At 40.6% G+C, this 57671-nt stretch carries 50 protein-coding genes and 4 tRNA genes; 41 read left to right on the forward strand and 13 right to left on the reverse strand.

The window, feature by feature from the left end; all coding sequences use genetic code 11:
* Window positions 1-312 precede the first annotated feature (312 nt).
* The 8 genes from ACIQXU_RS16740 to dnaA form a co-directional block, all read right to left on the reverse strand.
* Window positions 313-1308: an HD-GYP domain-containing protein gene (locus ACIQXU_RS16740; protein ID WP_402991093.1), complete on the reverse strand. Its 996-nt coding sequence runs from the start codon at window positions 1306-1308 to the stop codon at window positions 313-315.
* 278 nt (window positions 1309-1586) lie between these two features.
* Window positions 1587-4166: a DNA gyrase subunit A gene (gene gyrA / locus ACIQXU_RS16745; RefSeq protein WP_402991096.1), complete on the reverse strand. Its 2580-nt coding sequence runs from the start codon at window positions 4164-4166 to the stop codon at window positions 1587-1589.
* Between the two features lie 95 nt (window positions 4167-4261).
* A complete protein-coding gene (gyrB, locus tag ACIQXU_RS16750) occupies window positions 4262-6187 on the reverse strand; it encodes a DNA topoisomerase (ATP-hydrolyzing) subunit B (RefSeq protein ID WP_402871286.1) in 1926 nt (641 codons plus the stop codon).
* Between the two features lie 73 nt (window positions 6188-6260).
* On the reverse strand, window positions 6261-6512 hold the full coding sequence (remB, locus tag ACIQXU_RS16755; protein ID WP_402869910.1) for an extracellular matrix regulator RemB: 252 nt from the start codon (window positions 6510-6512) through the stop codon (window positions 6261-6263).
* Window positions 6513-6524: 12 nt separating this feature from the next.
* The gene (recF, locus tag ACIQXU_RS16760; protein ID WP_402991098.1) at window positions 6525-7643 is read right to left on the reverse strand and encodes a DNA replication/repair protein RecF; all 1119 of its coding nucleotides are present in this window, start codon (window positions 7641-7643) and stop codon (window positions 6525-6527) included.
* 21 nt (window positions 7644-7664) lie between these two features.
* Window positions 7665-7877, reverse strand: a complete 213-nt coding sequence (yaaA, locus tag ACIQXU_RS16765; RefSeq protein ID WP_402991101.1) for a S4 domain-containing protein YaaA — start codon at window positions 7875-7877, stop codon at window positions 7665-7667.
* A 212-nt stretch (window positions 7878-8089) separates the two neighbouring features.
* On the reverse strand, window positions 8090-9226 hold the full coding sequence (gene dnaN / locus ACIQXU_RS16770; RefSeq protein ID WP_402869915.1) for a DNA polymerase III subunit beta: 1137 nt from the start codon (window positions 9224-9226) through the stop codon (window positions 8090-8092).
* 191 nt (window positions 9227-9417) lie between these two features.
* On the reverse strand, window positions 9418-10767 hold the full coding sequence (dnaA, locus tag ACIQXU_RS16775; RefSeq protein WP_402869917.1) for a chromosomal replication initiator protein DnaA: 1350 nt from the start codon (window positions 10765-10767) through the stop codon (window positions 9418-9420).
* Window positions 10768-11731: 964 nt separating this feature from the next.
* Here dnaA and rpmH point away from each other — a divergent pair.
* From rpmH to ACIQXU_RS16825, 10 genes are all read left to right on the forward strand, one after another.
* Window positions 11732-11866, forward strand: a complete 135-nt coding sequence (gene rpmH, locus ACIQXU_RS16780; protein WP_402869919.1) for a 50S ribosomal protein L34 — start codon at window positions 11732-11734, stop codon at window positions 11864-11866.
* Between the two features lie 81 nt (window positions 11867-11947).
* Window positions 11948-12301 (forward strand): ribonuclease P protein component, encoded by a 354-nt coding sequence (rnpA, locus tag ACIQXU_RS16785; RefSeq protein ID WP_402955098.1) that lies wholly within the window; start codon window positions 11948-11950, stop codon window positions 12299-12301.
* 161 nt (window positions 12302-12462) lie between these two features.
* Complete coding sequence (spoIIIJ, locus tag ACIQXU_RS16790; RefSeq protein ID WP_402869925.1) at window positions 12463-13251, forward strand: YidC family membrane integrase SpoIIIJ; 789 nt, start codon at window positions 12463-12465, stop codon at window positions 13249-13251.
* On the forward strand, window positions 13248-13868 hold the full coding sequence (gene jag / locus ACIQXU_RS16795) for an RNA-binding cell elongation regulator Jag/EloR (RefSeq protein WP_402991105.1): 621 nt from the start codon (window positions 13248-13250) through the stop codon (window positions 13866-13868). Before spoIIIJ ends, jag begins: the two co-directional genes overlap by 4 nt.
* A gap of 376 nt (window positions 13869-14244) precedes the next feature.
* Window positions 14245-15630, forward strand: coding sequence for a tRNA uridine-5-carboxymethylaminomethyl(34) synthesis GTPase MnmE (mnmE, locus tag ACIQXU_RS16800; protein WP_402869932.1), 1386 nt, complete (start codon window positions 14245-14247; stop codon window positions 15628-15630).
* A gap of 21 nt (window positions 15631-15651) precedes the next feature.
* A complete protein-coding gene (gene mnmG, locus ACIQXU_RS16805; protein ID WP_402991108.1) occupies window positions 15652-17538 on the forward strand; it encodes a tRNA uridine-5-carboxymethylaminomethyl(34) synthesis enzyme MnmG in 1887 nt (628 codons plus the stop codon).
* 31 nt (window positions 17539-17569) lie between these two features.
* Window positions 17570-18286 (forward strand): 16S rRNA (guanine(527)-N(7))-methyltransferase RsmG, encoded by a 717-nt coding sequence (gene rsmG / locus ACIQXU_RS16810; RefSeq protein WP_402869937.1) that lies wholly within the window; start codon window positions 17570-17572, stop codon window positions 18284-18286.
* A gap of 351 nt (window positions 18287-18637) precedes the next feature.
* Entirely contained in the window at window positions 18638-19504 is an 867-nt protein-coding gene (noc, locus tag ACIQXU_RS16815; protein WP_402869940.1) for a nucleoid occlusion protein, read from the forward strand.
* 232 nt (window positions 19505-19736) lie between these two features.
* Window positions 19737-20498 (forward strand): ParA family protein, encoded by a 762-nt coding sequence (locus tag ACIQXU_RS16820; protein ID WP_402871289.1) that lies wholly within the window; start codon window positions 19737-19739, stop codon window positions 20496-20498.
* Complete coding sequence (locus ACIQXU_RS16825) at window positions 20491-21351, forward strand: ParB/RepB/Spo0J family partition protein (RefSeq protein ID WP_402869943.1); 861 nt, start codon at window positions 20491-20493, stop codon at window positions 21349-21351. The genes ACIQXU_RS16820 and ACIQXU_RS16825 overlap by 8 nt, the downstream gene beginning before the upstream one ends.
* Window positions 21352-21444: 93 nt before the next feature.
* On the opposite strand, the gene yyaC is transcribed toward ACIQXU_RS16825, so the two are convergent.
* The gene (gene yyaC, locus ACIQXU_RS16830) at window positions 21445-22077 is read right to left on the reverse strand and encodes a spore protease YyaC (protein WP_402869946.1); all 633 of its coding nucleotides are present in this window, start codon (window positions 22075-22077) and stop codon (window positions 21445-21447) included.
* A 393-nt stretch (window positions 22078-22470) separates the two neighbouring features.
* Here yyaC and ACIQXU_RS16835 point away from each other — a divergent pair, with 393 nt between their 5' ends.
* The 25 genes from ACIQXU_RS16835 (at window position 22471) to rlmN (ending at window position 44917) form a co-directional block, all read left to right on the forward strand.
* On the forward strand, window positions 22471-23310 hold the full coding sequence (locus ACIQXU_RS16835) for a mechanosensitive ion channel family protein (protein ID WP_402869949.1): 840 nt from the start codon (window positions 22471-22473) through the stop codon (window positions 23308-23310).
* A gap of 21 nt (window positions 23311-23331) precedes the next feature.
* Window positions 23332-23529: a DUF951 domain-containing protein gene (locus tag ACIQXU_RS16840; RefSeq protein ID WP_402869952.1), complete on the forward strand. Its 198-nt coding sequence runs from the start codon at window positions 23332-23334 to the stop codon at window positions 23527-23529.
* 166 nt (window positions 23530-23695) lie between these two features.
* Window positions 23696-24796, forward strand: a complete 1101-nt coding sequence (ychF, locus tag ACIQXU_RS16845) for a redox-regulated ATPase YchF (RefSeq protein ID WP_402869955.1) — start codon at window positions 23696-23698, stop codon at window positions 24794-24796.
* A gap of 172 nt (window positions 24797-24968) precedes the next feature.
* Window positions 24969-25253: a 30S ribosomal protein S6 gene (rpsF, locus tag ACIQXU_RS16850; protein WP_402869958.1), complete on the forward strand. Its 285-nt coding sequence runs from the start codon at window positions 24969-24971 to the stop codon at window positions 25251-25253.
* Between the two features lie 68 nt (window positions 25254-25321).
* A complete protein-coding gene (gene ssb, locus ACIQXU_RS16855; RefSeq protein WP_402869961.1) occupies window positions 25322-25852 on the forward strand; it encodes a single-stranded DNA-binding protein in 531 nt (176 codons plus the stop codon).
* Window positions 25853-25897: 45 nt separating this feature from the next.
* Window positions 25898-26137: a 30S ribosomal protein S18 gene (rpsR, locus tag ACIQXU_RS16860; RefSeq protein WP_053348323.1), complete on the forward strand. Its 240-nt coding sequence runs from the start codon at window positions 25898-25900 to the stop codon at window positions 26135-26137.
* A 335-nt stretch (window positions 26138-26472) separates the two neighbouring features.
* A complete protein-coding gene (locus ACIQXU_RS16865) occupies window positions 26473-27414 on the forward strand; it encodes a YybS family protein (RefSeq protein ID WP_402991113.1) in 942 nt (313 codons plus the stop codon).
* Between the two features lie 33 nt (window positions 27415-27447).
* The gene (locus ACIQXU_RS16870; RefSeq protein ID WP_402991116.1) at window positions 27448-29418 is read left to right on the forward strand and encodes a DHH family phosphoesterase; all 1971 of its coding nucleotides are present in this window, start codon (window positions 27448-27450) and stop codon (window positions 29416-29418) included.
* Window positions 29415-29864, forward strand: coding sequence for a 50S ribosomal protein L9 (rplI, locus tag ACIQXU_RS16875; protein ID WP_402869967.1), 450 nt, complete (start codon window positions 29415-29417; stop codon window positions 29862-29864). Before ACIQXU_RS16870 ends, rplI begins: the two co-directional genes overlap by 4 nt.
* Before the next feature lie 156 nt (window positions 29865-30020).
* Complete coding sequence (gene dnaB / locus ACIQXU_RS16880) at window positions 30021-31385, forward strand: replicative DNA helicase (protein WP_402869969.1); 1365 nt, start codon at window positions 30021-30023, stop codon at window positions 31383-31385.
* 333 nt (window positions 31386-31718) lie between these two features.
* Window positions 31719-33011 (forward strand): adenylosuccinate synthase, encoded by a 1293-nt coding sequence (locus ACIQXU_RS16885; RefSeq protein WP_402991119.1) that lies wholly within the window; start codon window positions 31719-31721, stop codon window positions 33009-33011.
* Window positions 33012-33232: 221 nt separating this feature from the next.
* Window positions 33233-33308: transfer RNA gene (locus ACIQXU_RS16890), tRNA-Lys, on the forward strand.
* Between the two features lie 8 nt (window positions 33309-33316).
* A tRNA-Glu gene (locus ACIQXU_RS16895) sits at window positions 33317-33388 on the forward strand.
* Window positions 33389-33414: 26 nt separating this feature from the next.
* A tRNA-Asp gene (locus ACIQXU_RS16900) sits at window positions 33415-33490 on the forward strand.
* 45 nt (window positions 33491-33535) lie between these two features.
* Window positions 33536-33608 (forward strand) — tRNA-Phe (locus ACIQXU_RS16905).
* A 421-nt stretch (window positions 33609-34029) separates the two neighbouring features.
* The gene (locus tag ACIQXU_RS16910) at window positions 34030-35451 is read left to right on the forward strand and encodes a peptidoglycan DD-metalloendopeptidase family protein (protein WP_402991122.1); all 1422 of its coding nucleotides are present in this window, start codon (window positions 34030-34032) and stop codon (window positions 35449-35451) included.
* A gap of 274 nt (window positions 35452-35725) precedes the next feature.
* On the forward strand, window positions 35726-36433 hold the full coding sequence (gene yycF, locus ACIQXU_RS16915) for a response regulator YycF (protein ID WP_402869975.1): 708 nt from the start codon (window positions 35726-35728) through the stop codon (window positions 36431-36433).
* Between the two features lie 5 nt (window positions 36434-36438).
* Window positions 36439-38271: a cell wall metabolism sensor histidine kinase WalK gene (walK, locus tag ACIQXU_RS16920; protein WP_402869978.1), complete on the forward strand. Its 1833-nt coding sequence runs from the start codon at window positions 36439-36441 to the stop codon at window positions 38269-38271.
* On the forward strand, window positions 38268-39593 hold the full coding sequence (locus ACIQXU_RS16925) for a YycH family regulatory protein (protein WP_402955079.1): 1326 nt from the start codon (window positions 38268-38270) through the stop codon (window positions 39591-39593). The genes walK and ACIQXU_RS16925 overlap by 4 nt, the downstream gene beginning before the upstream one ends.
* The gene (locus ACIQXU_RS16930; RefSeq protein WP_402869982.1) at window positions 39580-40374 is read left to right on the forward strand and encodes a two-component system regulatory protein YycI; all 795 of its coding nucleotides are present in this window, start codon (window positions 39580-39582) and stop codon (window positions 40372-40374) included. Before ACIQXU_RS16925 ends, ACIQXU_RS16930 begins: the two co-directional genes overlap by 14 nt.
* Before the next feature lie 6 nt (window positions 40375-40380).
* On the forward strand, window positions 40381-41175 hold the full coding sequence (locus ACIQXU_RS16935; RefSeq protein WP_402991125.1) for an MBL fold metallo-hydrolase: 795 nt from the start codon (window positions 40381-40383) through the stop codon (window positions 41173-41175).
* A 255-nt stretch (window positions 41176-41430) separates the two neighbouring features.
* Window positions 41431-42639, forward strand: coding sequence for a S1C family serine protease (locus ACIQXU_RS16940; protein WP_402991128.1), 1209 nt, complete (start codon window positions 41431-41433; stop codon window positions 42637-42639).
* A 169-nt stretch (window positions 42640-42808) separates the two neighbouring features.
* Window positions 42809-42970 (forward strand): CxxH/CxxC protein, encoded by a 162-nt coding sequence (locus ACIQXU_RS16945; protein WP_402869992.1) that lies wholly within the window; start codon window positions 42809-42811, stop codon window positions 42968-42970.
* A gap of 322 nt (window positions 42971-43292) precedes the next feature.
* On the forward strand, window positions 43293-43772 hold the full coding sequence (rlmH, locus tag ACIQXU_RS16950) for a 23S rRNA (pseudouridine(1915)-N(3))-methyltransferase RlmH (RefSeq protein ID WP_402955073.1): 480 nt from the start codon (window positions 43293-43295) through the stop codon (window positions 43770-43772).
* 77 nt (window positions 43773-43849) lie between these two features.
* Window positions 43850-44917 carry a dual-specificity RNA methyltransferase RlmN gene (gene rlmN, locus ACIQXU_RS16955; RefSeq protein WP_402955070.1) on the forward strand — a complete coding sequence of 356 codons (1068 nt, stop codon included), beginning with the start codon at window positions 43850-43852 and terminating at the stop codon, window positions 44915-44917.
* Between the two features lie 138 nt (window positions 44918-45055).
* On the opposite strand, the gene ACIQXU_RS16960 is transcribed toward rlmN, so the two are convergent.
* Window positions 45056-45388: a heme oxygenase gene (locus ACIQXU_RS16960; protein WP_402869999.1), complete on the reverse strand. Its 333-nt coding sequence runs from the start codon at window positions 45386-45388 to the stop codon at window positions 45056-45058.
* A gap of 334 nt (window positions 45389-45722) precedes the next feature.
* Here ACIQXU_RS16960 and ACIQXU_RS16965 point away from each other — a divergent pair, with 334 nt between their 5' ends.
* The 6 genes from ACIQXU_RS16965 (at window position 45723) to ACIQXU_RS16990 (ending at window position 54015) form a co-directional block, all read left to right on the forward strand.
* Window positions 45723-47171: a DEAD/DEAH box helicase gene (locus ACIQXU_RS16965; RefSeq protein WP_402991131.1), complete on the forward strand. Its 1449-nt coding sequence runs from the start codon at window positions 45723-45725 to the stop codon at window positions 47169-47171.
* Window positions 47172-47774: 603 nt separating this feature from the next.
* Window positions 47775-48845: a DUF5105 domain-containing protein gene (locus ACIQXU_RS16970; protein WP_402955062.1), complete on the forward strand. Its 1071-nt coding sequence runs from the start codon at window positions 47775-47777 to the stop codon at window positions 48843-48845.
* Window positions 48846-48859: 14 nt separating this feature from the next.
* Window positions 48860-49996: a TcaA second domain-containing protein gene (locus tag ACIQXU_RS16975; RefSeq protein WP_402991134.1), complete on the forward strand. Its 1137-nt coding sequence runs from the start codon at window positions 48860-48862 to the stop codon at window positions 49994-49996.
* 434 nt (window positions 49997-50430) lie between these two features.
* Entirely contained in the window at window positions 50431-51072 is a 642-nt protein-coding gene (locus ACIQXU_RS16980; protein WP_402991138.1) for a phosphate starvation-inducible protein PhoH, read from the forward strand.
* The gene (locus ACIQXU_RS16985) at window positions 51069-51677 is read left to right on the forward strand and encodes a hypothetical protein (RefSeq protein ID WP_402991141.1); all 609 of its coding nucleotides are present in this window, start codon (window positions 51069-51071) and stop codon (window positions 51675-51677) included. The genes ACIQXU_RS16980 and ACIQXU_RS16985 overlap by 4 nt, the downstream gene beginning before the upstream one ends.
* A 274-nt stretch (window positions 51678-51951) precedes the next feature.
* Window positions 51952-54015 carry a catalase gene (locus tag ACIQXU_RS16990; RefSeq protein WP_402991144.1) on the forward strand — a complete coding sequence of 688 codons (2064 nt, stop codon included), beginning with the start codon at window positions 51952-51954 and terminating at the stop codon, window positions 54013-54015.
* Window positions 54016-54080: 65 nt separating this feature from the next.
* On the opposite strand, the gene pepT is transcribed toward ACIQXU_RS16990, so the two are convergent.
* From pepT to ACIQXU_RS17005, 3 genes are all read right to left on the reverse strand, one after another.
* Window positions 54081-55316, reverse strand: a complete 1236-nt coding sequence (gene pepT / locus ACIQXU_RS16995) for a peptidase T (protein WP_402991146.1) — start codon at window positions 55314-55316, stop codon at window positions 54081-54083.
* A gap of 168 nt (window positions 55317-55484) precedes the next feature.
* Entirely contained in the window at window positions 55485-56942 is a 1458-nt protein-coding gene (locus tag ACIQXU_RS17000) for an alpha-amylase (protein ID WP_402991148.1), read from the reverse strand.
* Between the two features lie 299 nt (window positions 56943-57241).
* Window positions 57242-57427: a hypothetical protein gene (locus ACIQXU_RS17005; RefSeq protein ID WP_402991151.1), complete on the reverse strand. Its 186-nt coding sequence runs from the start codon at window positions 57425-57427 to the stop codon at window positions 57242-57244.
* Window positions 57428-57671: the final 244 nt, after the last annotated feature.

Here is a 57671-nt window from a genome sequence, read left to right on the forward strand (position 1 = left end):
GAAATGTTTGACTTGCTCATTTTGCTTTTTTATAGTGTGTGCTCACTCAAAATTTACGTTGGCGCTTTGTTTTGTTCAGTTTTCAAAGAGCAATTATTCAATCGCCCTGAAGCGACTTTAACAATATATCAAATATATTGTTTGTTGTCAACAACTTTTTATTAACTCGCTGTCGACTTAATTAGTATATCTATTATCGCTACTAATTGCAAGTGTTATTTTAAAATAAAATAAAATGACCAATAGGTTCACCTTGAATCGTCACCCTTTTATAAGGAGGCTTACTAATTAATCTAGTAAGCTACCCATAAATTATAGGATTTCCTCTATATATATTTCCCTATTGGATCCCAAATCAATTATATCACCATTATCATATAAACGAACCAGTGGCCTAGTTTGTGAATTAGCATTTATGAACATGATCTCAGCTATGGAACCATCATTTAATTTGACTTTGGTCCCAACCGCAAAACTGGAGAAGTAAGCTAAAAGCGCTTGAACGACCGTAATGTCAAATTGGCCAAAACTATCATGGAGAATCATTTCCACTACTTTGAACGACGGCTGTTTCTTTCTATAGACTCTTTCGGATGTCATTGCATGAAAAACATCCGCCACTGCTATTATTTTCGAGAATAGATGCATGGTTTTCGCTCTCATCTTGTGAGGATACCCGCTCCCATCCACCCTCCCGTGATGCTCTAGTACTGCTAGCTTCACGCTATCCGTAATGATTGAACTATCTTTAATCATTTGATAACTGAAAATGGGGTGATTCTGGACCTCTTCATTCTCTTCCAAAGACAAGCTTGTGGCTTTATTGAAAATGCTGGGGGGGAGTTTGGCCATCCCACAGTCAGCCAAGCACCCACCAAGAGCTACTTGGTAGATATCAGCTAACTCACATTTCATTTTAAACGCGATGAGTGCTCCTATTAAGCCAGTTGATATAGCATGGTGATAGATATAATCTTCTTTATTGCTGTAATGATGAAGCTTCAGGATAGCACTCGGTTCTTCCAATGCTTTAACCACTAGAGGGATAAGAGGCGACCGAATGATGGACACTTCGACTTTACTACCTGCCTGCCAATTTTTAAAAAGCTGCTTATAGGTTTGGACAGTTTTTAAATAGTGGGTGATGAAGTCGGAGGAATCTTCTGTATCGTCTAGTTCCTTATCAATGATTTCCTTCGGGATAAATCTTTCTCCGTCAATCAACATCTTTTCAACACTAACTTCTTGTATTAAGAAGACTTTCAAGACTTCTATCAATTCAGAAGTCAATATCGTTTTCTTATTCATGATAGGGTGGCCCATGTATCCCTTAATATCTTTTGAAAGTATGCAACCTTCTACTAAAAAGTCGGTTTTCACCAGCAAAACTGTTCACCTCTGTAACAGTTATTTAACACAGACTATTTTACTAGAAAATTATGGAGATATCCATCTTTTTTATGATAAATTACCTATTAATCATTCAATGATTCAAAAAATAAGTTAGGTATTTATAACCACATTGGTGTATGTACAACAAAAAAAGGCCCAGCTAAATTAGCCTGGGTCCCCTTTGCTACACCTTTTTATTCTTCCGTATCTGTATCTGTATCTACATCTATTTCAGTTTCATCGTTCACTGCAGTTTCACCAGCGTCTTGAACTGACTCCTCAACAGGAGCATCTTCATCGATGCCTTCTACTGGTTCAAGAAGTTCTTCTTCTTCCTCTTCACGTCCAACGATAGCCACAGTCGAAACATATTCATTTTCCGAAGACTCAAGACGGATGAGCTTAACACCCTGTGTATTACGACCTGTCTTAGAAATTCCTTCAACTTCCATTCGGATCAATACACCGGCAGCTGTAATCAGCATCAAGTCTTCTTCTTCCCCTGTAACGGTTTTCACGGCAACAAGCTCACCGTTTTTCTCTGTGACATTACAAGTTTTGATACCTTTACCACCACGGCTTTGGATACGGTATTCCTCAGCGTTTGTCCGCTTTCCATAACCATTTTTCGTAACAATCAGTACTTCTTCATCTTCTTCCAAAATCTCCATGCCGATTACTTCATCGGAGGCTCTTAAGGAAATTCCTTTTACCCCAGCAGCTGTACGTCCCATTGTACGGACATCGGTTTCTGGGAAACGAATCATCATTCCCGCTTTAGTACCGATGATAATTTGCTTTTCGCCATTCGTGAGTCGAACCGAAATCAGTTCATCATCTTCACGGAGACCTACAGCTATCAATCCATTATTTCGGATATTAGCGAAGGATGACAACGGTGTACGCTTAGATATACCGTGTCTTGTTGTGAAGAACAAGTACCAATCATTAGTGAATTCCCTCACTGGAATGATTGCATTGACCCATTCTCCTTTATCAACTTCTAACAGATTGATAAGAGGGAGCCCTTTTGCTGTCCGTCCATATTCAGGTATTTCATATCCTTTAGAACGATAGACTTTCCCTTTATTGGTGAAGAATAATAATGTATCGTGAGTCGATGTCGTTAACAGATGATCGACAAAGTCGTCAGCATTTGTACCCATACCTTGTATGCCTCGCCCTCCACGTTTTTGACTACGATACGTAGTGGCAGGTAACCGTTTGATATATCCATTATGCGTTAGGGTCACGATAATATTTTCTTCAGGGATTAAATCCTCATCTTCCAGACTTTCAAAACCTACTAATGTAATTTCAGTTCTCCTCTTATCATTGAAACGCTCTTTTATTTCTAGAAGCTCTTCACGAATGATTTCAAGAACCTTCTCTTCATTGGCCAAGACCGCTTTGAATTCTGCGATCAATGCCATCAAGGCTTGATACTCTTCTTCAATTTTTTCTCGTTCCAAACCAGTTAAGCGTTGTAAACGCATATCCAAAATAGCTTGGGCTTGCTTTTCTGAAAGCGAGAATTGAGTCATTAACCCTTCTCTAGCTATTTCAGTAGTCTGTGAACCACGTATTAATGCAATGACTGCATCCAAATTATCAAGTGCTACTCGTAATCCCTCTAGTATATGGGCCCGAGCTTCCGCTTTACGCAGTTCAAATTCCGTTCTACGACGAATGACAATCTTTTGATGTTCCAAGTAATGATACAGGCATTCCTTCAAGTTCAAGACCTTAGGCTGCCCGTTTACCAAAGCAAGCAGGTTAATTCCAAAAGTCGTTTGCATGGCAGTATGTTTGTATAAATTATTTAGGAGGACATTCGCATTTACGTCTTTCCTAAGCTCCATGACAATTCTCATACCGTTACGATCCGACTCATCCCGTAGATCGGTTATGCCTTCAATCCTCTTATCCCGAGCAAGCTCGGCAATTTTTTCTATCAATCTTGCCTTGTTCACTTGATAAGGGATTTCCTTAACGATAATGACTTGTTTACCATTGGCTTTCTCTTCGATTTCAACTCTAGCACGTTGAATGATTGAACCTTTTCCTGTTTCATAGGCTTTCCTGATACCACTCCGGCCTAATATAAGCCCTGCAGTCGGGAAATCGGGTCCAGGAATGTGTTCCATCAACTCTGGAATCGTAATTTCTGGATTTTTACTTAATGCCAATACGCCATCAATTACCTCACCTAATTGGTGAGGAGGGATATTGGTTGCCATTCCGACAGCTATCCCTGAAGAACCATTCACTAATAAGTTTGGGAAACGAGCCGGCATAACAGCAGGCTCTCTTTCCGAACCATCATAGTTATCTTGGAAGCTAACTGTATCTTTGTTTAAATCACGAAGCAATTCCATCGATATTTTCGACATCCTTGCTTCCGTATACCTCATTGCAGCCGCTTGGTCACCATCGACAGATCCGAAGTTCCCATGACCGTCGACAAGCATATAACGATAGTTAAAGGGCTGCGCCATCCGGACCATCGTTTCATACACAGCAGAATCACCATGAGGATGATACTTACCGATTACTTCACCTACAATACGGGCTGATTTTTTAAATGGTTTATCCGACGTCATCCCAAGATCATTCATTGCATAAAGAATTCTCCGGTGCACCGGTTTCAAGCCATCCCTTACATCAGGCAAAGCCCGAGCTACAATAACACTCATGGCATAATCTAAAAAGGACGTCCGCATTTCCTTGCTTATATTTATCTCTTGCACACCTGATCTTTCTATTTCTGACATGGAGCCAACCTCCTTTATAAAGCTTATACTTTCATTTTTGGATCGGGTCGTGAACTATGTAAAGAACAGGATATAAGATCATCCTGTTAAACAAATTAAATATCTAGATTTTTTACATAAATCGCGTTTTCTTCAATGAAATTTCGACGTGGTTCAACCTTATCCCCCATGAGCATCTCGAACGTTTCATCCGCTTCAACAGCATCTTTTAAACTAACCTGAAGCAACGTTCTCGTGTCAGGGCTCATGGTCGTATCCCATAGTTGTTCTGGATTCATTTCCCCCAGCCCTTTATAGCGCTGTAGGTTAGGCTTCGGTGTGCTTGGAAGGCTTGCCATTATTGTTTCAAGCTCCCGGTCATTATAGGCATAATCCACCTTTTTCCCCTGTTGAATCTTGAAAAGAGGTGGCTGGGCGATATAGATATAACCATATTCGATGATTTTTCTCATATAGCGGTAGAAGAATGTCAGCATCAACGTTCTAATATGGGCACCATCTACATCCGCATCGGTCATGATGACAATTTTATGATATCTTGCCTTTTCAATATTGAATTCATCGCCAATACCCGTTCCAAGTGCAGTAATAATCGTACCAATCTCCTCATTATGAAGAATTCGATCCAATCGCGCTTTTTCAACGTTTAAAATTTTACCACGTAGTGGCAAAATAGCTTGGAAGTGGCGGTCACGGCCTTGTTTGGCAGATCCTCCGGCAGAGTTTCCTTCCACGATGTACAATTCGCTGATACTAGGATCCTTGGACGAACAATCCGCCAGTTTACCCGGTAGATTGGAGACTTCCAATGCACTTTTTCTTCTTGTTAACTCACGTGCTTTCTTGGCAGCCATTCTTGCCCTTGCAGCCATAAGCCCTTTATCTATGATTTTTCTGGCGACTGCAGGGTTTTCGTATAAGAAGGAATCCAACCTTTCGGAAAGAATGGAATCCGTTACAGTCCTGACTTCAGAGTTCCCCAGTTTTGTTTTCGTTTGCCCTTCGAATTGGGGCTCAGGGTGCTTAATCGATATGATTGCGGTTAATCCTTCACGCACATCTTCACCAGAGAAATTATTATCCGCTTCCTTCAAAAGTCCGTTTTTCCTAGCGTAATCATTGATTACGCGGGTCAACGCAGTCTTGAAACCTGATTCATGCGTACCGCCTTCATAGGTATGAATATTATTGGCAAAAGAAAAAAGGTTACTAATATAGCTATCATTGTATTGAAGAGCTAACTCGATAGAAATGCCATCTTTTTCGCCTTCCATGAAAATGGGTTCTTCATGGAGTACTTCTTTAGAACGGTTCAAATGCTCTACATATGACTTAATTCCACCTTCATAGTGGAATTCCTTGATTTTTTCCTCTTCTTCACGCTTATCTTCAATGATCAGCTTCAATCCTTTATTTAGGAAAGCGAGCTCTCGGATACGAGTTGCCAGCGTATCAAAATCATATTCTATGGATTCCGTGAATATTTCCTTATCCGGAACAAAGTGGACCGTTGTACCCGTATGGTCAGTTTCTCCGATAACCTTTAGGTCCTCTTTAGGTACACCACGATTAAATTGTTGATAGTGTATTTTTCCGTCACGATGAACAAATACTTCTAACACTGTCGATAGGGCATTTACGACTGAGGCACCTACACCATGCAGACCTCCGGAAACCTTATAGCCTCCGCCGCCGAACTTCCCGCCAGCATGAAGTACAGTCATGATTACTTCTACTGCAGGACGACCCATTTTTTCATGTATACCCACTGGTATACCACGACCATTATCGACAACAGTAATACTGTTGTCCTTTTCAATTGTCACTTTTATTTCATCACAAAAACCTGCTAGCGCTTCATCAATACTATTATCGACAATTTCCCAAACAAGATGGTGAAGTCCTTTTGCAGATGTGGTACCGATATACATGCCGGGACGCTTACGTACTGCTTCTAAGCCTTCTAAAACCTGTATCTGATTCTCATCGTATGCCTGAGCTTGTACTTCTTTTTGTTCCATTGTCATACGTATCCACCTACACTTTTCTTTTGGCATTTATCACTTTAAAGGATAACAATAATCTATAGAGCATTTATTCATCGATTAAGGAAGGTGACTGCAGCGAGCGTTTTTTCAGGGTGACCGAGGCAAGCGGTGAATAATAGACCTGCTTTTCTGTCACTACAATCGATTTAATCGAGTTTTTTGTTAAATGAGAGATCACATCTACCCTTTTCTCCAAGAATTCATCGATTATGGGAGAGGAGTGAAGCATCTTTTTATCTAAAATAGCTATGATATCATCCGTTTTCACAAGAATATCCTCACCAATATGGAGATACATGCTTTCACCTCGTTATTTAAGCTTTTTTATATTGCCTTGACTCACATAAAAGGTGGACGCTTCTCTGAGGGTTTGATGATCGATTCCATCGATAGAAGGTGTCGTCACAAACGTCTGCACTTTTCCTTGTATCGTATTTAGTAAATGAGTTTGACGATAATCGTCAAGTTCCGATAACACATCATCCAATAGTAAAATCGGATACTCACCGATTTCCTCATGAATCAATTCAATTTCAGCAAGTTTCAAAGATAACGCAGTCGTACGCTGCTGTCCCTGGGAACCATAGGTCTGGACATCACGGTCATTTACATAAAAAGTCAAATCATCCCGGTGAGGTCCTATCAAGGTTACGCCCCGCTCAATTTCTCTTGCCTTTATTTTATCAAATTTTTCTGTGTATACTTCTATTATTTTCGTCAAATTCATGGATTCTGATACATCAAGCGACGGCTTATATTGGATTTTCAATACTTCTAGATTCCTGGAGATCCCTGAATGAATCGGCTCTGCCCATTGCTGAAGCTTAGAAAGAAAGTGAAACCTTCTTTCGACAATTTTCGCTGCATACTGAATAATCTGGTCAGTTAATACATCAAGCATCGCCTCGTCCTTTTGTTTACGGGTCTGCAGAAGCTTTAAGTAATGATTTCTTTGTTGAAGTATTTTATGATATTGGCTCATATCATGAAGGTATACAGGAGAAACCTGGCCAATTTCCATATCTATAAAACGGCGTCTGACTTGAGGACTTCCCTTTACGAGATTCAAGTCCTCAGGAGCAAACATGACCACATTCATATTGCCGACATACTGACTTAATTTTCTCTGTTCAATATGGTTGCACTTCGCCTTTTTACCCTTTTTCGAAATGGTCAGCTCAAGTGGGATTGATGTATTTCTCTTTCTTACTCTGCCTTCTATTTTAGCATACTCTTCATCCCAGCGAATAAGTTCTTTGTCATTTGAGGTACGGTGGGATTTTGCCATTGCTAATACGAAAATGGATTCCATTACATTTGTTTTTCCTTGGGCATTTTCCCCAAGGATTACATTGACCTTATTTTCAAAGGTAAGGTCTAATTCGGTATAGTTGCGGTAGTTTTTCAAACTTATTTTTTCAATGTACATAATCCGCTCTTCCCTTATGTTTTAGCTTGTTATTGTGAAGGTGCCGAATTCAGGGATTTCGATTTTATCACCTGACCGTAACTTTCTGCCTCGTCTCACATCTAATTCGCCGTTGATGAAAACCTCATATTCGCTTAAAAACCATTTTGACATGCCGCCGCTTTGAATTAAATCAGCCAACTTCAAGAATTGTCCTAGCGTAATATATTCCGTGCTTATTTTTATTGAGTTCATTAGGTGCCTCACTCATTTCTAAGTAGTCTTTAATATTTTATTTTACTAAATAAATTGGATTAAGACAAAGTATAGCTTTTACTTATCCTTTATTTAACAGATTGTACCTTCTTTGCATAGGTTGCAGTCTTGGTTAATCCTTGTCTCCCCATACATTTGGGCTAAAAAATTAAAGACCCGGTAGCAGGTCTTTAATTTTGTGAAATATTATTTTAGTAAGTTCTTACTGGCAGGATTAATTGGAGCATTGATTCATCATGTAACGGTCGGATGACAAATGGACGCATAGCACCAGTAAAGTTTATTTTGATATCGGATCCTTCTAATGCCTTTAATGCATCCATGACAAATTTTGCACTGAAGGATATTTTCAAGTCTTCCCCTTCGATGGCTTCAGCTTGTACTTCCTCGCTCACTTTACCTATTTCTGGTGTATTGGAAGACACTTCGATGATGCGACCCTCTATGGTTGTAAGTTTAACCACATTATTTCTTCCCTCTCGAGCTAATAAAGATGCCCGATCAATCGCTTGCAGGAAGTCTTTTGTATGGACTGTCACATCCGTTTTGCTATCGGTTGGAATCAATCGGGAAGTGTCCGGGTAGTTTCCTTCAAGTAGACGTGAGAAGAACAATAGGTTTTCTGCTTTGAATAAGACTTGGTTATCCGTGATGACGATTTCTATAAGTTCATTCGTATCATCCAGAATCTTACTTAACTCGCTTAGGCTTTTCCCTGGAATGACGACACTATAAGCTCCGTTAATCTTGTTCTCAATTTTAGCTGTCCTCATGGCCAATCTATGGCTATCTGTTGCAATACAGGTTAATTCGTCATCCTGAACCTTCAAGTTTACACCTGTTAAGATAGGTCGTGTTTCTGAGGTGGACACTGCAAACCCGGTTTGACGAATCAGTGTTTTTAAAAGATCCGTTGGAAGTTTGAAGATATTTTCTTCTTCAATGATCGGTAAATGAGGATATTCTTCTGGATCTAATCCATTTAAGTTAAATTCAGCTTTACCAGACCGGATGATCGTTTGAAAATTATTTTGGACCTCGATTTCTACTGTATCCATCGGTAGTTTTTTGACGATTTCACTGAAAAAGCGTGCATTAAGGACAATTCCACCGCTGCTTTTAACTTCGACGATTTCATCACCATCTACTTCAGCTGGAATAAATGACTGTATGGAAATATCCGAGTCACTTCCTGTTAAGGTAACTCCTTCTGTTGTCACACTTATTTTTATCCCCGTTAAAATAGGAATCGTCGTTCTCGATGTGATAGCTTTCATTACTTCTTGGACACTATGAACTAATCGATCTCTTTGAATTACGAATCTCATGTTCCATCCTCCAATTTTAATTGCCTAAATGGCATATTTATTAATAATTTTATTTAAAAAAGATAGTAGTAATAGTAGTAGGGCTTGTGGATATGTGGATAACCCGGTTGAAGCTAAGATAAAACAGTCTATCCACATGTGGACAGACTGTGTGTAAGTAGTCATCAGTTATACACATTATCCAGAATCTATTATACCTTCAATTGATCCTGGATTTCCTTGACCTGACGTTGCAGCTGGGTATCCGTTTGCATAAGTTTCGAGATTTTTTCATGGGCATGGATGACGGTCGTATGGTCTCGCCCTCCGAATTCATCGCCTATTTTAGGGAGCGAAAAGTCGGTCATTTCCCGGGAGAGGTACATAGCAATCTGTCTTGGAAAAGCTACCGATTTAGTCCTCTTTTTCGCTTTGAAGTCCTCAAGTTTTACGCTGTAATGCTCACCGACCGTTTTTTGAATTTCCAAGATCGTGATTATTTTAGGTTTTGAGCTTGGAATGATGTCTTTCAAAGCCTCAGCAGCTAAATCAGCATTAATATCTTTATTGATCAGCGAAGAATAGGCGACAACACGAATAAGTGCACCTTCAAGCTCCCTGATGTTCGAATCGATTTGGTTGGCTATATAAAGCATTACTTCATTCGGAATATCGAGCCCTTCCGCCTTGGCCTTTTTACGTAAAATGGCAATCCTCGTTTCTAAGTCAGGTGGCGTAATATCCGTAATCAAGCCCCATTCAAAGCGGGAACGGAGACGATCTTCAAGTGTTGGAATCTCTTTGGGTGGACGATCACTCGAGATGACGATCTGTTTACTTTCTTCATGCAAGGCATTGAATGTATGGAAAAACTCTTCTTGAGTTTGTTCTTTTCCTGCTAGGAATTGAATATCATCAATTAATAAAACATCTACCGTACGATATCTATCACGAAATTCCCCGGCCTTATTATCCCGGATCGAATTGATGAATTCATTCGTGAATTTTTCAGAGGATAGATAAACGACTTTTGCCTTTGGATTATGCTCAAGTACGTAATGACCAATGGCATGCATTAAATGAGTCTTACCAAGCCCTACTCCTCCATATATAAACAACGGGTTATAGGCTTTGGCGGGTGCTTCTGCGACAGCGAGAGACGCAGCATGGGCAAAACGATTGCCGGAGCCAATGACAAACGTATCGAAGGTATTTTTCGAGTTAAGCATATGCTGTGGAAATGGATTGTTTTCCTTATCCTGTTTTTTTATCTTTTTAGGCTGAACGGGAGCGGAAAAGTCATCATCTTCCTGATTGGGCGGAATAATGAACTTCGCTTCCAATTCTTCGCCGGTCAGTTCGAATAAAACATCAGAAATAAGGTGAGAATAACGTTCCTCAAGCCAATCCCTAGCAAATTCATTGGGAGCGGTGACTGTTAAGATGTCACCTTGAAGTAAATAAGCTTTAGTTGATTTAAGCCAAGTTTCAAAGCTTGGTTTACTGATCTTTTTCTCAATTTTTCCGAGTGCCTGATTCCAGAGGCTATCGATGTTATCCAAACTTATCCCTCCTTTGCAAAATATTTTTCTATAAGTATTAAAAGGTCTAGGCACAAATAAACTCATCGATCGCTGTCTTAAAAAAATTTGGACAGCAAAAGTTCGGTGAGCTGTATAAGGGATGTTGGATGTCACTAAAAGGTGAGGTCCCTGGAACGATATCGCGCATTGTACAACCTTTGTATAAATAACATCTTGTAATAAGATGCAGGTCCGTATGTTTATTCATCAACAGGCATGTCTTGAAATATATAAATAAGAAGATAATAGGTTTTTCGACAATATCCACTGTTTGTGGACAGATTAATATTCACAGGTCGAATAAACTATCCACAAGTTATGCACAGTCTGTGGATAACCGTTATCTGTTGATAAAGTTATTCAGAGTGAAAACACAAATATAATATCAGAAATTTGGACGTCTTGCAATGGCTTAGTGAACTTTATCCACAACTCAAAGGGCCTGTGGGAAAAACTTTTCCACAGGCTTCTTTTTTGTGTAAAACTATACGAAATGGGCTGTGGATAGAAAAAAACATGTCGAATTTTATCCACAGATGGAGTGATGGCGTCGAATTCCTCTAAATTATTTTATTGATGGATGGATTTAAAACAGGTTGTATACTGATTCCCCATCACTGCATTTATGCCATTCAGGTGTCCCTAGTTCCTCTATAAAACGAAAGCGGAAGTTCACAAATGTTTTTGTCGATTTGTTATATGCATGGTAAAGTAGTATGAAGAGGGATCAATTAGGTTAAAATTCATGAAATGTACCCTCTGACCAAAAATTTCTATATCAGTTATAGGCAAAATCATTTACAATAGGCTAGGTAGTAAAAAACCCACTGGACATTAAGCAAAAAGTAAATATTTTTCTAGATGTAGTTGACAAGTAGAAAGCAACATCTATATAATTGTAAGGACTGTCTTTAACTGTTATTCCTCAGGGAGGTGTCATATAATGAAAAGAACTTATCAACCGAATAATCGCAAACATAGTAAAGTTCACGGTTTCCGTGCACGTATGAGCACGAAAAACGGACGTAACGTAATCGCTGCACGTCGCCGTAAAGGAAGAAAAGTACTATCTGCATAGACCACTGAAAAGTCTCAGTGGTTTTTTTTCGCTAAATAAAGGATTTACTGAGACTCAATTCATTCTAATGAAGGTGTAAAGATGAAAAAAAAGTTAAGGATAAAGAAAGAGGACGAATTCCAACTCGTTTTTAAAAAGGGAGAATCCTCTGCCAATCGACAATTCGTTATCTATGTCCTTCAAAAGCCCGAGCAGGAATATTTCCGCATAGGCCTCTCTGTCAGTAAGAAGATTGGGAATGCCGTTGTTCGGAATCAAATCAAAAGATACATACGGCAAGCATTTTTAGAATTGAAAGAGGATATAGAAGAGGGAAAAGACTATATTGTGATTGCTAGAAAACCAGCGGCAGAAATGGACTTTTCTCAAGTGAAAAGCAGTTTGATCCATGTCCTGAAGCGTTCTAAATCGCTAAATTTCAAAAAAATAAAATAAACCCTTAAAAACTCCTTTTTCGACATAGTTATTAATTATGCTTTGAAAAAATAGAATTTCATCGTTAAAAGTTGATAAGTGGGTGACTTTTCCTTGTAGTTCACTTGTGAACGGGTTACATTTATTCAAAAAGATTGATTGAAGTTAGGAGGAAAAAACGGTTGAAGAAACGAATATTACTCATCATTGGATTAGCTTCGATAATGATGTTGCTATCAGGATGTACGGAGATTAAAGAACCGATAACGGCAGATAGTGAAGGGTTCTGGAATTCATATATTGTCTATCCGTTATCATCCCTCATTATTTATATTTCTGAATTATTTGGCGGAAGCTACGGTTTGGGAATCATTGCGGTTACCTTAATCATACGCTTGATATTACTTCCACTTATGATTAAACAGGTGAAAAGTTCAAAAGCAATGCAAGCCATTCAACCAGAAATGAAAGAACTTCAAGCAAAATACAGCTCAAAAGACGCTGCCACACAACAAAAACTACAAAAAGAAACAATGGCGTTATTTTCAAAATATAATGTGAATCCATTGGCAGGATGTTTACCGATAGTGGTTCAAATGCCAATTTTGATTGGTTTTTATCATGCAATCAGCCGTACGCATGAGATTTCCCTGCATAGTTTTCTCTGGTTCGATTTAGGTTCTCCGGATCCTTATTATATCTTGCCGATCATAGCGGGTATTACAACTTTCATTCAGCAAAAGTTGTCAATGGCGGGAATGAACTCAAATCCGCAAATGGCGGCACAAATGACAATGATGCTTTACATCATGCCAGTCATGATTGTTATTTTTGCAATTAATTTTCCAGCTGCTCTTTCACTTTACTGGGTAGTGGGTAACCTTTTCGGCATCGTTCAAACATATTTCATCAAAGGTCCAGATCTTAGAAAAGCAGCTGCGGAAAACGCGGAGGGAGCAAAGAAAAAGTGAAAAAGATAACTGCTACAGGACAATCTGTCGAAGAAGCAGTCAATTCAGCTTTAGCTCAACTTAACAGCACAAGAGATCGCGTGGAAATTGAAATTGAGGATGAAGGAAAAAAAGGATTTTTGGGTTTGTTTGGGGCCAGGCAAGCAATCGTCCACGTGACATTGCCTGCTGATCCCGTTGAAGAATCCCTAAAGTTCCTGCAGGATATCACTCAAAAAATGGGAGTTAAGTCGGAAATCAGGGTTCAACGCCAGGGGAAGAACGTAACGTTCCATTTGTCAGGTGAAAAAATTGCCTTATTAATTGGTAAACGGGGTCAAACGTTAAATTCCCTTCAGTATTTAACACAATTGGTAGCCAATCGCTATTCGAAGCAGTTTTTGAATGTGATTGTAGATGCAGAGGATTATCGCAACCGTCGAACGGATACTTTAATCCAATTAGCTGAAAGAATGGCCAATAAATCCCTGAAAACTGGTAAAATTGTTGCATTGGAGCCGATGCCGTCATATGAACGGAAGGTAATACATAAGGCTCTGCTTCATTATCCGAAAATCAAGACGACTTCCAATGGTAGAGAACCATATCGCCATTTGGTCATCACTCCGGTTAAATAAACCTTCTGCTAATTAAGCGGAGGTTTTTTTTTTGCTTTATATAGAGGCGAACCGAAAGGAATGTCGACATTATCAAATGCTCCTTTAACTAAATCCTGATCACATATTATCCTTTCATTCCTCCCCTTCAATTTCTAAGGCTGACTCTTAAAAAAGGGACATGGAAAGAAAGTCAGGCTTTATTTGTTATTCACATGTGGATAAGTTAAAATGAAGGGTACAGAAATATAAGGTTTAAGGCATGTGGATAACTCTTGAAAGGAAGGAGTATCTACTTTTTTTCATGATTATACTGTGTTATTGTTGTAATTTAGGGATTCAAGATTTTTGTTTATCAAATAAATTAGAGAAACATTAATATACAAGAGGTGAAAGCATGGAATTCGATACAATCACCGCCATTTCAACTCCTTTAGGGGAAGGGGCAATTGCCATCGTAAGAATCAGCGGTGATGAGGCCATAGAAATAGCCGATAGAATATTTAAAGGACCAAGCGGTAAAAGTTTACGGAAAGTGGATTCACATACCATTCATTACGGGCACTTGGTTGTACCTAAAACTGGAGAAGTCATAGAAGAGGTTATGGTTTCTGTCATGAAAGGTCCTAAAACGTTTACGAGAGAAGATGTCGTTGAAATAAATTGTCATGGTGGAATCGTTTCGGTTAATCGGGTTTTACAGCTTATCCTCTCACAGGGAGCACGCTTAGCAGAGCCTGGTGAATTCACGAAACGAGCTTTTTTGAATGGGAGAATCGATCTCTCTCAGGCAGAAGCTGTCATGGATTTAATCCGAGCTAAAACGGATAAAGCGATGAATGTTGCGTTGGGTCAAATGGAAGGGCGGCTTTCGAAATTAATTCAAAAGCTGCGACACGAAATATTACAGACTCTCGCACAGGTCGAGGTGAATATAGATTACCCAGAATATGATGATGTTGAAGAAATGACACATCGATTGTTTTTGGAAAAGGGCAGTTATGTCAAGGCAGAGATTGAAAAACTTCTCAGGACGGCCCAGCAAGGAAAAATTTTGCGGGATGGCTTGGCGACGGTTATCATCGGGCGTCCGAATGTCGGAAAATCGTCTTTGCTAAACAGCTTAGTGCATGAAAATAAGGCAATCGTTACCGATGTCCCAGGGACAACTCGAGACGTTATTGAGGAGTATGTCAATGTGCGTGGGGTGCCGCTAAAACTTGTCGACACAGCTGGTATTCGTGAAACGGAAGATATCGTTGAGCGGATTGGTGTGGAACGCTCCCGGGCGGTATTAAAAGATGCGGACCTGATTTTACTCGTTTTAAATTACTCCGATGACTTTACGCCGGAAGATGAAAAGCTGTTCCAAGCAGTCGAAGGAATGGATGTCATCGTCATTATCAATAAAACGGACCTGCCACAGAAAATCAATATGGAGCAGGTTAAGGAAAAGGCAGCCGCACACAAAATAGTCACTACATCTTTACTGGAAGATGAAGGTGTCGATGAATTGGAAGAAGCGATTGCTTCTTTATTCTTCGAGGGCTCTTTGGAAGCGGGGGACATTACCTATGTTTCCAACGCCCGTCATATTGCGCTGCTCGGACAGGCCTTGCAATCGATCGAGGATTCCATGGAAGCAATCGAGATGGGAACGCCGATTGACTTAGTTCAGATCGATTTCACAAAGGCATGGGAATTACTTGGGGAAGTTATTGGTGAAAGTGTCCAGGATAATTTAATCAATCAATTGTTTTCACAATTTTGTCTAGGAAAGTAAGAGTAGAGGGAGGAAAATGATATGCAATATGAAGCAGGAAACTATGATGCCATCGTAGTTGGGGCAGGCCATGCAGGTAGTGAAGCGGGTCTTGCATCTGCTAGAGTCGGTGCCAAAACATTGATGATCACCATCAACTTAGATATGGTTGCCTTTATGCCATGCAACCCTTCTGTTGGAGGACCGGCAAAAGGGATTGTGGTCCGGGAAATTGATGCCTTAGGCGGCGAAATGGGTAAAAATATCGATAAAACGCACATTCAGATGAGAATGTTAAATACAGCGAAAGGTCCGGCCGTTCGTGCTTTACGTGCACAAGCAGATAAGTTTCTTTATCAGCAAGAAATGAAAAAGACGATAGAAGATGAGCCGAATTTAACGTTAATTCAAGGAATGGTTGAGGAATTGATTGTTGAAGATGGCGTTTGTAAAGGTGTCATCACAAAAACGGGTGCCATTTACCGTGCGAAAACTGTCGTTATTACGACTGGGACCTATTTACGGGGCGAAATCATTTTAGGGGAACTAAAATATTCAAGTGGTCCTAATAATCAGCAACCATCCATCAGGCTTTCCGAGCATTTGGAAGAGTTGGGCTTTGATTTGGTCCGGTTCAAAACGGGAACGCCTCCGCGCGTCAATAGTTCTTCTATTGATTACAGTAAAACGGAAATACAGCCGGGTGATGAAGTTCCACGTGCTTTTTCCTTTGAAACGACAAAATACATCACCGACCAATTGCCATGTTGGTTAACGTATACAAATGAAGGAACTCACCAGCTCATTGATGCGAATCTACACCGTTCCCCAATGTATTCTGGGATGATTAAAGGGACTGGCCCTCGTTACTGTCCATCGATAGAAGACAAAGTTGTACGCTTTAATGACAAGCCACGCCATCAGATATTCTTGGAACCGGAAGGGCGCAATACCAAAGAAGTATATGTACAAGGATTGTCTACGAGCCTTCCCGAGGATGTCCAAATTAGGATCCTTCAGACCATACCAGGTCTTGAAAAGGCTGAGATGATGCGTGCAGGATATGCGATTGAATATGATGCGATCGTGCCGACACAACTTTGGCCAACATTGGAAACGAAAAAAGTGAAAAACCTGTATACAGCAGGTCAAATCAATGGGACATCAGGTTATGAAGAAGCGGCGGGCCAAGGATTAATGGCTGGTATTAACGCTGGCTTGAAAGCATTGGGAAAAGAAGAACTGATTCTAAGCCGGTCAGATGCATATATTGGCGTTTTAATCGATGATCTTGTGACAAAAGGTACGAATGAGCCTTATCGCCTGCTGACTTCTCGTGCAGAATACCGCTTACTGTTACGTCATGATAATGCAGACTTACGCCTGACCGAAATCGGTTTTAAAATTGGAATGATCAAAGAAGAGCGATATAATCGTTTCCTTATAAAGAGAGAGGCCGTGGAGGCAGAACGAGAACGGTTGAAATCCACCTTCATTAAACCTACTCAAGAGGTGCAGGAGATTATCATCGCAAGTGGTGGGAGCGAACTAAAAGATGGGATTCGCGCTTCGGATTTATTGAAGCGGACAGAAATGGATTATTCCCACATTCAAAAGCTTGCTCCAAGTGATGTCGACCTAAGTGATGAAGTGAAGGAACAAGTCGAAATCCAGGTCAAGTATGAAGGATATATTGAAAAATCCTTACAGCAGGTTGACCGCCTCAAGAAAATGGAGAATAAAAAAATCCCAGAAAACATCGATTACGATGCAATCAATGGATTGGCTACGGAAGCTCGCCAAAAATTAAAACAGGTACACCCTCTATCCGTTGCCCAAGCTTCACGGATTTCAGGTGTGAACCCTGCTGATGTCTCTATTTTGCTAGTTTATTTAGAACAAGGAAAGATCGCTAGAATTTCTAAGTAAACGGAAATACCCGAAAAGGATTGAAGTAATCATGAATATTGAGCAATTCCAACAAGCACTGCAGGAGAAAGGCATTGAACTTTCTCCACGCCAGCTTGAGCAATTTGATATGTACTATCATTTATTGGTGGAATGGAACGAAAAGATGAACCTAACGGCCATAACCGATAAAGAAGAAGTCTATTTAAAGCATTTTTATGATTCGATCAGCGCAGCTTTTTACTTCGATTTCAACAAGCCTCATCGTATTTGCGATGTGGGTGCCGGAGCTGGTTTCCCGAGTATCCCTTTGAAGATCTGTTTCCCGGATATTCATGTATCAATCGTTGATTCTTTGAATAAGCGCATCTCTTTTTTAAACCATCTTGCTGACTCTTTACAATTGTCAGGCGTATCGTTTTATCATGACCGTGCCGAAACATTTGCTCAGAAACCGGAACATCGTGAAACCTATGATGTTGTTATGGCAAGAGCGGTGGCAAGAATGTCTGTTTTGAGCGAGCTATGTTTACCCCTTGTTAAAACGGATGGGACATTCATTGCGATGAAAGCGGCCAGTGCCCATGATGAGATGGATACAGGAAAAAAGGCAATCTTCACATTAGGTGGGAAAATTGAGGAAATCCACCCGTTCATATTGCCAGAAGAGAATAGTGAGCGAAATATCATTACGGTGAAAAAAGTGAAGAAGACTCCAAAAAAATATCCAAGAAAACCAGGTACACCGAATAAACAACCTATAGAATGACCGGTACGTGAATAGTCTGTTTATCACGATTCATACACGACTAGCACTTTACGATCCTTTCCTTTACTATAAATAATATAATTTCCATTTTATTTAATGTAAGCTGTCCCAGTGAACCAGTTTGGTGGGAAAAAGTTGGGGACTCTTAAATCGGCGGGGAAATAATCTTAGACAGGCGTCTACTATTAATAATAGCAAGACATTTAGGCTATGGAAATGCATTGGTGACGCCAGTCGACATGGTTATACAGCAATGGTCGATATGTATTTTCATGTCGGGAAATGTATGGAGGACTTGTTCTTTCCATAGAGAATATGTTATTTGGGAGTTTTAAAAGGTGGTGTAGGAAGATGAAGCATCCTTTTTCGCGTTTCTTAAGGTTTGGCGAAAAAGAAGAACAGCAACTTGAGATGGAGGCACCAAGCAATAATAATGAAGAAATAAGGAAAATTTCCATTTCTGATATTGTGCCAAATCGATTTCAACCAAGGACTGTATTTAACGACGATAAAATCTCGGAACTAGCTCAGACGATTCATACACATGGTATCATTCAACCGATTGTAGTTAGGGCATATGGTCAAGGGAAGTATGAAATCATTGCAGGTGAGCGTCGTTTTCGTGCTATGCAAAAGCTTGGTTGGGAGTTGGCACCAGCCATAATTAAAGATTTCACGGATACAGAAACGGCTTCAGTAGCGTTGATAGAGAATCTTCAGCGTGAAGAATTGACACCGATTGAAGAAGCGTTAGCATATGGGAAATTAATTGAGCTCCATAACTTAACGCAGGAAGCACTCGCTCAAAGATTGGGAATTGGCCAATCGACGGTTGCCAATAAACTTCGGTTGTTAAAATTGCCACAGGAAGTCCAAGAAGCACTGCTTCAAAAACAGATTACGGAACGTCATGCCCGTTCGCTGATTCCGTTGAAAAACCCGGAAAATCAAGTCAAGCTGCTTCAAGAAGTCATTGAAAGAGGTTTAAACGTCAAGCAGACGGAAGAGCTGGTTGTCAAGCTTCTTACTGGTACAAAGGATCATTCAAAGCCAAAGCCGAAACGCAAGGCATTTAGTAGGGACATGAGGATTGCGGTTAACACGATTCGCCAATCGCTGACCATGGTAACGGATAATGGCATAAACCTTGATGCAGAAGAAGAGGAATTCGAGGAATATTATCAGTTTACGATAAAAATCCCAAAGAAAAAGTCTTAATCTGGTATCATCCCCCGCTTGGTAGTCATCGATTACCAAGCTTTTTTCTTGTGATTCGCAGTGAAAAAAACGAAATATTCATCTCCAAAAACTGCATTTTTTGACTAATTTAAAAGAATACCGAATTTTTCGTCGAATTTAAGAATTCGAGTTCCTTCATCATTATTCATGATAAAATAGAAGAAATATAGTACGTTTAAGATAGATGAGATTGTTGAAAGCAGGTGAATTCGTGGGGAAGATTCTTGCCATTGCCAATCAAAAGGGCGGTGTTGGAAAAACGACAACTTCGGTCAGCCTCAGTGCTTGCCTTGCATATATAGGAAAGAAAGTCTTGTTGGTCGATATAGACCCTCAGGGTAATGCGACTAGCGGCACTGGTATTGATAAAGCAGATGTGGAACAGTGTATTTATGATGTATTGGTAGATGATGTCGAAGCCAGTACCGTAATCTTGGAAACAAAGGTTGAAAACTTATATGCCATACCTGCCACAATCCAATTAGCGGGTGCGGAAATTGAGTTGGTACCTACCATCTCCAGGGAAATTCGATTGAAGCGTGCATTAGAAGAGGTGCAAAGTCAGTTCGATTATATCGTCATCGATTGTCCACCTTCACTGGGCTTGCTCACACTGAATGCCTTGACGGCAGCCGATGCCGTTTTGATTCCCGTACAATGTGAATATTACGCATTGGAGGGATTGAGCCAGCTGTTGAATACGGTCCGTCTCGTGCAGAAGCATTTAAATCATGATTTAAAGATCGAAGGTGTTTTGCTGACGATGTTGGACGCCAGAACGAATCTAGGTCTTCAAGTGATTGAGGAAGTGAAAAAATACTTTCAGGATAAGGTATATCAAACTATCATTCCCCGAAATGTTCGTCTGAGTGAAGCACCGAGTCATGGGGAACCGATTATCATTTACGATCCGAAATCACGCGGTGCGGAGGTCTATCTACAATTGGCAAAGGAAGTGGTCTCAAATGGCTAAAGGACTTGGAAAGGGACTCGACGCACTCTTTCCTAATGTGGAAGTCAGCAAGGATGAAACTGTTCAGGAAATAAAATTGAGGGAATTAAGGCCCAATCCCCATCAGCCGCGAAAAAACTTCCGCCCCGAAGCGATTGAAGAACTTAAGCAGTCAATTTTGGAGCATGGGATCCTTCAACCGATTATTGCCCGGAAAAGTATTAGAGGATTTGAAATTGTAGCTGGAGAAAGACGATGCCGTGCGGCTAAGGAAGCCGGTTTAAAAACGGTTCCTGTCGTTGTCAGGGAGTTAAATGAACAGCAGATGATGGAACTGGCGATATTGGAAAACCTACAGAGGGAAGATTTGAATCCGATTGAGGAAGCGGCAGCTTATCAAACGTTGCTCGAAAAGTTAAATTTCACTCAAGAGCAATTAGCACACCGTCTCGGAAAAAGCCGGCCTCACATAGCTAACTATGTCCGCTTGCTCTCTTTGCCTGAAGAGATCAGGAACTATATATCAGAGGGCACGATCTCCATGGGGCATGGGCGTGCATTGCTAGGATTAAAGAAAAAAGAGCTGCTTAAGTCTGTCATAGATAAAATCCTCAAAGAAACGATGAACGTTCGGCAGCTGGAGAATTATATCCATCAGTTGAATGATACTGTTTCACGTGAAACGAAGAATGCCAAACAACCAAAAAAAGATATATTCATCAAACAAAGAGAGTCCATACTACGGGAGAAACTTGGGACCAGCGTGACCATAAAACAAAGCAAGAAAAAAGGGAAGATAGAAATAGAATTCTTTTCAAAAGAAGATTTAGATAGAATACTAGACTTAATCGACCAAGAAAACATCTCCTCATAGGAACCATGGACTCTAATGTTTCTTGTCCCACTATGTATGCATAAAAAATAAAGGAAGGGATGTCCCTTCCTTTATTTTTTATAAGTATCATTATTAAAGTGTTTTTTCCTTTTTGAATGACCAGGTAAATGGGGTGATGGATGGCTTGGCAGGATAATGTCGTTGTGCTTCATGAATGCCCTCGGCTATAGTTTTGGCCATTTTTAAAACCAGGTTAAGCCGTGTGTTCTGTAGGACCATGAATTCCATGAACCCACTGACATTCACGATGCCTGTAATATGGGCATGCCCAACGGCTGGTAGGTCTTTATTGACACCCGCACCAGGTTTCACTGGTCCTTTACCGAGTTGGACAATCCCCACGCTCTTTAGTTTACCTAAGCAGGCATCTATGCCAACGATAAATGCATTCACATGGACTTTTTTGATTTCATCTAACTTTTCCTGCAGGTTCATCGCATGTATAGGGTTATCGAGTGTCCCATACACATGGAATGAAGAAGCACCTAGTTCGGATTTTTCTTGAAGTAGGGTACCTACAAGTGGACCGAGGGAATCACCAGTAGAACGATCTGTGCCAATGCAGACAAAAACGATAGGCTGAAGCTTTCCTGAAGGCAAGAGATTGAGTAATTCCTGGGAAATTTGATTGGTTGCGTCCGCATCTTCATGCAGGATACGACTTAATCTAGTTTTGTTATTAAATAGATTAGAATTAAGATTCATCGGCTCCACTCCTTTACTTTGTTTTGTGTTAACAGTATACGGTTGAAAAGGAAAAAATATACGGGATATAGGTTAAATTGAGGGGGGAATTAATTATTAAGAACAGCTAATTGGCTGAAGGGCAAATGTGAATCTGTCCTTTCCTCTACCTCGTTGCTAGTTGCATAGCGATTTATAGTAAAAAGATTTATGTTTTGAAATGGAAAAAAATTTCTAATTTCTTTACTATATACCCATGTTATTTTTATACAGAAACCTTTAATTTAATGATATTACAAACAAAACTTCTCCTATACTGGATTACATCCTCGGCCGTAGGGTAGAAAGAATAAGTTCAACAGGAAAAACGGTGGGCCCTTTAGTAATTTGCAAAAGATAGAGTAGGAGGAAAGCATGGAAAACGCTACATATAGTAAAATTACAGAAGAAATTTTGGATGAAAAAGTATGGCTGATGTTAGGTGAGGGGATTATTAAAATCTTCCTTGTTCTCCTCTTATCGCGTATTATTATAAGAATAGGAAAGACGGTACTAAATAAATTTTTTCTGGTCCGAACCAGAACCCCCCTCCGTGTCTCGGAGCGGAGAGAAACGACGCTCATTAAGTTACTCGAGAACGTCATTACATATGTTGTGAATTTCATATCCTTGATTATGATCCTTGAAATTTGCGGACTCGATGTGAAGGCTTTACTTGCTGGGGCTGGAATTATTGGACTCGCAGTAGGGTTTGGAGCCCAAAGTTTGGTCAAGGATATTATTACAGGATTCTTCGTCATTTTCGAGGATCATTTCTCTGTCGGTGATTATATTAAAATCAATACTTTTGAGGGTGAAGTCCTTGAAATTGGGCTACGCACAACCAAGATTAAGAGTAGTAAAGGGGAATTGCATCTCATACCGAATGGGAGCATCACGCAAGTAACAAACTACTCCATATTGAACAGTAAGGCTGTGGTGGATGTGACGATCCCTCATGACGGATCCGTTGAACTTGCTGAAAAGGTATTAATCCGACACTTAGGTGGTTTAGCGAAAAAATATGATGATTTAGTCAGAAACCCTGAGTTACTGGGAATCGAGACAATTACTCCAGAAGAAATCGTATTGCGTGTGACGGCTGAAACAAAGCCAATGCGCCATTCTGAAATGAGTAGGATATTGAGGAAAGAAATCAGTACTGCCCTTGAAGAAAGTGGAATCCAATCTACTTACAAAGGCAGTGAGTCATAAAAGCTGGGGGGCCACATGTTTATGGAAGAAAAAGAATTTGCATTGAATGATGTTGTCGAAATGAAAAAGCCACACCCATGTGGAATCAATAAGTGGAAAATCATCCGATTGGGCATGGATATCCGGATTAAATGTGAAGGTTGTGGACACAGCGTAATGTTGCCCCGGCGTGAGTTTTCCAAGAAAATGAAAAAAGTTTTACTAAAGCATGAGGAGTGATCATGCTTTTTCCATGTATAGATGGCATTTCTGTCTCTCAATGATTTACTTGTCTTTTCAGGAAGTGAAATCTATAATTGGGAAAGGTTTAGGTATTGGGTGTATCTTTAGTAATGATTTATCTAGTAACACTATGAACGAATTATCTTGAAGGAGTGAAATATAAATGGCTTTAACAGCTGGTATAGTCGGTTTGCCTAACGTAGGTAAATCCACTTTGTTTAATGCAATTACTCAGGCAGGTGCGGAATCGGCGAATTACCCTTTCTGTACAATCGACCCAAACGTCGGAATTGTAGAAGTACCCGATTATCGTCTGCAAAAATTGACTGAACTGGTCCAACCGAAAAAAACCGTGCCAACAGCATTTGAGTTTACAGATATTGCTGGGATTGTAAAGGGAGCGAGTAAAGGGGAAGGTCTAGGCAATAAATTCCTATCCCATATCCGCCAAGTAGATGCGATTTGTCAGGTTGTTCGTTGCTTCGCTGATGATAACATCACTCACGTTTCAGGAAAAGTAAATCCGATTGATGATATCGAAGTCATCAATCTTGAATTGATTCTTGCTGACCTTGAATCTGTGGACAAGCGCATCGATCGTGTTGGAAAGATGGCTAAACAAAAAGATAAGGGTGCCGTGGCCGAACATGAGATTCTTGTTGCATTGAAAGAAGCTTTAGAAGCTGAAAAGCCTGCCCGCTCAGTCGAATTCACTGAGGAACAGTTGAAAATCGTGAAAGGCATGCACCTCCTAACAGCGAAACCAATGCTTTACGTGGCAAATGTAAGTGAGGATGAAGTGGCAAATGCGACTGATAATGAGTTCGTGCAACAAGTCCGGGAATACGCCGCGACGGAAAATGCAGAAGTTATCGTAATTTGCGCCAAAATCGAAGAGGAAATAGCCGAGCTTGAAGGTGAAGAAAAGGAAATGTTCTTATCTGAGCTAGGCATCGAAGAGTCAGGTCTTGATAAATTGATCCGTGCTTCATACAATCTATTAGGGCTGGCCACTTACTTTACGGCTGGAGTGCAGGAAGTGCGTGCCTGGACGTTCCGTAAAGGTATGAAGGCTCCTCAATGTGCGGGTGTCATCCATACAGACTTCGAACGTGGCTTCATTCGTGCCGAAGTCGTCGCTTATGATGATTTGCTAGAAGCAGGTAGCCATAGTGCAGCAAAAGAAGCAGGAAAAGTACGACTAGAAGGTAAAGAATATATAGTGAACGACGGAGACGTTGTCCACTTCCGCTTTAACGTATAATATAAAAGGACTCCGCAGATTCATTCTGCGGAGTCTCTTTATACTATAGGAAGATACATTCGACACTCGTTGCAAACCTAGTTTAACTATGCTATAATTTATTCTTGTGAGTAATTATAAAAAATTGCTCCTTGCCCAAATGGGCCGCTTAGACCAAAAGGAGGTGACAGTGATGAGAAAATACGAAATTATGTATATCATCCGTCCAAACATTGAGGAAGAAGCTAAAAAAGCTTTAGTTGAACGTTTCAACACAATCCTTACTGATAATGGTGCGGAAGTAGAAGCAAAAGAATGGGGTAAACGCCGTCTTGCATACGAAATCAATGATTTCCGTGATGGTTACTACATGCTTCTTAAAGTTAACGCTGAAAGTGCTGCGATCCAAGAATTCGATCGTCTTGCTAAAATCAGTGAAGACATTATCCGTCATATGGCTACTAGAGAAGACGTTTAATTCAATATTTAATATAAATTCTAATCTAGCTTCTTGTAAGCAAGGTTGAAAACTAGGGGTTGATTCTGATGATGAATCGCGTAGTTTTGGTAGGACGCTTAACTAAAGATCCTGAATTACGATATACACCTAATGGAGTTGCAGTGGCTACCTTTACTTTAGCAGTGAATCGTACTTTTACGAATGCACAAGGTGAACGTGAAGCGGACTTCATTAATTGTGTAGTTTGGCGTAAACCGGCAGAAAATGTGGCTAACTTCTTGAAAAAAGGTAGTTTAGCTGGCGTGGATGGACGTGTCCAAACGCGTAATTATGAAGGACAAGACGGCAAACGCGTGTATGTGACGGAGATTCTGGCTGAGAGTGTTCAGTTCCTTGAACCACGAAGCAGTTCAGCGGGTGAAAGAAATGATGGCGGTTCTTACGGTGGCGGTCAAAAAAGCTATAACAACAATAATGGCGGCAATGATCAAAATTCGTATGGACAAAATCCTAATCAGAATCAACGGAGTAACAACAACTACACTCGTGTAGACGATGATCCATTTGCAAATGACGGTAAAACCATCGACATTTCAGATGACGATCTTCCGTTTTAAACAGCTGTTTAAAACGAAAATCCTAAAGCAGGGAGGGAAATTATTATGGCAATGGGTGGACGTAAAGGACGCGGTAAGCGTAAAAAGGTTTGTTATTTCACATCAAACGGTATCACTAAAATTGATTACAAAGATACAGACCTTCTTAAAAAATTCGTCTCAGAACGCGGTAAAATCTTACCACGTCGTGTGACTGGCACTAGCGCTAAATATCAACGTAAATTAACGATTGCTATTAAACGCTCACGTACTATGGCATTACTTCCATACGTATCAGGTGAATAATAACAACGGAGCGCATTGAGGAGAAATCCTTGATGTGCTTTTTTGTATATTTGCCCAAATGGTCCTTTTTCATTTAAAAAAACGATGCGAGCCCCAACTTCCTTCATCTTCGTTCTACAGTTTCTACGTGATTTGCTCCGTTTTAGCTAGTTATTGTATTTAAAATTCGTGATCGGCCTGTTTTGCAAAAAAATTTTAACTAACAATGCAGAGAACTCCTATTTTTAAAGCTGATTTATCTGAAAAAAAGAATGGGAAGTTTGAAATATCCTGGGCTTAACGGATACAATATGTAGAGAAAGATACTTCATGATTTTATGATAGGGGGGATTCGGTTGAATAGTGGTAGAAAAATCGCTGAGGGCGGTGCTCTTTTAGCGTTATATTGTATATTATTACTCATTACAATATATATTCCTTTGTTGGGATTTATAACTTTTTTCTTTTTGCCGATTCCTTTCATTCTGGTGACCAGTAAGCAAAAGCTTTCGTGGTCAGTTGGATTTTTGTTTGTTGGATCGTTATTAACCATTTTAATCGGTAGCGTCTTATCCTTGCCAATGACCTTGCTAATGGGGGCGACGGGCATTGTGATTGGTTCCTTCCTGAAAAGGGATAAACCGATGACCCCTATGTTCATCAGTGCTGTCCTTACGTTCCTAGGTGGGATATTAGTGACCTATGCTGCCACAGTAGTGTTATTTGGAGTGAATTACATAGAAGAAACCATGACGGTAATGGAGGAATCCATTGATTCTTCTGCGAAAATCATGGAATCATTTGGTCAGGCCCCAACTGAAAAGATAATCCAAGGCATGCACGACTCAATAAGTACCTTGACTACGCTGATTCCGAGCTTGCTCGTGATTACATCTATCATCATGGTATTATTGATATTCTTAGCGGCCCACCCCACACTTAAAAGGTTCAGTGATAAATCCCTGAATTGGCCTCGTTTCCAAGATCTTCGCCTTCCAAAAAGCCTTTTATGGTATTATTTAATTACAATGCTTTTGGCTCTTTTTGTGAATATGGACAACAAAGATTTTGTATATATGGCGATAACGAACCTATTTTTCATTCTTCAATTTTTCATCATGATTCAAGGCTACTCACTCATATTTTATTTCAGCGATGTCAAGGGCTGGGCTAAGGCTATACCCGTTTTGATAGTGGTTGCCTCATTGTTGCTGCCGATATTCGCAATCCTCATCCGTTTTTTAGGTATAATAGATTTAGGATTCCCTTTTCGGGAGACGATCAAGAAAAAGGAATAGTCTGTTAAACAGATGCTTTTAGGAGCTGAAAATATGCCATCTTATTTAAAGGATTATTCGGTTAAGGCCCTGCTATACGGGTTGCTCGTTGCAGGATTGATATTTTTGGGCGTACTGGCTTACTATAATTGGGTTATTGCACTAATTGGATTGTTGATTCAAGCCGGTTTGTTTTATTTAATATTGAAAATGGAAAAAAGAAAACAAATTAAGACTGAAGAGTACATCACGACGTTATCCTACCGGTTAAAAAAGGTGGGAGAGGAAGCCTTATTGGAAATGCCGATCGGAATCATGCTCTTTAATGATGATTTTTATATTGAGTGGACCAATCCATTCCTCGCCTCATGCTTTAGTGAAGACTCACTGGCAGGAAGGTCTCTTTATGATATGGCGGATTCACTTGTCCCGCTCATTAAGCAGGAGATTGAAACAGAGACCATTACGCTTTATGACCGGAAATTCAAAGTGGTCCATAAACGCGAGGAACGCCTTCTTTACTTTTTCGATGTAACGGAGCAAGTGGAAATCGAAAAACAATATGAAGAAGAGAGAACGGCCATTGCGATTATTTTGCTGGATAATTACGATGATTTGACGCAGGGAATGGAAGACCAACGTAAAAGTAGTATAAATAGCTTGGTTACCTCGTTGCTGGATAAGTGGGCAAGGGATAATGGGGTATTTTTCAAGAGGGTTTCTTCTGAACGGTTTATTGCGGTCTTTAATGAACATATCCTGCAGCAGCTGGAAAATGATAAATTTTCAATCCTGGATGAAATCAGGGAAACGACCGCTAAACAGAATGTCCCTTTGACGCTTAGCATTGGAGTGGGATCTGCTGTTTCCTCCCTTCCAGAGCTGGGGACGCTTGCTCAATCTAGCCTCGATCTGGCCCTGGGCCGCGGTGGGGACCAAGTAGCGATTAAACAGGCAAGCGGGAAAGTGAAATTCTATGGCGGTAAAACCAACCCTATGGAAAAGCGTACGAGGGTGCGTGCACGCGTCATTTCTCATGCCTTAAAGGATATCGTCCTAGATAGCGATAAAGTCATTGTCATGGGCCATAAAAATCCCGATATGGATGCCATAGGTTCTGCTATAGGCATTTTGAAAGTGGCACAGATGAATGAACGTGAAGGGTATATAGTAATCAATACAAACGAGCTAGACAGTAGCGTCTTGCGTTTGATGGAAGAAATCAAAAATAAAGAGGATTTATATGGGCGATTTATAAGCCCTGACGATGCACTCGAGATGGTCACGGACGAGACGCTACTCGTCGTCGTCGATACCCACAAGCCTACAATGGTGATAGAAGAAAGATTATTGAATCGGATTGATAAGGTGGTCGTCATTGATCACCATCGTCGTGGCGAGGAATTCATCAAAAACTCCCTGCTTGTCTATATGGAGCCCTATGCATCTTCGACAGCTGAGCTGGTGACGGAGCTACTTGAATATCAGCCAAAACGCAGTAAAATTGATATGCTGGAGTCGACGGCGCTACTTGCTGGGATCATTGTCGATACGAAAAGTTTCACTTTAAGAACCGGTTCACGTACCTTCGATGCAGCTTCTTATTTAAGGGCCCACGGAGCGGACACGGTACTGGTACAGAAATTCCTTAGGGAAGATGTGGACACGTATATCAAGCGATCCAATTTAATTAAAGAAGTTGCGTTTTATAAAAAGGGTCTTGCGATTGCTTCCGCAAAATCCGAACAGACCCATAATCAGGTCCTGATCGCCCAGGCCGCTGATACGCTTCTGATGATGGATGGTGTTACCGCTTCCTTCGTTGTGGCTAAACGGTCTGAGGATACAGTTGGCATAAGTGCCCGTTCCCTAGGTGATGTCAACGTACAGGTTATCATGGAAACATTGAATGGCGGCGGTCATTTAACGAATGCCGCCACACAGATGGTCTGCTCCATTGAAGAAGCGGAGAGCCAGTTGAAAGCAGCAATTGATGAATATTTAGAAGGAGGACGAAAAGAATGAAAGTTATATTTTTAAAAGACGTTAAAGGTAAAGGGAAAAAAGGGGAAGTCAAAAACGTTGCGGATGGGTATGCCCATAACTTCCTGATTAAGCAAGGATTGGCAATCGAGGCGAATAACTCCAATGTAAAAACATTGGAAGCTCAGAAAAACAAAGAAGATTCCCTGGCTGCCGAAGAACTTCAGCATGCAAAAGACTTGCAGGTGGAAATTGAAAAATTGACTGTCGAATTATCCGCTAAAGCCGGTGAAGGCGGGCGTTTATTCGGTTCTATTACGACGAAGCAAATAGCTTCAGAACTTCAGAAAAAGCATGGTATTAAAATCGATAAACGTAAAATGGAGCTTGCCGAAGGAATTCGCTCATTGGGGCATACGAAGGTTCCTGTGAAGCTACATCCAGAGGTTACAGCGACTTTAACTGTGCAAGTGAAAGAAATTAACTAATTTTAGTGGTTTCATATCTGAAAAAAATTGATAGAATAGAGAGAGACGAAAAAAATGTGATTGGGCTATGTTGTCCTGTCACTTTTTTTCTTTTTCAACTAAATCTACGAATTAATTAATGAAAATATATCCTCTTAGATTGGGAGGTTTTAAGATATGATAGAGCAATTTCAGGATAGAATTCCCCCTCAAAACATAGAAGCGGAACAAGCGGTGCTAGGAGCCATCTTCTTGGAGCCATCTTCGCTGACCGTTACTTCGGAATTGTTGATTCCAGAGGATTTTTATAGAAGTTCGCATCAAAAAATCTTTAACGTCATGATCAAGTTGAATGACGAAGGTAAAGCCGTTGACTTGATTACGGTAACGGAAGAACTTTCCGCCACGAAGAATCTTGAAGAAGTGGGCGGAGTGTCTTATTTAAGCGAACTGGCTGGATCGGTCCCTACTGCAGCCAATATCGAATATTATGCCCGAATCGTGGAAGAAAAGTCATTGCTCCGTCGTTTGATCAGGACAGCAACGAACATCGCCCAGGAAGGCTATAGCCGTGAGGATGAAGTCGAGGAGCTGCTCGGGGAAGCGGAAAAGACGATCATGGAAGTGGCACAGCGTAAAAACGCCGGCTCATTTCAAAATATTAAGGACGTTTTGGTTCGAACCTATGATAACATCGAGATCCTGACCAACCGCAAAGGGGATGTAACTGGAATCCCGACGGGTTTTGCTGAACTGGACAGAATGACGGCGGGATTCCAGCGGAATGACCTCATCATTGTTGGAGCCCGTCCTTCTGTTGGTAAAACGGCTTTCGCTTTGAACATTGCCCAAAATGTCGCAACCAAAACGGATGAAAACGTCGCGATTTTCAGTCTGGAGATGGGTTCCGAACAGCTCGTCATGCGTATGCTTTGTGCCGAAGGAAATATCAATGCTCAAAATTTAAGGACTGGTGCCTTAACAGATGAAGACTGGCGCAAGCTGACTATGGCAATGGGAAGTTTGTCGAATGCCGGTATCTATATTGATGACACCCCAGGAGTCCGTATTGGGGAAATCCGCTCTAAAAGCCGTCGTTTGAAGCAGGAACATGGTCTTGGGATGATATTGATCGACTATCTACAATTGATTCAAGGAGATGGTCGTTCAGGCGATAACCGACAGCAGGAAGTATCGGAAATTTCCCGTTCACTGAAGGCCCTGGCCCGTGAACTTCAAGTGCCTGTCATTGCCCTTTCCCAATTATCCCGTGGAGTGGAACAACGGCAGGATAAACGTCCGATGATGTCGGATATTAGGGAATCAGGAAGTATAGAGCAGGATGCCGACATCGTAGCATTCCTGTACCGTGATGATTATTATGATAAAGAGTCCGAGAATAAAAATATCATTGAGATTATCATTGCAAAACAAAGGAATGGCCCAGTTGGCACGGTTTCACTGGCATTCGTCAAAGAGTACAATAAATTCGTGAACCTCGAACGGCGATTCGATGATGATTCGATGTCTCCAGGAGCCTAATTGACTTTCTATATTTGGAACAAAGCCCACTATCTCTGGTGGGCTTTTTTTACAATAAGGTGAAAGTTTAAAGGAGTTTGGGCAAAGAATAAGGAGAACCGCCAGGGGAGAAAGTGAATCCTTGCTAAAGTTGCACGGATTCCTTATTTGGGGATGAAAAAGTGTATAAGTAAAGTATGAAAGTCACTTAATAACGAACAAATTTATTATTAATTTATGTAATGTTCGTATTTTATGTTGACTTCCCTTTGGGATTATTGATAAAATAGGTTTGTTTGATAAGAACCGGTTAAGAATCGGTATTACGTGAACCTTTGGAGGTGCTTTTTTCAGATGTCATCAGTTGTAGTAGTTGGTACACAATGGGGAGACGAAGGTAAAGGTAAGATAACGGACTTTTTATCCCAGAATGCAGAAGCCATAGCTCGTTACCAAGGTGGTAATAATGCAGGACATACGATTAAATTTAACGGAGTAACATATAAACTGCATTTAATTCCTTCTGGAATTTTTTATAGTGATAAGATTTGTGTCATCGGGAACGGAATGGTAGTCGATCCGAAAGCACTTGTAGAAGAGCTTGCTTATTTACATAGTCATGGTGTAAGCACGGATAATCTTCGCATCTCGAACCGTGCTCATGTCATCCTTCCTTACCATATTAAATTGGATGAAGTGGAAGAAGATCGCAAGGGTGCAAATAAAATTGGAACGACGAAAAAAGGAATCGGCCCTGCTTACATGGATAAAGCCGCTCGTAATGGTATCCGTATGGCAGATCTTTTGGACCGTGAAATTTTCGAGGAAAAACTGAATCAAAATCTTGTGGAGAAAAACCGCATGTTTGAACGTTTTTACGAAACGGAAGGTTTTAAAATCGAGGATATTCTTGAAGAATATTATGAGTACGGACAACAAGTGCAAAAGTATGTTTGTGATACTTCCGTTGTATTGAATGATGCACTTGATGAAGGGAAACGCGTCTTGTTTGAAGGGGCTCAAGGAGTCATGCTTGATATCGATCAAGGAACATATCCTTTCGTTACTTCCTCGAATCCAGTCGCAGGTGGCGTAACAATTGGTTCAGGTGTTGGACCAACGAAAATCAACCATGTTGTCGGTGTGTGTAAAGCTTATACAAGCCGTGTTGGCGATGGTCCTTTCCCGACAGAACTACAAGACGAAATTGGCAATCAAATCCGTGAAGTTGGACGTGAGTACGGAACAACTACGGGTAGACCACGTCGTGTCGGTTGGTTTGATGCCGTAGTCGTTCGCCATGCCCGTCGTGTAAGTGGAATAACTGATTTATCGTTAAATTCCATTGACGTGCTTTCAGGACTTGAAACGGTGAAAATTTGTGTAGCTTATGATTTTAAAGGTGAAATCATTCATGAAGTGCCGGCTACTTTGAAAGCAATCGGAGAATGTAAGCCCGTTTATGAAGAGCTACCAGGTTGGTCAGAAGACATCACAGGATGCAAATCATTGGATGAATTACCTGCTAACGCCCGTCACTATGTGGAGCGCGTATCTCAATTAGTAGGCATTCCGTTGACTACATTCTCCGTCGGTCCTGACCGCAATCAAACAAACATCGTAAGAAGCCCTTGGCGTTTAGCATAAGAGGTATAAAGAAGTCGACTAAGTGCGGCTTCTTTTTTTACTTAGTTGGTAAAAAAAGACCTGTTTAATTGGAGTTAGATATATATAAAAATATATGAATTTAAATTTATTTTAAAATACTATTGCACAAACCATAAATACTATGATAATATAAAAAGCGTCGTCACAGTAGAACAACGTTAAGCGACATTGCAAGACATACGGATTACATTCATTAGTACGAGCCATTAGCTCAGTTGGTAGAGCATCTGACTTTTAATCAGAGGGTCGAAGGTTCGAATCCTTCATGGCTCACCATTTTTATCGGCCCATTGGTCAAGCGGTTAAGACACCGCCCTTTCACGGCGGTAACACGGGTTCGAATCCCGTATGGGTCACTTTTCTTCTTAATTATATGTTTGATGGTCCCGTGGTGTAGCGGTTAACATGCCTGCCTGTCACGCAGGAGATCGCGGGTTCGATTCCCGTCGGGACCGCCATTTTATTTTTTACATGATTCTTTCATAATGAAAAATGGAATATTTGGCTCAGTAGCTCAGTCGGTAGAGCAAAGGACTGAAAATCCTTGTGTCGGCGGTTCGATTCCGTCCTGAGCCATTCTTTTGTAAAGTGCCCTAGGGCGCTTTTTTTGTTTGCTTTAAAATTAAACTGTCTTAGCCCTTTAAAGGAAATCTCTTTGATGGCACTTCTGTTAAGTGTTTGTTATTAGATTGTAACAATGTTAATGCCACCCTTAGTAACCATCGACTCGTCACCCCAACCAGGACCTACTTTCCACGTGGAAACCATACCTTCGCTGCTCTTTTGCAAAAAGAGCGATTTGGCACTTGTTGTCACTATTTATACATTTATATTACAATACGAAGTCTATTTCTTGATTTTTTTTTCATTATGGTAAAGTTATGAGTGGAAAAAAAGAAATTAATCATGTGTATATAAATTTTGAAAACAAGGTAATTTATCTTAATTTTTTGATTAGTTTCTTAAGGGGCCCACGGGCCGTTAAGGGGGACAATAAATGTTCAGCTCAAAAGGCAAAGGAAGTTTCCTGTTGATGGTTTCCATCATCTTATTGCTTGCAGGGAATCGTGCTACGGCTGCGGAAATTCAAAAAATCTCCTCCATTCAGCATGTATATGTTGATGACGAGTTCATTGGCAGCGTGAGTGATGAATCCGAAATAGAAAAAATGATACTAGCTAAAATAGTCGAAGCAGAGGCGGATTATCCCGAATACACATTCGATAAGGAAGCACAGATGACATATGTGCAAGAGAATGTATTTAATGCAGAAATAGATGATGAAGAAACCTTAAAGGTACTCGAGGAAGAGTTTGCTGTAAAAGCGGAGGCTTATGAAATCGCCATTGATAATCAAGTAGTTGCTTACGTTCCCTCCAAGGAGGATGCACAGGAGGTTTTAAAAGAGATTCACCTATTATATATAGATGAGGGTGAATTGGCCGAATATGAAGAGAGTCAGGAAGCTGGAGTTTTAAATCAGCCCATGGCTCTATACGAGCAAGGAAGCAGGATACTGTCCATTGAATACTCAAAGCCGATCTCCTGGAAGGAAACGATTATGGAACCGGATAAGCTCATGACTGTGAAGGATGCCATTTCCTTGATAGAAAAAGGAAAGATGGAAAAAGTCATCTATGAGGCAACTGGAGATGAAGAACTTGAGGAGATTGCCGATCAGTATGATATGTCCCTAGGACAGCTTTTACAGCTTAATTCAGAACTAGAAGAGGGCAAGAGGCTTCATAAAGGGCAAAAGGTCCGTGTGACGGAGGTAGCTCCTTTTGTGAATGTGCTGGTAGAAAGAGAAGTATTGAAAGAAACTGAAATTCCTTTCGAGAGAAAAGTAATAAAGGATAAGAACCTATTGAAGGAAGAATCTGTCGTTGAGCAAGAAGGACAGGAAGGCGTTCAGGCATTCACGTATAAACTCACTGAAACAAACGGTGAGCTCTTAAGTGAAACGATCGTGAAAAAGGAAATTACCGCGGCAACACAAAATGAGATAACTAGAAAAGGCACGAAAATCATTCCTTCAGAAGGGAGCGGAACCTTTGCATGGCCTGCTGATGGGGGCTATATTTCAAGCAAACAAGGACATCGTTGGGGCAAGCTTCATAAGGGAATAGATATTGCTAGGCCAACCACCAGAACTATTACGGCAGCTGATCATGGCACTGTTGAGTTTGCCGGTAACGCCGGGGGTTATGGTAATAAGGTGACCATCAACCATAACAATGGGTACAAGACGGATTATGCTCACTTAGAATCAATAGACATCGAAGCAGGACAGAAGATTGAAAAAGGAATGCCTATTGGTAGAATGGGCTCGACAGGCAACTCCACTGGCGTTCACCTTCATTTTGAAATCTATAAAAATGGTGTTCTCGCAAACCCGTTAGATTATATAAGCCAATAGAAGTCTTCGAGACATTTTTCGAAGACTTCTTCTGCTATCTTCATAGATGAGAATAATAGGTAAAAGATGATTTAATGCCTGTAAAATGATAAAGTAGAAGAGGTACAATGTGCTCGATTTAGGTGTTTTGACCGTTTTTTAGGGAATATATAGTGTGAGGATTTGCATTACTAGTACGAAGGTCAGTATGAACATCAGGACAATACGAATAAACGTCCCGGATAAGGACATGTTTTTTATAGAGTAAAGTTATGCTTTAAAAGGAGATAGGTAGATGGATAAGAAAATTCTAGTAGTGGACGATGAAAAGCCGATTGCAGATATTTTACAATTCAATTTAAAAAAGGAAGGGTACGATGTTTCCTGTGCATATGATGGCAATGAAGCTCTAAAAATGGTGGAAGAGCTTCAACCTGATTTGATTTTACTCGATATCATGCTTCCACAGCGTGATGGGATGGAAGTTTGCAGAGAAGTAAGAAAGAAATATGAAACGCCAATCATCATGTTAACAGCAAAAGATTCGGAAATCGATAAAGTCTTAGGATTAGAGCTTGGTGCGGACGATTATGTGACGAAGCCGTTTAGTACCCGGGAAATAATTGCTCGGGTAAAGGCAAACTTAAGACGTCAACAAGCCGTTCCGGTGCCAGATCAAGAAAATGAGCCAAAAGAAATTACAATAGGCAATCTTACCATCCATCCTGATGCATATGTCGTGTCTAAGCGTGGAGAGACGATCGAGTTAACGCACCGAGAATTCGAGCTGCTTCATTATTTAGCTAAACATATTGGCCAGGTCATGACAAGGGAGCACTTATTGCAAACTGTGTGGGGATATGATTACTTTGGCGATGTCCGAACTGTCGATGTAACCGTTAGACGCCTCCGTGAAAAGATTGAGGATAACCCAAGTCACCCAGGTTGGATCGTAACTAGACGAGGGGTCGGTTATTACCTGCGTAACCCTGAACAGGAGTAATATCTATGAAAAAGGTTGGTTTTTTTCGTTCAATTCATTTTAAATTCGTCCTGATTTATGTGTTGCTTATTTTCGTAGCCATGCAAATAATTGGGGTGTATTTTGTCGGGGAATTGGAAGAAAATCTCGTCGGGAATTTCACAAAGTCGATCAAGGGCCATGTTAACCTGCTTACCTATAGCATTGGGGAAGAAATGGAGAAATCGAGGGGGGAGGAAGACCCTACCCTCGAAGAAGCCATTAATACGGTATTGAAAGATCGCGACAACTCAACGAATGATATTTCGGAAGTGCGCGTTATCGATACCCGCAGCAGGCGGGTGATTGGGACGTCCGATCCCGGTAACCAAGAGATTGTAGGAAAGAAAACGACACTGCCGATCATCAAGAACACGTTGACTTATGGTGGCGAGGATCATGAAATATATAGAGATCCGAATACTGGCAGGCGTGTATGGGTCCTTTCAACACCCATTGAAGCGAATGGTACGGTGATAGGAGCGGTCTATGTCATTGCGGAGATGGAGAATGTCTTCGAACAAATGGATGAAATCAACGCCATTTTCATGACTGGCACGGCCATCGCTCTGGCCATAACAGCCATTTTGGGGATTCTGCTTGCGCGGACCATCACACGGCCAATGTCTGATATGAGGAAACAGGCGTTGGTGATGGCCAAAGGGAATTTCTCACGAAAGGTAAAAGTATATGGCGATGACGAAATAGGGCAGCTAGCCGTTACCTTCAATAACTTGACTAAGAAACTTCAAGAGTCGCAATCGAGTACGGAAGGGGAGAGACGGAAGCTTTCATCTGTTCTCACCAACATGACGGATGGCGTTATATCGACGGATAGGCGTGGCCGGGTGAATTTGATAAATGAACCTGCCGCACAGCTTTTGAATGTCTCACGTGAAGCCGTCATGAACCAACCAATCATCGAATTGTTGGGACTTGAGGAAGAATATAAATTCGAAGATTTACTGGAAGAAAGGGAGTCCATCATCCTTGATTACAGCAAAAAGGGTCAACCGTTTATTTTAAGAGGGAATTTTTCCGTCATCCAAAAGGAAACGGGCTTCGTTAATGGTTTGATTACAGTGCTCCATGATATTACGGAGCAGGAAAAGATAGAAGGGGAGCGAAGAGAGTTTGTCGCTAATGTATCCCATGAGTTGCGTACGCCGCTCACGACGATGAGAAGCTATCTCGAGGCATTGGCTGAAGGTGCCTGGAAAGATGAAGAGATTGCCCCTGCCTTTTTAAGTGTCACACAAAATGAAACGGAGCGGATGATCAGGCTTGTAAATGACCTGTTACAGCTTTCAAAAATGGACAGTAAAGATTACCGGCTTAAAACCGGATGGGTGAATCTGAATAAGTTCTATGACCATATTATCGATCGTTTTGAAATGACGAAAAATGACGATATTACTTTTAAAAGAGACATACCAAAGGACGCGTATTTTGTCGACATTGATGAAGACAAGATCACCCAGGTTCTTTATAATATCATCTCGAATTCCTTGAAGTATTCTCCTGAAGGAGGTCAAGTGACATTCCGTATCAGGCCAAAGGAAAACTTTATCGTGATTAGCGTAACCGATCAAGGTGTCGGTATCCCTAAGAAAGTGATCGATAAGATTTTTGACCGATTTTACCGAGTGGATAAAGCGCGGGCAAGGAATCTTGGAGGGACTGGACTTGGGCTGGCGATTGCAAAGGAAATGGTCGTTGCCCATGGAGGAAAAATTTGGGCGGAAAGTGTGGATGGAAAAGGAACTACAGTGTTCTTTACACTTCCTTACGAACAGGAAGAAGAGGATGATTGGGCATGAATTTTGAACGTGCGAAAAGTATCATACTGATTATTTTAGTTGGGACAAGCGTTTTCTTGACATGGAGTATTTGGACGTACGAGCCTGAATATAAAAAAATCGATGAATCCGATCTGATTAAAATCAAGAGTGATGAACAAATTGTCAGTGATGTCATAAAACCCGTCAGTGTTCTTTTTCATCGTAACGGACAGCATTTCCAGACAATCGATCCCGAAAAAATCGAAAGAATGGAGAAAGAGTTTTCCCAATGGACGTTTAGTGATATAAAGCAGATGTCATTGAAGATGATTCAAAGGGACTTCGATGATTTCGTCCATGAGGATAGATCAATCGAGATCAACTTTTCCGATGATGTACCGATGTCTTTATATAAAACGGTACTGGATGTAAAGGACGAAGATATGGCGAGCTTTACCTTTGACCGGATCGTGATCAAGCAGAAGGATATCAGCGGTGACCAATCAGCCGTTTATTTCGTTTCTTATGAACATGAACAAATCCATCAAGGAATGGTCCCTACTAAGGACCTTAGAAAGTTCAGTGAGAAGTTCTATAATAAAAGTTATCCTACCTATACAGCTCATACGTTACATGATAAAAGGACGATTTTTGTTCCGGAAAAGCCCGTGGAAGTCAACCGATATCAATATTATATAGATTATCTGGACGTTAAGAATCTGAAAGATGCCTTATTCAGTAATCCTAAATATGTTCGTCAAGAAACGGTAACCCGAGGCGAGGAATACTCCGACGGAACAAGACTGTTGTCAGTCAACAATGAAAATTATATTCTCTCGTATATAAACCCTGCCCAAAAGAGTAAAGTGTTCGGCAGTTCTAGTGAGCTGTTGGAAAAAAGCATTGATTTCATCAATGATCATGCCGGGTGGGAAGGTAGTAATTACCGATTTGATTATATGTCGGAAAATGAGCAGCGTGTGGTATTCCGTTTATTTATAGATGGTTATCCAGCTTTCAACGAATATGGAATGACTGAAATCGAGCAGATTTGGGGGAAGGAAGATATTTATAGTTATCAACGTCCCTACTTCTCATTGGCTTCCGTCTTGCCATCAGAAGGATCTGTAGTGACCTTGCCTACAGGAAATGAAGTGTTGAACCAGCTGGAAGAGAACGGGAACATCGATCTCGATAGTGTGCAAGATATTTCAATAGGTTATAAGTTAAACAAATCGTTGGACTCTAAACTCGTTACTCTCGTTACACTGGAACCAACTTGGTATTACCGTTCCGGTGAAAAGTGGTTGATTGCGCCTGTTGACGAAAATGCAGGAGGCGATAACGATGGATTGGAATAATACAAAATCCATATTCATAATGGTATTTTTCATATTGAATATATTTTTACTGTATCAGTTTCTTGAGAAAATCAATGATAACCAATATGAATTCATTGCAGAGTCTTCCTATGAGGAAGTTCTAAAAGAAGACGAGATCAAAACCATTCCGCTCTCGAAGCAAAAGGTAAAGGATCAATTCTTAATTGCAAAAAGTAAAACATTTGATAAGAAAGAACTAAAGAATCTAAACAACCAGAAAGTAAATATTATAGATGGGAATAAGCTGGTCGGTTCATTAAAAACGCCCATCAGTTTAGGCAAAGAAATTCATCCCGCGGATGTTACCATATTCCTGAAGGATCACATTTTATACGGAAGTGAATATGGGTTTTGGAGCTATGATAAGGATAATCAAACCATCATTTGCTATCAGGTTTCCGACAATAAGATGTTTTTTAACAACAGTAAAGGAAAGGTCACTTTGTATCTGAATAAGGAAGCCGAAGTGACCTCCTATGAGCAGACATATTTAGTGGGAATTGAAAAGTTCAATAAACCGAAAGAGCTGTATTCCGACCTGGATGCTGTTTATGCCTTATATAGTCATGGTGATATCGTATCAAAAGACGAAGTTACGGACGTAAAGCTTGGATTTTATAATTCGTTGCAAACCACATCGTTCTCACATCTTCTTGTACCGACATGGTGGGTAGTCGTGAACGATGAAACGGATTTATTCGTAAATGCGTTCGATGGCGAAGTGATTGAGTTAAATACAGAAGAAAAAATACTGGAGTGAGTATAGATGACTATGCATTTTAGTGTACTCGCAAGTGGGAGTACGGGAAATGCCTTGTTCGTGGAGACGGAGGACCAATCTTTCCTTGTCGATGCGGGATTGAGTGGGAAAGCCTTGGAAGGATTATTTCGGGATATCGGCCGAGATATGTCCAAGCTTTCTGGAATCCTGGTTACGCATGAACATAGCGACCACATTAAAGGTCTGGGAGTCGTCGCTAGAAAACATAAGCTCCCCATATATGCGAATACAAAGACATGGCAAGCAATGGAGCGTTCCATCGGGGAGATTTCTCCTGAACAGAAATTCGCCTTTGAAATGGAACAAGTCAAAACCTTTGGAAGCCTTGATATTGAATCGTTTGGTGTATCTCATGATGCTGCCGAGCCGATGTTTTATGTGTTCCATCAGGGAGGAAAAAAACTTGTGGTCATAACCGACACAGGTTATGTCAGCGATCGGATGAAAGGCATCATCACGAATGCTGATGCCTATGTGTTTGAGAGCAACCATGATGTGTCCATGCTTCGGATGGGTCGATATCCATGGAGCATCAAGCGCCGGATTTTAAGCGATGTTGGACATGTATGCAATGAAGATGCTGCTCTTGCCATGAGTGAAGTGGCAGGGGACAAGACGAAACGGATATACTTGGCCCATTTAAGTATGGATAATAATATGAAAGACCTTGCAAGAATGTCAGTGGAGCAAACCTTAAAAACGAAAGGGATTATTGTTGGCGAGCAGTTTTCGCTCTACGATACGGATCCCAAAAGACCAACAGAGCTTGTTACACTATAATGAGTAAAGGAATGAGTGCGGAAACCTGCTTCATTCCTTTTTTATTTTTAATGGGTTAGTTAGTAAGGGGATTAAAAAGGGTATTGGTTGGTTAGTACTGAATGAATAGAAAAATGATGATAAAAAAAGAGGCAGTAAGCTAAATATGGCATACATTTTTTTAGATATTTCTTGTTAATTGAGTATAATTAAGGGTGGATATCAAACACTAGTAATTGCTATAATTCATTCCTAAAAAGAGAGGATGGAGCGGTCTTGGAGAACGAAGAGAACCAAAATAAACAGAAAAAAGGAAGCCGTACAGGTTATTTTCTATCAGGCTTAGGAGGCGCCATCATTGGGGCTCTGCTGATTTTATTAGCATTCCCGGGCGGTGGGGTATTAAATGATGAAATAAACCCAAACCAGACGGAAAAATCAACGGATGGTGAAGAGGCCAAGCCAATTCAGCAGAAAGTTTCCGTAGAGGTCACAAGTGCTGTTACGGGTGCGGTTGATAAGGCAAGCGATGCAGTTGTTGGCATCTCCAATATTCAGGAAACTTCCTTCTGGGGCGGAAAAGGAAACGAAAGCAGTTCAGCCGAAGCGGGTACTGGATCTGGAGTCGTATATAAAAAGGATGGTGGCAAAGCCTATATTGTCACGAACAATCATGTTATCGAGAATGCTAATGAGTTAGAGGTCACGTTAAGTGATGGAACCAAGCTACCTGCCGAGCTACAAGGAAGTGACCCTTGGACGGATTTAGCTGTCGTGGTAGTGGAAGCGGATAAAGTTAAGACGGTAGCAGAGTTTGGCACAACCGAAAAATTAAAGCCAGGTGAACCCGTCATAGCGATCGGTAACCCATTAGGACTTCAATTCTCTGGATCCGTTACACAAGGAATCATCTCAGGAGTAGAGCGTACCATTGAAGTGGATATCGATGAGGACGGACAGGTAGACTGGAATGCAGAAGTTATCCAAACCGATGCGGCGATTAACCCAGGAAATAGTGGCGGGGCCCTCGTAAACATGTCCGGTCAGGTCATTGGGATCAATTCCATGAAGATTGCGGAAAATGCTGTAGAAGGCATTGGTCTATCCATCCCGATTGATTCAGCGATTCCTATTATCAGTGATATTGAGAAATATGGTGAAGTGAAACGTGCCTACTTAGGTGTCAATCTGGCATCAGTTGAGGAAATTTCACAGTATCATCAGCAGAATACATTAAAATTGCCAAACAAAGTAACCTCTGGTGTGGCTGTGACTGGCGTTCAAAGTAACTCACCAGCGGCAAAAGCAGGCCTAGAGGAATTTGATGTAATTGTTGGTATGGATAATGAAAAAATTCATGATATCGTTGAATTAAGGAAGTACCTGTACAATGAAAAGAAAATTGGTGACACTGTAAAAATCACTTATTACCGAGACGGAAAAAAGGAAACCGCAGAAATTAAGCTTTCAAGTGGAGAAATCTAAAAGCAATAAAGCAGGGGAGTTTTGCTTTCCCTGTTTTTTTGCTTGTGTTTTTATTATCGTTTGATACCATTACTTGTGGATATTTTGCCGAATATGATGAATACTAAATGAATTGTGGATAAGTGGCATCAATAGATTGGCCAATAAAAAATGAAAAGGAGAATGAGGAATGAACCTATATTGTTGTCAGGAACACGTTGATATGGCGCTCGATGAAGTTGTATATGAGTGTGAAACGTATCCGTTATTAACGCTGGTTTCAGAAGAAAATAAGTTATCAACAACCTGTGAATATTGTCGAAACGTGGCAATATATCTAGTAGGGAACTAATATTCCCATACAAGATGTGGATAGAAATTGTGGATATGTGGATAAGTTTTGTGGATAACCTGTTCGTAACCTATTTGGAAAGACTAAAATACTGGAAAAAGTCATAATGAAAAACCACCGGCACTTTCTTTTAGAAGGGCTGGTTTTTTGTTATTTAGGAAGCAAATATAGTCCAATATTCTTTATAGGGAAGTCTCTTAAATCTTAACTTTTGGATTTGGAAAGGATTTGCTTGTTTTGTTTATGGGTCTCTCTAAGGTATGATAATAGGAGGTACTTCCAACAATTGAACTAAAAACATATGGAAAGTCAGAGGATATATATGAAGATAACGATCATTACGGTTGGCAAGCTCAAAGAAAAATACTTAAAGCAAGGAATGGCCGAATATACAAAACGGCTAGGAGCCTATGCTAATATAGATTTTATAGAAGTGCCTGATGAAAAGGCACCAGAAAACTTGAGTGCAGCGGATATGGATATCGTCAAGCAAAGAGAAGGTGAACGGATCTTGGCGAAAATCAGCCAGGATACTTATGTGATTACGCTTGAAATCAATGGGAAGCAGCTCACTTCTGAGCAACTTGCGACCCATATTGACCAACTTGCCACTTATGGAAAAAGCAAACTTGCCTTTATTATTGGTGGTTCACTGGGGCTTAGTGCCGATGTGATTTCTAGAAGCGATTACGCCCTTTCTTTTTCTAAAATGACCTTTCCGCATCAACTCATGAAGTTAGTTTTGTTGGAACAGATCTATCGGGCGTTTCGGATAAATAGAAATGAGCCATACCATAAATAATCACCCAATCGATGATGGGTGGTAGCGTTAGCTAGGTAAAGAATTTAATCTTAACGTTATGAAAAGAGGGTAACCATATGAATAAAGAGTCCATTTATGGATTAACATTTGAACAATTGACAGCTTGGCTTTTGGAGCATGGCCATAAAAAATTCCGGGCAACCCAAGTCTGGGAATGGCTTTATCGGACGCGCGTTACGGATTTCTCTGAAATGACAGATGTTAATAAAGAGTGCATTCAACTGCTGGAAGAAAACTTTGTCATCCAGACTTTGACTGAACATGTTAAACAGGAGTCGGCGGATGGGACAATCAAGTTTCTATTCAAATTACTGGATGGTAACCTGATTGAAACGGTCATGATGCGCCATAAGTATGGGATATCCGTTTGTGTCACTACCCAAGTAGGCTGTAATATAGGCTGTAGTTTTTGCGCAAGCGGTTTATTAGCGAAGAGCCGTGACTTAACTGCTGGAGAAATAGTGGAACAGATCATGAATGTTCAACTCCATCTTGATCAGTTAGGACAAGGGGATATCGTCAGTCATGTAGTCGTAATGGGGATTGGCGAGCCTTTTGATAATTTCGATAATATGATCGACTTTTTGAAGGTCATCATGGACCATAAAGGGTTGGCTATTGCAGCAAGACGCATTACTGTTTCCACGAGTGGGCTGGCTAATAAAATCTATGAATTCACCGATACTCAATTACAGGTTAATTTGGCCATTTCTTTACATGCCCCGAATAATGAACTAAGAACGAGAATCATGAAAATAAATCGTGGCATTCCAATCGAAAAATTAATGAAGTCATTGGATTATTACTTGGAAAAAACGAATCGTAGAATTACGATTGAGTATATCCTATTGAGGGACGTCAACGATCATCGAGAAGAAGCCGAACAACTTGCCGAATTGCTTGATGACAAGAAACATCGTTTATATGTAAACTTGATTCCATATAACCCTGTAGATGAACACAGTCAATATCAAAGAAGCGAGAAGGAGTCAGTGCTAGCATTTTATGATACGCTGAAAAAACGAGGCGTGAATTGTAAAATCCGTCAGGAACATGGTACGGATATAGATGCTGCCTGTGGTCAGTTAAGAAGTAAACAAATCAAAAAAGCAGAGGCCAACTGAGAAAGGCCCCATGTATAGAAAAAACAGTATGTTTTTGCACACATACTGTTTTTTTATGCTGAAAGATGAACGGCCATGCTTCTAAAAACAAGAAAAATGGGGCTGTAAGGATACAGCCTCATTTAAATGAGAAGTTGATTATTTAGCGATTTCTTTTACAGAAGCGATTTCATATGTGACAATTTCGCTACCGATAATTGGTGATTCTTTTTTAGCTTCATCTGAAGAAGGTTCTGGACGTTTATGTGCAGCTTTAAACGCGTCACTGTTTCTCCATGCAGTAAAGCTGTCCATGTTTTCCCAGTACATATTCACGTTTAGTTCGTCGTAGTCCGTTAAGTTTTGTGTTAACAATACTTCAACTTTAACGAAGCCTTCTGTCGTATCTAGAGGGCCTGGTGCCGTAAAGCCTGGTGCCATTACTGCTCCCATTCCTTTTTTTACTTTGATTTTATTTGCTACGATTATCATCATTAATCTCTCCTTTTAAGGTTATTTAACTGATTCATTACATACATATTTTAGCACATTATTAAGCTTATAATCCATTTTGATTAATCAATAACTGTTGATAATGAATTCTATACTGGATTTGCTGTTTTGAGTATATATCGAACCATCTTATTATTTGTCTTTCAAAAAGTATTATACCCGGATGGCATGAAGGGAAGTCTTTTTAAGCGGGAATTGGTTTAGGAATTATAAGGTTTATTGATGCATATCGCGTATAATAGAATTTAGTATAAGGAAATAACAATTACGGAAACAATAAAGCAAGATACTAAACAATAAAAGAGGCTGTTATATGACGGAAATTAAGTTTATTGATTATAAATTAAGTGATGAAATAGTTCGGGCGTTGGAAAGCCTAGGCTATCAGCATCCAACGGAAGTGCAACGTGAAGTGATTCCTGTTGCTTTGCAAAAAAGGGACCTGGTCGTGAAGTCGCAAACGGGAAGCGGAAAAACGGCTGCATTCGGCATACCGCTCTGTGATATGGTCGATTGGCAGGAGAATAAGCCACAGGCGCTCATTTTAACACCAACGCGAGAGCTTGCCGTACAGATTAAGGAGGACATTACGAATATTGGTCGATTTAAACGGATTAAAGCAACTGCGGTATATGGGAAGTCTCCCTTTGCCCAGCAAAAAGCGGAGTTGAAGCAAAAGAGCCACGTGGTTGTGGGTACGCCTGGACGTGTCCTTGATCATATTGAAAGAGGTACATTCGCTTTAGACCGATTATCCCATTTGGTAATCGATGAAGCCGATGAAATGTTAAATATGGGATTCATCGAGCAAGTGGAAGCCATCATTAAAGTACTGCCGCAGGATCGTGTGACGATGCTGTTTTCCGCTACTTTACCAGATAGCATTAAAAAACTGTGCCATAAATATATGAAGGAACCTTTGGATATTGAAATAAAGGCAACCGGCTTAACGACTGAAAAAATCGAACATGCTGTTATTGAAGTCAAGGAAGATGACAAGTTTACCCTGCTTAGAGATGTTACGATTGTCGAAAATCCAGATAGCTGCATCATTTTCTGTCGCACAAAAGACAAGGTCGACCAAGTATGTGAGCAGTTAGTGGAATTAGAGTATCCATGCGATATGATTCATGGAGGGATGCTTCAGGAGGACCGCCTGGCAGTGATGGACGAGTTCAGAAGAGGTGAATTCCGCTATCTAGTCGCGACCGATGTAGCGGCACGTGGAATTGATATTGATAATATTACCCATGTCATCAATTATGACCTACCACTTGAAAAGGAAAGCTATGTCCATCGTACAGGTAGAACAGGACGTGCGGGTAAACAGGGGAAGGCAATCACATTTGTGACTCCATTCGAAGGTAAGTTCCTCACCGAGATTCAAAGCTATATCGGATTTACGATCCCTACCATGCCGGCTCCATCAAAAGAATATATCTTGGACATGAAGAATGATTTTGAAGCGAAGCTAAAGACACGGCCAAAAATTAAAAAAAGTAAAAGTGAACAGCTTAACAGACAAATTATGAAGCTGTATTTTAATGGCGGCAAGAAAAAGAAAATCAGGGCCGTAGATTTCGTGGGTACCATTGCAAAAATAGATGGAGTAAATGCAGAGGACATCGGCATTATAACCATTCAGGATAATGTTTCCTATGTAGAGATATTGAATGGAAAAGGTCCGCTGGTCTTGAAAGTGATGAAGAATACGAAAGTCAAAGGCAAGGTTTTGAAGGTTTCCGAGGCAAATAAACGATAAATGGCAGGAAGAATCGGAAAAGACGTACATATATCTTTTCTGATTCTTGTAAGGCCAGGTTCGCTCTAATACTAGTGAAACAACGGAAACATTCACCTTTCTTACGGAGTGGCACATCAGAAGCTACCCGGAGACTTCACTGGACATCCTATCCTTGGTTTTCCCGCGAAAAACATGTGCGAAGATACAAAGAACCTTATTACCGTGAGTTACATAGTGTTAGCAATTGATATAAAGGTCGTCCTAAGGGATGATCTTTTTTTGTGTGCAGTTTTAATTTATGGGAAAAAATCGTAGCGGGCTTTCTGGTTTAATAGGGGAATGGTTAAAATGGCTCATGAAAGTAAAGAAGTGGATATGACCTATATACTTTATGCCTGTTCAACTATAAAAATTATACCAAAATATTCATAAAATAGGTTGTTTTTGGGTTTGTGGTAGGTCGATTAGAGGTAAATAAAGATAAGTGGAAAAAGAATCCAATACATACTAGTCTAAATCATTGATCTGCATTAACTAATGGTTCTCGGTATTCTTTTTCCCTATCCAAAGATCTCGCTGGAAAGTGTGCGGTCTTTTACTTATTTATAGGGGGGAATTTTGATGGTGTCTAAGTTAAGGGGTATTTCGCTATTGTTTATTTGTATGCTGTTGTTATCTGCATGCAGCAGTTCTAGTGGATCTTCGGAAAAAAAGAGCGATAGCAAGAGTAAGAATAAGGATTTAGAGGTATCCATTGAGGATGCATCTTTTGTGCTACTTGGAAAAGATGATGGTGTGGCTGAAGAAGGTACAGAAAAAGGAGTCCTGGCTGTTAAATTTAAGTTGAGTAATAAATCAAAGGATGGCATTCGACTCTCAACAAGAGATGGATTTAAGTTATACGATGGCGATGAAGAGACAAATGCCATTTCAGATGCATATAACACCAACGTAGGGATTGAGTTTGAGTCTAGTGGCGATTTGGGTGCCGGCAAAACGAAAACGACCACAGGCTTTTTTGAAGTAGAAAAAGATAAAGAGTATGAAATAGGGATAAAAGCGGCTTCAGAAGACTATGAAAAGAAAATTGAAGAAGTGATCATTAAGGTGAATACGGCAGATTATGCTGAAAGTTTTGATGCCCTTCAAGACCCGGCGAAAGCGTTAGCTGCTTATATTGATTCGATATACCTGGATAAAGACAATAGTGATTATGAAAAACTAGTATCTGCTGATAAAGCGGTTATACAGGAAGAAGCGAAAAAGGTATTCAAAGAGAAAATTAAAAGGTACTTTGTGGGGAAATTGACTGATGAAGAAGTAGATAAACTTTATGCTGCTTATAAATCGGCTCAGTCACAAAAGGCCGAGTTTAAAACGGTCACATCTGCCAAGGCAAATGGAAAAGCCGTGGTGCTAATTGAATTCTCAACGGTTTCATTGCGAAACATATATGAAGACCTTTCAGAATACCAATATGAATATAGAGAAAAAACGAAAAAATACGATGAAAAAGGTACCAAAAAGTATTTAATATCTAAATTCGATAAAATCATAAATAACCAAGAAGTAGAAGAAGGCGAAGATTTAAAGATTCATATGATAGAAGAGGATGGAAAGTGGAACGTTAATTCATCACAAGATGGTCAAGAAAGATTAACGAATATTTTTGCTGCAGGATCAAAATATTAAAGGAGCAGTGAGATATGTCGAAAAAAGCTTGGATTATAAGTGGGGTCTCCGCTGTTGCCTTAATTGCCGTGGTCTTGGTCACCATGCTTTTCGTTCAACAAAACAATAAACCCAAAAAAGTAGTGGCATCCTTTACAGAAGCAGTTGAAAAGAAAGATACGGACCAACTTAAGGAGTTACTCGATCCTGATAAAAAGGGAACGGTGGTAAATAATGCATCCATTAAGGCATTTGCTACGTACTTAAACAAAAATGACTCGAGTTTTGATGCCATCAAGGACGGATTGGATGAACAAGTAGAAGATAAGGATTTTTCGGCAACCAACCAGCAAGTCAGCTTGGTGGAGTCGGGGAAAAAATGGGGCATTTTCAAGGAATACAAAATGAGAGTCAAAACCGGATTCATTAAAGTGACGGGACAAAATGATGAAGATCAACTATCCCTTTCTGTAGATGACTTGAAGGAATCCGTAAAAGAGAGTAAGAAGGGCACGTATGGTCCATTTTTGCCTGGGACGTATAACACGGTCACTACAGTAAAGAACAAACTGGGTACTTTCATGAAAAAGGATAAGATAGATGTCTGGGGTGGATCTAAGGAAGTCACGCTTGTAGTGGATCCTGATTCCTTGGCTAGAAATGATAAAGATGTACAAAAATCGGTCATGTCCGCTGTCGATGTTTTCAATCATGACTGGGCCGTATTTGAAACCAGCAGTTTTGATACCAAGAAGCTTACCAATGTTTCAGATGACATTAAAGATGATACCTCCATTGTTGCGGAAAAATTTGAACAGGTCAAAAATTATGTCGATGAAGTACATTCACAATATTTAGGGGCCGTCATTAATCTGGATGATTTGGATATCAGTTACTTTGATAATCAGTGGAGAGCGGAAGCGGTAGCTGTAGTGTCCTATAACAGCAAAATGAAACTCAAAAACAAAAAGAAAATGGATGACCTTTCTTATAAAGCGGTGCGTGACTTTTCCATGATTTATAATGCCGATAAGAAGAAATGGATTATTGAAGAAATTAAGGAGTATGAGGCTGACGGAACGGAAGAGGATTGGGAGAATAAAAAGGAAATGAAAATTAAAGATCCAAAACTGCTCAAATGGAATCGCAAAGACAGTAGCAAGGGCTTGTAAGAGTGTGCAAAGCGGGAATAAAGAAAAAGGGTTTCTTCCATGGGGAGAAATCCTTTTTCTTTGGTTCCAAAGGAAATGGCTTTATAGAATTAAGATCCTTTCTTGCTAAAGTCACAAATTTTATTATTCAAAAAATAAATAAATCGATTCTAGAATATAATAATCGACATGAAACCTTTATAATTGGAGGTTTTTTATAAAAGGAAAAAATACTTCCATTGATAATGATTATCAATGATGATAAATTTAAAGTACGATTACTGTATAGTCCGTATCATGCTTATAGGGAAGTCCTTTTAGTCCCTTCTTTGGCGGATAGGGTTTTCCAGTAAAGTACAGGGGAACATCCCAATCTTGTACCCCTTAAGGATCTATTCACACAAAGTCTCACAACAGCATTGTTAGAGTTAGAGCAACACGAAGGAGGAAAAAAAGTGAATAAGAATAGAACGGACTTTCTGATGCTTGACACAGGAAGTTACTTTGGAAAGGCAAGGGTGAATGACCCGCAATATCAGGATGACTTTACCTTTGTTGATACATATGAACTGCCCAATATAGACTTAAAACCTTATAAATGCTTGGTCGTTCAAGGGTTAATCGATCAGAAATTCTTATTTAGACATAAAGAAGTCATTCGTGAGTTTTTGGATGATAAGAAGATTGTCGTTTTCAGTGGGAATTTGTTTTTGGACTGGTTACCTGGAGGTTCTTCCTTCATCCCTAAAACCATTCATAGTTACAAGGATTATGAGGTTTCAATCGATCATCGCCATCCAATCTTTGACGGGGTAGAGGAAGATGATATGACTTATAATAAAGGAGTTTCGGGATTTTTCGCAAGGGGGCACCATCCAATTCCCGAAGGAGCGGAAGTTCTGTTGACCTTACCTGGCGGAGAACCTATCACGTATATTGACAGGAATAGTACAAAGGGCACTATTTTGGTTCATGCAGGTAGTGACCTATTTGGTGCGATGAATGCGAGTGGAACGAAAAAGCGCATTGGTCCACAACTCATACAATGGGTACGGGATGAGTATTCAACGCTTCAGGAGAGAGGTGAAATGGGATGAGAAAAATTGCAGTCATCGATGGAGGCAGTTCGCAACATAATCGGACATATACCGAACCGAAATACAGAAAATACATTGAGAAACTTATTTATCTTCCCGATTTAGAAAAAACGTCTATAGATGAATTTGATGTAATCCTTCTTCCTTCCCAGTTGCATATGGGCCTACTCATGAAATCCATGAAGAAAATTATGGATTTTGCTGATGAGGGAGGGATCATCGTTTCCTTTGGACCACAGTTAAATGAATGGCTACCAGGCCATAATTGGGAATTCAGAGAAACGAACTTTTGGTGGTGGCTTGATAAGGATGCCAAAAGTGGTTTAGTGTTGCAACGTCCCGATCATGATTTATTCAGTCGCTATCTTACACTTGCCGATGCGACATGGCACCAACACGGGGTGTATTGGCCTCCGGCAGGGACAGATATCCTGGTTTCAACGGAAGATGGCGGAGCTGTCCTATACATCGACAAGGTTAGTACAAAAGGTACTTGGGTAATCATGACACTTGACCCCGACTATCATTACGGCTCATACTTCATGCCTGCGACCGAGAAATTCCTAGATGGATTTTTCCCTTGGCTTGCGGAAGGCGAAGTGTAAGAAGCAAAAAGATTATCATGAGTAATGGCTATGGAGAACAGCATCTCCGTAGCCATTTTTTTATAAAAAAACATGGAAGGAGTAGCGGATACATCTCTAGGTCGTCATTTGTCTTAAGCTTTTAAAGAACTCTTGTCCTATAACTTTTGTGATTCCTGTTTATCGATGAAATTAGGGTGGTATTAAAGAATAAGATACTTATTTAGCATACATACATCATGAAATGGACTATACATCGACTTTTATCGACAAGGTACTGGAGGGAAAGACAAGGATGAAAAAAGATAATGAACAAAGCAAGAACCAACAGTTGGAACAATATAGAGTGGATGATAACGGGAAAAAGATGACAACCAATCAAGGTTTGCGGGTTTCCGAAGATGAGCATTCTTTGAAGGCGGGTGACCGGGGTCCGACGTTGATGGAGGACTTTCATTTCCGTGAAAAAATGACTCATTTTGACCATGAGCGTATTCCTGAGCGAATTGTACATGCACGTGGATCAGGCGCACATGGTTATTTCCAGGTGTATGAGCCAATGGGCGAATTTACAAAGGCAAAATTTCTCCAAGACCCTTCTGTTAAGACCCCGGTATTTGTCCGTTACTCGACAGTAGCGGGTTCACGCGGCTCAGCAGATTCCGTCCGGGATGTCCGTGGATTTTCAACGAAGTTCTACACAGAAGAGGGGAACTATGACCTGGTTGGGAATAATATCCCGGTATTTTTCATACAGGATGCGATTAAATTCCCGGATTTGATCCATGCTGTTAAACCAGAACCCCATAATGAAATACCTCAAGCTGCAAGCGCCCATGATACATTTTGGGATTTTGTTGCGAACAATGAAGAAACAGCCCACATGGTAATGTGGCATTTGTCGGATAGAGCCATTCCTAGAAGCTTTCGCATGATGGAAGGATTCGGTGTCCATACTTTCCGTTTTGTGAATGCAGAAGGCGTCTCCCATTTCGTCAAGTTCCATTGGAAGCCTGTTCTTGGTGTGAAATCCCTTGTCTGGGATGAGGCACAGAAAATTGCCGGGAAAAATTCAGATTTCCACCGTCAAGACTTGTGGGAAGCGATTGAAGCAGGAAATTACCCCGAGTTCGAATTTGGCGTGCAAATGATTAAGGAAGAAGACGAGTTCAACTTCGACTTCGATATCCTGGATCCTACGAAACTATGGCCAGAAGAACAGATACCAGTGAAAATTATCGGAAAAATGGTATTGAATCAGAATACGGATAACTTCTTCGCCGAGACGGAGCAAATCGCTTTCCATCCCGGACATGTCGTTCCTGGTATTGATTTCTCCAATGATCCGTTACTTCAAGGACGATTATTCTCGTATACAGATACCCAACTATCACGATTGGGTGGTCCGAATTTCCACGAGCTCCCAATTAACCGTTCAGTAGCGCCGGTTAACAATAATCAACGTGATGGCATGCATCGTATGGCCATCAACCAGGGGAAAGTCAGCTATCATAAAAATGGACTTGCCAATAACTCTCCTGAACCGGCTTCAGAAGCGGAAGGTGGATATGCTCATTATCAAGAGAAGGTGGATGGCCGGAAAGTGCGTCAGCGTAGTGAAAGCTTTAAAGATCATTACAGCCAAGCGAAACTATTCTGGAATAGTATGACGGACGTGGAAAAAGAACATATAATCGAAGCTTTCCATTTTGAAGTGGGTAAAGTGAAAAGTAAAGATCTCCAACAACAAATTGTTGAGATGTTCAGCAATGTGGACTTGAAATTGGCTGAAAAAATTGCGCAAGGAGTCGGTGTAAACCCTCCTACCAATAAAAATGAATCAGAAGTGGAATTGACTTCACCGGCTTTAAGTCAGGAGCAAAATAAGATCATTACGCCTGCAACGCGTAAAGTGGCTGTATTGGCTGCCGATGGATTTAAGGGCTCTGAAATGGACCAAGTCATGGACGCATTTAAAACAGCTGGAATCATGGCTGAAATCATCAGTACGAATCGCGGAATGATTACGAGTGAAGAAGGGCAACAACTAGAGGTGAGTCAAAGCTTCCTGACTGCAGACTCGGTTTTATATGATGCCGTTTATGTGGCGGGTGGCAAGAAAAGCATTGAGCAATTGAAAGCTGTAAAAGATGCCATCTATTTTGTTGACGAAGCTTATAACCATTTCAAAGCGATTGGGGCAGGGACAGAAGCAGCCGATATTCTGATCCAGGCAGGAATACCAGCAGGTGATCCTATTGCAGGAGTTGTCACGATTACTGCAGATGCAGAGGGTAAATCCGCTGCTAGTTTCATTGAGGCGATTGCCCAACATCGACATTGGTCACGTGCACTATAAGAATACTCCACATGCAAAAGCCCAGACTGTATAGAGTCTGGGCTTTTCGCGTGTGGTTAAAGCGATTAAACCGCCTTTTCCTCAAAGATTGAAGCAATTCCAATAATGACATTTGTTGCTTTCACCATATTATCGACGGAGATGAATTCATATTTTCCATGGAAGTTTTCGCCGCCTGTAAAGATATTAGGGGTAGGCAGTCCCATATAAGAGAGCTGAGACCCATCTGTCCCTCCACGGATTGGAGAGATTTTTGGTTCAATCCCGAGCCTTTCCATGGCTTCGTATGCGATATCGACGATTTCTTTGACCGGTTCTATTTTTTCTTTCATATTGTAGTATTGGTCAGTCAATTCCAGTTTGACTTGTTCATGTCCATACTTATCACTTAACTCGGCGACAATTTGCTTGATGAAGTTTTTACGATCATTAAATTTTTGCTTATCGAAATCCCGGATGATATAGGATAGTTTAGTTTCTTCTACGTCTCCATGGAATGAGCTAAGATGATAAAAGCCTTCATATCCTTCTGTGTATTCCGGTGCTTCGTTAACAGGCAGTTTGCTATGTAGCTCCATGGCTATTTTAGCGGAGTTGACCATTTTTCCCTTGGCTGTGCCCGGGTGGATGTTCGTGCCCTTTATGGTAATCTTGGCAGACGCAGCATTAAAGCTTTCATATTCGAGTTCACCAAGCGGGCCACCGTCCACTGTGTAAGCAAATTGGGCATTGAAGGCTTCCACGTCAAATTTATGGGGACCTCTTCCAATTTCCTCATCGGGAGTGAAGGCCACGCGGATTTTTCCATGCTTGATTTCTGGATGTTGAAGTAAATAGTCCATAGCCGTCATGATCTCAGCGATGCCTGCTTTATTATCCGCCCCAAGAAGGGTTGTTCCATCCGTCGTGATTAATGTGTGTCCTTTGTAGTCATGAAGGGAGGGAAAGTCATCAGGTGATAGAATGACATTCAATGTTCTATGTAATAGGAGGTCACTACCATCATAGGCTTCAATGATCTGAGGTTTCACATCTTTCCCTGTGAAATCCGTTGCCGTATCCACATGGGCCAGGAAGCCGATTGTCGGAACCTGCTTTTCTGAATTGGCAGGCAAAGTTGCCATGACATAACCATTTTCATCAATGGTGACATCGGACATTCCGATAGCTTGTAACTCCTCCACCAACTGTTGGGCTAAATGCAGTTGCCCATCTGTGGAAGGACAACTGGAAACATCCTCGTTTGATTGTGTATCCACCTTCACATAAGATGTAAACCTCTCAATGATTTTATCTTTCATGATTCATCCAACTCCTTTTCCTTTATCTTACCATGGTTGCTGTGGATGGAGAAATCTTCGTGCATGCTTGAAATGGTGTAATGGGGGTTTCTTTGTCCATGAGAAACAACAGCAAAAACAGTAGGATCATGATGAACCTTACTGTTTTTGCTGTAGGAGGCAAATCACTTATTGATTGAGTGCCCAAACGGATACGCTTTTTCCATGAACGGGAAACGTTGCATACCCATCTTCCTCTATCGTAATGTGATCATCTCTATGGAAGGTTAGGTCGGTCCAGATTTCACCGGCGCGGTGCTCGCCAACAAACATCCTTTTCTCACTGTTTTGATCGCTGTTGGAGACGACGACGGCACATCCCGAGCCTTCTAGCTCTTCTACGCCTAGGCGAACCCAACCGATTGTATGGGGATCATCGAAATAATCCTTTTGCTCACCATAGGCTTTTTCATACCTTGCATGCAGGAGCCGGTCGATAATGTCTTTTTTACCTGGAACCGGGGAAGGACCGCCAATTCCATAGTAATCTCCATAAAAGACACAAGGGTAACCACAAAGTCTAAGCAGGATTAGGGCATATGCCGAGGGTTTGAACCAATCCTTAACCCATGATTCAAGTGATTCATGGGGCTGAGAGTCATGATTATCGACAAAAGTGACGGCCTGTGCCGGATTAGTTTGAACGAGGGTATGATCAAAGATGGTTGAGAGATCGAAGTCAGATCCTGCTTTTGAGGCTTCGTGAAATTTATAATGCAAGGAAACATCGAATAGGTTGAGGTCATGATTCGTTTGGTCTAAAAAAGTTTGACAGGCATTTACGTCTGCCTTCCAGAATTCACCCACCATAAAGAAATGTTCCTTTGTGTAAGGGATGAGTTCTTGTAAAAATTCATTGATGAATTCATAATCAATGTGCTTTACAGCATCTAAACGAAAACCATCGCATTTCAATGTGTCGACCATCCATTTTCCCCAGGTGATCATCTCCTGCCGAATTTCTGGAAGACTGTAGTCAATGTTGGCAAACATCAGGTAATCGTAGTTCCCAAATTCATTAATGACATGCTTACTCCAATGCTTATTTTCGCCTGTTATTCGGTAAACGCCCATTTTGTCATGTTTGGCGTCATAGTCTGTTCCATTAAAATGAGTATGGTCCCATTTAAAAGAGGAGTACTGATTATTACGTCCGGGAAAATCGAATGTTGTCCATCCCTCTATTTCAAATGGTTCCGATATGTCTTCCATCCTGTTCTCTGGATTGACTTCGATGACTTCGAACTTTTCAGTGCCATCAGCCCCAGCTTTATGGTTCATGACCAGGTCGATATATACGCATAGCCCGTAGTTATGACAGGCGGCAATCGCCTGATGCAATTCTTCCTTTGTCCCGTATTTAGTACGCACGGTGCCTTTTTGGTCGAATTCACCCAAATCGTACCCGTCATATATACCATACCCGTTATCTTCTAGGGATTGGCCCTTTGTAACAGGTGGAAGCCATATACAGTCAATTCCTGTATCCTTCAATTTCAGGGCCGCGTATTTCAATCTTTCCCAGTGCTTTCCATCCGCTTCTAAATGCCACTCGAAAAATTGCATCATCGTATGATTTCTTTTCATTCTTTCCCCCCTGACACCGACACGTTTGACAAGATACATATAGAACGATCGGAAAAGTGATAATGGAAATCTTTACCCTTTATAGAAAAATAATAAACAACTGAAAATGTTTAGATGAAAATAAAATTCTCCCTCCTATTATTTTACTACCTTGTAATAAAAATGGATATAGTGTTTCGGCTTGAAAAAAAATAAGGCGAAGTTATAGAGATTGGGCTTCTCCCTATTGTCGTATGTTTGCAACTTGGAAAAAGGCATCCCAAACTCGGGATACCTGATTGTGATGAAGTTATAAACGATTATCCCTTTCTTCCTCTGCGTCTAAAGGAGTGAGCAAAGGCTATCGCACCGAATAGTAATAAAAGGAGGGCAGATGATAGAATGATGGTTTCCTTGGAATAGCTACTGTTAATTCCACCACGTGAATCAAAATCTCGATTCATACCACGAGGCTGCATGGCCATACCATTTTCATCATTTCCCATGTTAGGAGCGGCACCGCACAGTTCATAAATGATTCATATATCCCACCCAATCGAGTGAGAAACCGACGAGTTTGTTGAAAACAGCGAAAGAAAAAGATCATCGATATGCATCCTAGGACAGGATTTAGAAAGGTAATCACATTTTACTCAGTGTAAATTTTAAAGGATGGTAGATTGTGTTACACTTTTTAGTTATTTATACCTACTAATTGCTAAGATAATAGGACTTGCCGTTCATATAAAA

The organism is Peribacillus sp. NPDC097284 (assembly GCF_044761765.1).
Lineage (GTDB): Bacteria > Bacillota > Bacilli > Bacillales > DSM-1321 > Peribacillus.

What these genes read in the sequence shown, in the direction of transcription:
- ACIQXU_RS16975 (WP_402991134.1), top strand. Translation starts at nt 48,860, where the DNA reads ATGTCGAAAAAAGCTTGGATTATAAGTGGGGTCTCCGCTGTTGCCTTA.
- ACIQXU_RS16965 (WP_402991131.1), top strand. Translation starts at nt 45,723, where the DNA reads ATGACGGAAATTAAGTTTATTGATTATAAATTAAGTGATGAAATAGTT.
- ACIQXU_RS16945 (WP_402869992.1), top strand. Translation starts at nt 42,809, where the DNA reads ATGAACCTATATTGTTGTCAGGAACACGTTGATATGGCGCTCGATGAA.
- gyrA (WP_402991096.1), bottom strand. Translation starts at nt 4,166, where the DNA reads ATGTCAGAAATAGAAAGATCAGGTGTGCAAGAGATAAATATAAGCAAG.
- ssb (WP_402869961.1), top strand. Translation starts at nt 25,322, where the DNA reads ATGATGAATCGCGTAGTTTTGGTAGGACGCTTAACTAAAGATCCTGAA.
- ACIQXU_RS16985 (WP_402991141.1), top strand. Translation starts at nt 51,069, where the DNA reads ATGAGAAAAATTGCAGTCATCGATGGAGGCAGTTCGCAACATAATCGG.
- dnaN (WP_402869915.1), bottom strand. Translation starts at nt 9,226, where the DNA reads ATGAGATTCGTAATTCAAAGAGATCGATTAGTTCATAGTGTCCAAGAA.
- ACIQXU_RS16960 (WP_402869999.1), bottom strand. Translation starts at nt 45,388, where the DNA reads ATGATAATCGTAGCAAATAAAATCAAAGTAAAAAAAGGAATGGGAGCA.
- gyrB (WP_402871286.1), bottom strand. Translation starts at nt 6,187, where the DNA reads ATGGAACAAAAAGAAGTACAAGCTCAGGCATACGATGAGAATCAGATA.
- remB (WP_402869910.1), bottom strand. Translation starts at nt 6,512, where the DNA reads ATGTATCTCCATATTGGTGAGGATATTCTTGTGAAAACGGATGATATC.
- ACIQXU_RS17000 (WP_402991148.1), bottom strand. Translation starts at nt 56,942, where the DNA reads ATGAAAAGAAATCATACGATGATGCAATTTTTCGAGTGGCATTTAGAA.
- pepT (WP_402991146.1), bottom strand. Translation starts at nt 55,316, where the DNA reads ATGAAAGATAAAATCATTGAGAGGTTTACATCTTATGTGAAGGTGGAT.
- yycF (WP_402869975.1), top strand. Translation starts at nt 35,726, where the DNA reads ATGGATAAGAAAATTCTAGTAGTGGACGATGAAAAGCCGATTGCAGAT.
- ACIQXU_RS16925 (WP_402955079.1), top strand. Translation starts at nt 38,268, where the DNA reads ATGAATTTTGAACGTGCGAAAAGTATCATACTGATTATTTTAGTTGGG.
- yaaA (WP_402991101.1), bottom strand. Translation starts at nt 7,877, where the DNA reads ATGAACTCAATAAAAATAAGCACGGAATATATTACGCTAGGACAATTC.
- rnpA (WP_402955098.1), top strand. Translation starts at nt 11,948, where the DNA reads ATGAAAAAAAAGTTAAGGATAAAGAAAGAGGACGAATTCCAACTCGTT.
- ACIQXU_RS16910 (WP_402991122.1), top strand. Translation starts at nt 34,030, where the DNA reads ATGTTCAGCTCAAAAGGCAAAGGAAGTTTCCTGTTGATGGTTTCCATC.
- ACIQXU_RS16835 (WP_402869949.1), top strand. Translation starts at nt 22,471, where the DNA reads ATGGAAAACGCTACATATAGTAAAATTACAGAAGAAATTTTGGATGAA.
- ACIQXU_RS17005 (WP_402991151.1), bottom strand. Translation starts at nt 57,427, where the DNA reads ATGGGAAATGATGAAAATGGTATGGCCATGCAGCCTCGTGGTATGAAT.
- walK (WP_402869978.1), top strand. Translation starts at nt 36,439, where the DNA reads ATGAAAAAGGTTGGTTTTTTTCGTTCAATTCATTTTAAATTCGTCCTG.
- ACIQXU_RS16885 (WP_402991119.1), top strand. Translation starts at nt 31,719, where the DNA reads ATGTCATCAGTTGTAGTAGTTGGTACACAATGGGGAGACGAAGGTAAA.
- dnaB (WP_402869969.1), top strand. Translation starts at nt 30,021, where the DNA reads ATGATAGAGCAATTTCAGGATAGAATTCCCCCTCAAAACATAGAAGCG.
- ACIQXU_RS16935 (WP_402991125.1), top strand. Translation starts at nt 40,381, where the DNA reads ATGACTATGCATTTTAGTGTACTCGCAAGTGGGAGTACGGGAAATGCC.
- rsmG (WP_402869937.1), top strand. Translation starts at nt 17,570, where the DNA reads ATGAATATTGAGCAATTCCAACAAGCACTGCAGGAGAAAGGCATTGAA.
- rplI (WP_402869967.1), top strand. Translation starts at nt 29,415, where the DNA reads ATGAAAGTTATATTTTTAAAAGACGTTAAAGGTAAAGGGAAAAAAGGG.
- yyaC (WP_402869946.1), bottom strand. Translation starts at nt 22,077, where the DNA reads ATGAATCTTAATTCTAATCTATTTAATAACAAAACTAGATTAAGTCGT.
- ACIQXU_RS16740 (WP_402991093.1), bottom strand. Translation starts at nt 1,308, where the DNA reads ATGAATAAGAAAACGATATTGACTTCTGAATTGATAGAAGTCTTGAAA.
- noc (WP_402869940.1), top strand. Translation starts at nt 18,638, where the DNA reads ATGAAGCATCCTTTTTCGCGTTTCTTAAGGTTTGGCGAAAAAGAAGAA.
- ACIQXU_RS16870 (WP_402991116.1), top strand. Translation starts at nt 27,448, where the DNA reads ATGCCATCTTATTTAAAGGATTATTCGGTTAAGGCCCTGCTATACGGG.
- mnmE (WP_402869932.1), top strand. Translation starts at nt 14,245, where the DNA reads ATGGAATTCGATACAATCACCGCCATTTCAACTCCTTTAGGGGAAGGG.
- ychF (WP_402869955.1), top strand. Translation starts at nt 23,696, where the DNA reads ATGGCTTTAACAGCTGGTATAGTCGGTTTGCCTAACGTAGGTAAATCC.
- rpsR (WP_053348323.1), top strand. Translation starts at nt 25,898, where the DNA reads ATGGCAATGGGTGGACGTAAAGGACGCGGTAAGCGTAAAAAGGTTTGT.
- ACIQXU_RS16930 (WP_402869982.1), top strand. Translation starts at nt 39,580, where the DNA reads ATGGATTGGAATAATACAAAATCCATATTCATAATGGTATTTTTCATA.
- ACIQXU_RS16990 (WP_402991144.1), top strand. Translation starts at nt 51,952, where the DNA reads ATGAAAAAAGATAATGAACAAAGCAAGAACCAACAGTTGGAACAATAT.
- rpmH (WP_402869919.1), top strand. Translation starts at nt 11,732, where the DNA reads ATGAAAAGAACTTATCAACCGAATAATCGCAAACATAGTAAAGTTCAC.
- ACIQXU_RS16840 (WP_402869952.1), top strand. Translation starts at nt 23,332, where the DNA reads ATGGAAGAAAAAGAATTTGCATTGAATGATGTTGTCGAAATGAAAAAG.
- ACIQXU_RS16825 (WP_402869943.1), top strand. Translation starts at nt 20,491, where the DNA reads ATGGCTAAAGGACTTGGAAAGGGACTCGACGCACTCTTTCCTAATGTG.
- mnmG (WP_402991108.1), top strand. Translation starts at nt 15,652, where the DNA reads ATGCAATATGAAGCAGGAAACTATGATGCCATCGTAGTTGGGGCAGGC.
- rpsF (WP_402869958.1), top strand. Translation starts at nt 24,969, where the DNA reads ATGAGAAAATACGAAATTATGTATATCATCCGTCCAAACATTGAGGAA.
- rlmH (WP_402955073.1), top strand. Translation starts at nt 43,293, where the DNA reads ATGAAGATAACGATCATTACGGTTGGCAAGCTCAAAGAAAAATACTTA.
- ACIQXU_RS16970 (WP_402955062.1), top strand. Translation starts at nt 47,775, where the DNA reads ATGGTGTCTAAGTTAAGGGGTATTTCGCTATTGTTTATTTGTATGCTG.
- rlmN (WP_402955070.1), top strand. Translation starts at nt 43,850, where the DNA reads ATGAATAAAGAGTCCATTTATGGATTAACATTTGAACAATTGACAGCT.
- recF (WP_402991098.1), bottom strand. Translation starts at nt 7,643, where the DNA reads ATGTACATTGAAAAAATAAGTTTGAAAAACTACCGCAACTATACCGAA.